The following is a 56185-nucleotide window of genomic DNA, read 5'->3' as shown; positions in this document are numbered from 1 at the left end:
TTCGGCACCGGCGCCTATGTCCAGGCGTTACTTCAATACAGGTTCGGGATCAGCCCCTGGATCAGCCTGTGGTTCGCGATCGCGGGCACAGCCGCCGTCGGCGCCGCCATCGGCTGGCTTTCGTTCCGTTACGGTCTGCGCGGTTCCTATTTCGCGCTGATCACGCTGGCCTTTGCCGAGGCCTTCCACGTCCTCGCCCGGTCCTTCCCCTCGATCACCGAGGGCGGGCGGGGGGTGCAGCTGGCGCTCAACCAGGATCCCGGCCGCGCCCTCGCCACGTTCCAGTTCAATTTCGCCGGCAGCTTCCTGGCCGAGAACGGATTCTACTACACGATCCTCGCCGTGTTTCTGGCCAGTGCCTTCGCCACCTGGCGGATGGAGCGCACGCGCTTCGGCGCACAGCTGATCGCCGTGCGCGAAAACGAGGATGCGGCGCAGGCGCTGGGCATCGACGCCTTCCGGGTCAAGCTGGGCGCGATCTCCATGAGCGCCGCGATCACCGCCGCCGCGGGCGTCTATTACGTCCAGAAATATCTCTTCATCGAACCGGGCATCGCCTTTGGCACCTCGAAATCGGTCGAGGCGCTGTTTGCCCCGATCATCGGCGGGCTGGGCACGGTGGTCGGGCCGCTTCTGGGGTCGTTCTTCATCCATGGCGTCGGCGAGGCGGCGAAGGCCACCATCGGACAGGCGCTGGGCGACCGGCCCGGCGTCGATCTGATCCTGTTCGGCACGATCCTCATTCTCGTGCTTGCCTTCCTTCCGCGCGGGCTGGCCGGGCTGTGGGCAGCGCTGTGGCGCAGGCTGACCGGGGGGAACGGGAATGCTTGAGGTGCGGGGCCTTTCGCGCAGTTTCGGCGGGCTGAAAGCCGTCGATGACGTCACGCTGAGCGTGCCGCGCGGGCAGATCGTTTCACTGATCGGCCCCAACGGAGCCGGCAAGACCACCCTTTTCGCCCTGATTTCGGGATTCCTGAAACCGGACTCGGGCCGCGTGTCCTTCGAGGGCCGCGACATCACCGGCCACAAGCCCCATGCCATCTGCCGGGCGGGCATCGTGCGCACCTTTCAGGTGGTGCAGCCCTTCGCGGGCCTCAGCGTGCACGAAAACATCGCCGTGGGCGCCCATACCCGTCTGCGCGATCGCGACCAGGCGCTGGAGCGGGCGCGGGAGGTGGCGCACCGGGTCGGCATGGACGCCATGCTCGACCGCCCTGCCAGCGCGCTGACCATCGCCGGCCGCAAGCGGCTGGAACTGGCCCGCGCGCTGGCCACTGTTCCGCGGCTTCTGCTGCTGGACGAGGTGATGGCCGGGCTCAATGCCACCGAGATCGGCGAGTTGGTCGAGGTGATCCGCGCCATCCGCGACGAAGGCGTGACGATCTTCCTGATCGAACATGTCATGCAGGCGGTGATGCGCCTGTCGGACTACACCTATGTCCTCAATCACGGTGCGATGATCGCAAGCGGCACCCCGCGCGAGGTCACCAGCGCGCCGCACGTGATCGAGGCCTATCTGGGTCATGGCGCCGCGGCGCGGCTGGCCGAGTTGGAGGCCGACCATGCTTGAGCTGCGCGACCTGCATGCGGGCTATGGCCAGATGAAGGTCCTGCACGGGGTGTCGCTGCACGTCGGCGAAGGCGAGGTCGTCGCCCTGCTGGGATCGAACGGAGCAGGCAAATCGACGCTCAACAACAACATCTCGGGCATTTTCCGCCCCACCGCCGGCGAAATCCTGTTCGATGGGGCCGACATCGCCGGACTGCCGCCACAGGCGGTGGTGGAGCTGGGCATCGTGCAGGTGCCCGAGGGGCGGCGGATCTTCCCGAACCTGAACGTGCGGGAGAACCTCGAACTGGGCAGTTACCGCCGGGCGAGATCCCGGCGGGGGGCCAATCTCGATCATGTGCTGACGGTGTTTCCGCGCCTTGGGGAACGGATCGGCCAGATCGCCGGCACGCTGTCGGGCGGCGAACAGCAGATGCTGGCAATCGGTCGGGCGATGATGGCCGAGCCGCGCCTGCTGATCCTGGACGAGCCGTCGCTGGGCCTGTCGCCGCTGATGGTCGAAGAGATGTTCGAACTGATCTGCAGGCTCAACCGCGAGGGGCTGGCAATCTTCCTGGTCGAGCAGAACGTGGTGCAATCGCTGGAAATCGCCGACCGGGCCTATGTGATGGAAAACGGGCTGGTGACGCTTGACGGTCCGGCATCGGCGCTGCTGGCCGATCCCGAACTGAAGAAATCCTATCTGGGGCTGTGACGGGCATGGGTGTGACGCTGGCGGAAAGGATCATTGCCAAGGCGGCGGGAAGGGACCGGGTCCGCCCCGGTGAATTCGTCACCTGCGCGGTGGATCTGGCGATGATCCACGACAGCGGTGGGCCGCGCCGCGTCGCGCCGATTCTCGACCGCCTTGGGGCAGGCGTGTGGGACCGCGACCGGGTGGTGCTGATCTCGGATCACTTCGTGCCGGCGGTCGATGCGCAAAGCGCGGAGATCCTGGCGCTCACCCGCGGTTGGGCCGCCGACAACGGGATCCGGCATTTTCACGACATGCAGGGCATCTGCCATGTCGTCCTGCCCGAGCGCGGCCACCTCCGCCCCGGCATGTTCGCCGTAGGCGGTGACAGCCATTCGCCCACAGGTGGCGCCTTCGGGTGTTTCATGTTCGGCGTCGGCGCCACCGACATGGCGGCCGTTCTCGTGACCGGGAAGACATGGGTGAGGGTGCCGGAAACGATCCGCATCCACATCGAGGGCGCGCTGCCCGGCGGCGTTTCGGCCAAGGATGTCAACCTGCATCTTTGCGCCCGCCTCGGGCTGGGCGGCGCGGGCTACAGGGCCGTGGAATACACCGGCTCGACGGTGCGCGCGCTGGACATGGACGAGCGCATGACCCTGACCAACATGTCGGCCGAGCTGGGCGCGATGGCCGGGCTGATCGAGGCGGACGAGACGACCGCCGCGTGGATCGAGGCCGCCGGGGGCGATCCGGGCGACTGGCGACGGTGGCGCTCGGACGCGGACGCGCAGTTCGCGCAGACCCATGCGGTCGATGCCGCGCGCCTGACGCCGCATGTGGCAGCGCCCCATTCCCCGGCAAATGCCGGACCGGTCGCGGACGCCGCCGGCGAAGCGGTGGACCAGGCCTATATCGGGGCCTGCACCGGCGCCAAGCTGGCCGATCTGCGCATGGCGGCGAGAATCCTGCAGGGGCGCAGGGTGGCCCCCGGCACACGGCTTCTGATCGCCCCGGCCTCGACCCGGATCACCGCCGCGGCCGCGGCCGACGGCACCCTGGCCGCACTGACGGCCGCAGGCGCGATCCTGCTGCCCTCGGGCTGCGGGGCCTGCGCGGGCTATGGCGCGGGGATCCTGGCCGAAGGCGAAACCTGCGTCGCCTCCACCTCGCGCAACTTCCAGGGACGGATGGGGGCGGCGTCGTCGCGGGTGTGGCTGGCGTCACCCCTTACCGTGGCAGCCAGCGCAGTCGCCGGCTGCATTGCCGATCCGCGCGATTTCCTGGCGGAGGGCGGGACATGACCGGGAAAGCCTGGGTCTTCGGGGACGACCTGAACACCGATGCAATGGCGCCGGGCCTCTGCATGAAGGCCCCGCTGGAAGAACTGGCACGGCACTGCCTGGAGTCGGTGGACCCCGATTTCGCCGCGAATGTCCGCGAAGGCGATGTGCTCGTGGCAGGTGACAACCTGGGCGTGGGCTCGTCGCGCGAACAGGCGGTGCAGGCGCTCAAGGCGCTGGGGATCCGGGCGCTGGTCGCGCGCTCTCTGGCCGGGATATTCCACCGCAACGCGCTGAACTTCGGGCTGGTCGCGGTCGCCTGCCCCCAGGCGGGCCGGATCCGCCCCGGCGACCGGGTCGAGGTCGATGCGCGCGCGGGGCGGGTCTTCAACCGCACCCGCGGCGAGGAATATGCCTGCGATGCGCTGCCGCCCTTCCTGCTGGAGATGATCGAGGATGGCGGCCTGGTTGCGCATCTGGAAAAAACGCTGCGGCGCGGCGCGAAACGGGAGTCGTCAACATGACCAACGCCGACGGGCTGAGACAGAGGCTGCACGGGGCACCGATCACTGTGGCGCCGGGTGTGGCGGATGCGCTGGGCGCACTGATCGTGGAGCAGGCAGGCTTCGACACCGCCTACCTCTCGGGCGCCTCCATCGCCTATGCCCGTTTCGGCCGCCCCGATATCGGGCTGGTCACGATGAGCGAGGCGCTGGACGCGCTCTCGGCCATCACCGAACGCACCGGCCTGAAGCTGATCGTCGATGCCGACACCGGCTTTGGCAATGCGCTGAACGTGCAGCGCACGGTGCGCCTGTTCGAGCGCGCCGGCGCCGCGGCGATCCAGATCGAGGACCAGACCCTGCCGAAACGCTGCGGGCATCTGGGCGGCAAGACGCTGGTAGAGGCGGCCGAGATGGTGGGCAAGATCCACGCCGCGCTGGACGCGCGCCGCAGCGACGACACGCTGATCGTGGCCCGCACCGACGCCATCGCGGTAGAGGGGCTGGACTCCGCGCTGGCGCGGGCCGAGCGCTACCGCGCAGCGGGCGCCGACATGCTGTTCATCGAGGCGCCGCAGACCGAGGTCGAACTCCGCCGCATCACCCGCCGTTTCGCGGGCAAGGTTCCGCTGATGGCCAACATGGTCGAAGGCGGCCGGACGCCGCAAAAAACCGCCGCCGAGCTGGAAGAGCTGGGGTTCTCGGTGGTCATCTTCCCCGGCGGCATGGTGCGCGCGGTGGCCCGGACCATGCAGGACTACGTGGCCAGCCTCGCCCGGCATGGAACCAACCAGCCGTTCCGCGACAGAATGCTGAGCTTTGACGAGATCAACAGGCTTGTGGGCACGCCGGACATGCTGGCACTGGGTGCGCGCTTCGACGCCGTGCAGTTCGGAGGCGACGATGATTGACCCGGTCACGCTGGCGGTGCTCAAGGGCCGCCTGGAGCAGATCGCCGACGAAATGGACGCGACGCTATTCCGCTCGGCCTTCAACCCGATCATCGCCGAGGCCCACGACGCCAGCCACGGCATCTATCACGCACGGACCGGCGACACGCTGGTGCAGGGCAAGTCGGGGCTGCCGATCTTCGTCGGGGCCATGTCCTTCGCCGTGCGCGCGGTGATCGAGAAGGCGAGCGACGACATGGCGGAGGGCGATGTGTGGATCTTCAACGATCCCTATGCCGGGGGCACCCATCTGTCGGATTTCCGGCTGGTCATGCCCTGTTTCCACCAGGGCCGCCTGTTCTGCTTCCTCGCCTCGGTCGGGCACTGGCACGACGTGGGCGGCAACGTGCCGGGCAACTACAACCCCGTGGCCACGGAATGCTTTCAGGAGGGGATGCTGATTCCGCCGGTCAGGCTGTTTCGCGCGGGCGAACTGCAACAGGACGTGGTGGACATCCTGCGCGCCAATTCCCGCCTGCCCGGCAGCCTCTACGGCGACCTGAACGGCCAGATCAACGCGCTCGGGCTGGGCCGGCAGCGGCTGGGCAGCCTGCTGGAGGAATACGGCGCCGACACGGTCAGCGAGGCTCTGGGCGAACTGCGCGCCCGCGCGGCGCGGATGATGGCCGCCAACATCGCCGAGCTGCCGGACGGGCGCTGGTCGGCCGAGGACTGGCTGGACAATGACGGCATCGAGGATGTGCCGCTGAAGATCGCGCTGGACCTGACCATCGAGGGCGACCGGATGGTGCTGGATTTCTCGCGCTCGGCCCCGGCCTGCGCGGGACCGGTCAACATCGCGCTCTCGACGACCGTGGCATCGGTCTACGTGGCGCTCAAGCACCTGTTTACCGAGGTGCCGGCCAATGGCGGGGTTCTCGATCCCATCGACATCGTCGTGCCCGAGGATTCCCTGCTGGCGGTCAGGGCGCCCAAACCCGTGGGCGGCTATACCGAGACGATCCTGCGCATCATCGACGTGGTGTTTCAGGCGATGGCCGGGGTTGCGCCCGAACGCGTCAACGGCTGCGCCTACGGCACCATCAACGCCCTGTCGCTGGCCGGGCACCGGCGCGACGGCAGCCGCTGGGTGATGTTCTCGTTCTTCGGCGGCGGCCATGGCGGCCACCCGGAAGGGGACGGGCTGAACCACGGCAACGCGCCCATATCCACCGCCACCATCCCGCCGGCCGAGATCCTCGAAGCGGCCTATCCGGTGATGTTCACGCAATGGGCGCTCAGGCCGGGCAGTGGCGGGCCGGGGCGCAACCGCGGGGGTCTTGGCGCCATCTACGAGATCGAACTGCTGGAGGAAAAGGCCGACGTGTTCCTGTTCGGCGAACGCGGCAGGTTCCCCCCACCCGGCGTTCTCGGCGGGAAACCGGCGGCGCTCGACCGTTTCACCTGGCAGGACGAGGACGGCGAACACAGCCCGCCGATGGCCTCGAAGATGGTGGGAATAAAGCTGGCGCGGGGGCGGCGGCTGCGGCTGGAAACACCGGGCGGCGGGGGCTTCGGCCCACCCTTCGAACGCGAGCCGGAAAGGGTGCTGCGGGATCTCGCACTCGGCTATATCGACGCCGAGGCCGCGCTGCGCGACTACGGGGTGGCGGTCACGGCCGACGGAAGCCTCGACCGGGAGAAAACACGACAGCTGCGCGAGGCGGGGCAGACATGAACGCAAGCAGGGCAAGATACGTCGTCGGCGTCGATGTGGGCGGCACCTTCACCGACGTGTTCCTTCTGGACGAGGCCTCCGGTCGGGTCGCGGTGACGAAGGTGCCCTCGACGCTCGACGACCAGTCGCGCGGGTTCATCGAAGGTATCCGTCGCCATGCCGCCCTTTCCGAGGTGGCCACCATCATCCACGGCACCACGACCGGCACGAACGCGCTGCTGGAACGCAAGGTTGCGCGCACCGGCATCATCACCACCAGCGGCTTTCGCGACGTGCTGGAGATGCGCCGCCGCGACCGTCCCACCACCTGGGGGCTGTGGGGGCGGTTCGAACCGGTGGTCCCGCGCGACCTGCGGCTGGAGGTGGACGAACGCACGCTGGCCGACGGGACGATCCGCCAGCCGGTCGATCCCGAACAGGTGAAGGCCGCGGCCGAGGCCCTGCTTGCCAAGGGGGCCGAGGCTGTGGCGATCTGTTTCATCAACGCTTATGCCAACCCGCACAACGAACGGGTCGCGCTGCACGCGCTGCGCGAGGTCTGGCCCAACGACTTCTCCGAGATCTCCTCGAACATCCTGCCCGAAATCCGCGAGTTCGAACGGACCTCCACCACCACGCTGAATGCCTGCCTGCAACCGCTGGTCGGGCGTTATCTGCACCGGCTGGAGGATTCCCTGGCCCGGCAGGGCTTCGACGGGCAGGTCCTGATCGTGCAGTCCAACGGCGGCGTGATGACGGTCGAGACCGCCCGCCGCCTGCCAGTACGCACGGCGCTTTCCGGTCCGGCGGCTGGGGTGATCGCCAGCGCCCACATCGCCCGCGAGGCCGGGTTTCCAGATGTCATCACCTGCGACATGGGCGGCACCAGCTTCGACGTGTCGCTGGTCACGGGCGGCGAAAGCACGCTGGCGGCACAGACCGAAATGGCATTCGGCATGACCGTACGCACCCCGATGATCGAGATGACGACCATCGGCGCCGGCGGCGGATCGATCGCGCAGATCGACCGGGGCGGGTTGCTGCAGGTGGGACCCGACAGCGCCGGCTCCGACCCCGGCCCGGTCTGTTACGGCCTGGGCAACACCCGGCCCACGGTGACCGATGCCAACGTGGTCCTGGGCCGGATCAACGCCGCGCGCCCCATCGGCGGCAAGCTCGACCGGCTGGACGTGGAAGCCGCACGGGCGGCGATTGCCGAGTATGTCGGCCGCCCGCTCGGCCTGTCGGACATGGAAGCGGCCGAAGCGATCATCCGCGTGGCGAATTCGCGCATGGCCGGTGCGATCCGGCTGGTGTCGATCGAGCGCGGGCACGACCCCAAGCGGTTCTCGGCCATGCCTTTCGGCGGCGGGGCCGCGCTTCATGCCGGCGCCCTGATCCGCGAGGTGGGGCTGCACGGGGCGGTGGTGCCACGCTATCCCGGAGTCAACTCGGCGCTGGGCTGCGTCATCGCCGACATGCGCCACGACTTCGTGCAGACCGTGAACCGGCTGCTCGACGACTTGGACCCGGCCGAGCTGCGCGACCGTTTCGCGGAGCTTGCGGCGAAGGGGCACGACCTTCTGGACCGTTCCGGCCTGCGGTTCGAGCGTGCCGACACGCTGCATGAACTGGACATGAGCTATCTCGGGCAGACCCATACCGTAAGCGTCCCGCTGCCGCTGGAACCGGGGCAGATGCCCACCCGCGACATGATCCGCGAAGCCTTCGAACGCCGCTACCGGGCCAGCTTCGGCCAGCCTCTGGAGGGCATCGCCATGCGCGTCCTCAACATGCGGGTGTCCGCCATCGGACGAAGGCCTCGCTTCGACCTGTCGCTGCTGGCGCCGGCCGGCGGCGTCGATCCGGAGGCGGCCCGGACCGGCACCCGGCAGGTGTGGTTCGACGGCGCCTTTCACGACACGCCGGTTTTCGACCGGCTGGCGCTGCGGGTGGGCGCGGTCCTTGCCGGCCCGGCAATCCTCGAACAGCCCGACACAACGATCTGGATCGAACCCGGCCAGAGCGGCAAGGTGGACCGCCTCGGCAACCTTGTCATCACCGAAGCGAAGGACTCCCCGGCATGACGACGATTACCCCCGAAACCACGGCACTGGTTCTCGTGGACCTTCAGAACGACTTCCTGCACCCCGAAGGCGCCTATGGCCGGGCGGGTCAGACATCGCCGGCCATTGCCGCCCTGCCCGGGCGGCTGCGCCCGGTGGCCGATGCGGTTCGCGCGGCCGGGGGCTGGATCGTCTCGACCCATTTCACCCTGGTGCCGGGCAAGGGGGGCGACCCATTCATCTCGCCCCACCTGAAGGCGCTGCGCCCGTTCCTGGGCAAGGGCGATTTCGCACCGGGAAGCTTCGGCCACGCGCTTGTCGATGAATTGCAGCCCGCCGAGCTGACGGTCGAGAAGATTGCGTTCTCGGCCTTCTATCAAAGCCGGCTCGACTGGGTTCTGCACCGGGCCGGGGTGAAGACGCTGGTTTTCGCCGGGATCGTCACCAATGGCGGCGTCGCCTCGACCCTGCGCGACGCGCATGTGCGCGACTATCACTGCCTTCTGCTGAGGGACGGCTGTGCAGCTTTCTCGGACGACACCCACGAGGTCGCGGTCGAAGCCCTGTCCGGCATCGCCGGGATCGAAACCTGCGACAGCTTCATGTCGATGATGTCCGGCGAGAGCGGTCAGGCAGGCAGGAGCAACGGCGCATGACCCGGCACGACGCCAACCGCATCAGCCGAAGCGTTCCGACAGTTCCCGGTTCACCCCTTCCAGGAACCGCGCTGCCGCGACCGGCAGGGTGCGCCCGCGCAGATAACCCGCCACCAGCATCCCGCCCGGCACCCCGCGCAGATCCAGCGGCACGGCGATCAGCCCGTCGCGCTCCATCTGCGGGCGCAGGTTGACCTCCAGCGCGAAACTCAGCGACAGGCTGTCCTGCGACATCAGGCGCAGCAGGTCCAGGCTGTTCGATTCCAGCGCCGGCGCCAATGTGAGCCCCACCTTTTCGGCCGCGCTGTCCAGAACCTCGCGGATGCCCTCGGGCCGCTTGGGCAGCAGCAGCGGATAATCGATGCAGTCATAGATCTTCAGCCGCTGCCTGCCGGCCAGCGGGTGATCGACCGACATGATGCAATATGCCCGCTGCCCGACGGAGCAGACCGTCTGCAGTTCATGCAGGCGCATCGGCTGGAACACGATCGCGATGTCGTTGGTCAGGTCCTGCAGCGACGCCTCGGCCTCGCCGCGTTCGTAAAGGTTCACCCCGAAGCTCACCGCCGGAAACTCGGCCAGGTGGCGCCGGATCAGCTCGGGCAGGAAATACTGCACCACCTCGCGCGTTGCAGCGATGTTGATATGGCCCGCGCGCATGCCCGACAGGTCGGCGATGCGGGACCTGACCCGCTCCATGTCGGCCAGCTGATCGCGGATGTGCTTGAGCAGGATCTCTCCGGCGATATTGGGCCGCAGCCCCGAGGGGTGGCGCTCGAAGATCTCGACGCCAAGCTCTTCCTCGATGGCCAGAACGCGCCGGTTCAGCGCCGAGGGCGTAATCCCCAACTCTTCCGCCGCCCGGCGCAGCGAGCCGGTGCGGGCGATCTTCTCGATATAGCGCAAGACCTGAAGATGACGCATGCGCGGCCCCCATCTCTGCCTGTTGCGTTTTTTGCAACTGGTTGCTGATTTCTTAGCAACAGACAGCAACACCTTCAACCGCTATGCAAGGTGCGAGGCGGACGAATCCGCGCTGAAGGAAGGAAAGATCCCGCATGAGCCGCAAACTCGTCATCATCGGCGCCGGCATGGCCTCGGGCCGGCTGCTGGAACACCTGGTGGAGGACGCCCCCGGCGCCTTCGACATCACCCTGTTCGGGGCCGAACCGCGCGGCAACTACAACCGCATCATGCTCAGCCCGGTGCTGGCCGGCGACCGGAGCTATGACGAAATCGTCACCCATGACGCGGACTGGTATCGCCGCCACGGCATCACCACCCGCTTCGGCGAGGCGGTGGTGAAGATCGACCGCGGCGCCAGGCGGGTCCTGAGCGCCGGCGGGGTGACGGAATACGACGATCTGGTGATCGCCACCGGCTCGGCCTCGTTCTTCATCCCCGTCCCCGGCAACGACCTGCCGGGCGTGGTGGGTTTTCGCGACATGGACGACGTGGAAACCATGCTGGCCGCGGCCCGGCGCGGGGGCGAGGCGGTGGTGATCGGCGGCGGGCTGCTGGGGCTCGAGGCGGCCGCCGCGCTCAAGGCGCAGGGCATGGATGTGACGGTGGTGCATCTGATGGGCCACCTGATGGAACGCCAGCTGGACGAGGCGGCGGGCTACCTCCTGCAGAAGGAGCTGGAATCGCGCGGCATCACGGTGCTGTGCAACGCCCATACCCGGGCGATCCTGGGCCACGACCGGGCCGAGGCGGTGGCGCTGGAAGACGGCCGGGTGATCGGCGCCGACCTGGTGGTGATGGCCGCCGGCATCCGCCCCGAAACCCGGCTGGCGGTGGATGCGGGTCTGCATGTGGAACGCGGCATCGTGGTGGATGACGCCATGCGCACCTCGGACCCGTCGATCTTCGCCCTTGGCGAATGCGTCGAGCACGACTCGGTGGTCTATGGGCTGGTGGCGCCGCTTTACGACATGGCGGCGGTGCTGGCGAAGACCCTGACCGGGCAGGAGGCGCGATTCCGGCCGCCGGCGATCTCGACCCGGCTGAAGGTGACCGGGGTGGACCTGTTCTCGGCCGGGGATTTCGCCGAAGCCCGGGGGCGCGAGGACATCGTCTTCCGCGACCCGGCGCGCGGCATCTACAAGCGGCTGGTGCTGCGCGACGACCGCATCATCGGCATCGTCATGTATGGGGACACCGCCGACGCCAGCTGGTTCTTCGACAAGCTCACGACCGGCGAGGACATCGCGCCGATCCGCGACACGCTGATTTTCGGCCCTGCCCTGCAGCCGGGCGACGCGCCGGCCTCGGCCACGGCAGCGCTGCCCGAGACGGCCGAGATCTGCGGCTGCAACGGGGTCTCGAAGGGCAGCATCGTCGAAGCCATCCGCGCCGGCGCCGACAGCCTGGCCGAGGTGAAGGCGCGCACCGGCGCCTCGGCCTCCTGCGGGGGCTGTGCGGGGCTGGTCGAGCAGATCCTGGCCGACACGCTGGGCGCGGATTTCGAGGCCCCGCAGGTCGCGCCGATCTGCCCCTGCACCGATCTGGGCCATGACGACATCCGCCGGCTGATCCGGGCGCAGGGGCTGAAATCCATCCCCGCGGTGATGCAGGAGGCCGGCTGGAAGACCTCCTGCGGCTGCCATGTCTGCCGCCCGGCGCTGAACTACTACCTGCTGTGCGAATGGCCGCTGGAATATCGCGACGACGCGCAAAGCCGGCTGGTCAACGAACGCAACCACGCCAACATCCAGCGCGACGGCACCTTTTCGGTGATGCCGCGCATGTGGGGCGGCATGACCACGCCGGCGCAGCTGCGCGCCATCGCCGACGCGGCCGAGAAATACGACGTGCCGGCGGTCAAGGTCACCGGCGGGCAGCGCATCGACCTGCTGGGGGTGAAGCGCGAGGACCTGCCGGCGATCTGGGCCGACCTGAACGCCGCCGGCATGGTCTCGGGACATGCCTATTCCAAGGGGCTGCGCACGGTGAAGACCTGCGTCGGCACCGATTTCTGCCGCTTCGGCACCCAGGACAGCACCGGGCTGGGGATCCGGCTGGAAAAGATCCTCTGGGGCTCGTGGACACCGCACAAGGTGAAGCTTGCGGTTTCGGGCTGCCCGCGCAACTGCGCCGAGGCCACCTGCAAGGACGTGGGCATCGTCTGCACCGAAGCGGGCTACGAGGTGGGCGTGGCCGGTGCCGCCGGCATGGACCTGAAGAAGACCGAACCGCTGGCCAAGGCCGCGACCGAGGACGAGGCGGTGGCGCTCACCGTCGCCTTCATCCAGCTCTACCGGGAAAATGCCCGCTATCTTGAACGCCCCTACAAATGGGTGGAACGCATCGGCATGGACTGGGTGCGTGCGCGCGTGGTCGATGATGCCGCCGAACGGGCGGCGCTGATCGAGCGGTTCGAAATCTCGCAATCCGTCTATCGCAAGGATCCCTGGGCCGAACTGGCCCGCCCCGAACACGGCCCGCGCAAATGGCAGCCGCTGGCCGATCTCACCCTGGAGGCCGCCGAATGAGCAACTGGATCGACATCGCCGCCCTGGACGACATCCCCCCCCGGGGGGCACGGGTGGTAAAGACCCGCCTGGGCTGCATCGCCATCTTCCGCACCCATGACGACCGGGTGTTCGCGCTTGACGACCGCTGCCCCCACAAGGGGGGCGCGCTGTCGGAGGGGCTGGTGCACGGGCACGCCGTCACCTGCCCCCTGCACGCCTGGGTGATCTCGCTGAAGGACGGGCGGGTGCAGGGCGGCGGCGAAGGCCGGGTGGACACCCACATGGTGCGGGTCGTGGCCGGGCGCATCGAGATCGACGCCTCGCTTGCCGCGCGGAGCGCCGCATGAGCGAAACCCGAACCACCTGCCCCTATTGCGGTGTCGGCTGCGGGCTGATCGTCGATGCCGCAGGCCGCGTCCGGGGCGACCCCGACCACCCGGCCAACGGGGGGCGGATCTGCTCGAAGGGGGCGGCGCTGGCCGAAACCATCGGCCCCGAGGGCCGCCTTCTGGCTCCGCGGGTGAACCGGCGCAGCACCGGTTGGGACCAGGCGCTGGATCTGGTGGCCACGCGGTTTTCCGAGGCCATCCGCGCCCACGGCCCGGACAGCGTGGCCTTCTATGTGTCGGGGCAGATGCTCACCGAGGACTATTATGTCGCCAACAAGCTGATGAAGGGCTTTGTCGGCAGCGCCAATATCGACAGCAATTCGCGCCTGTGCATGGCCTCGGCCGTGGCCGGGCATCGCCGCGCCTTCGGCTCGGACACGGTGCCCGGCACTTACGAGGATCTCGAACGTGCCGATCTGGTGGTGCTGGTGGGCTCGAACCTGGCCTGGTGCCACCCGGTGCTGTTCCAGCGCATCGAAGCCGCCCGCGCCGCCCGGCCGGGGATGAAGCTGGTGGTGATCGACCCCCGCCGCACCGCCAGCTGCGCGGGCGCCGATCTGCACCTTGCGGTGGCGCCTGAGGGCGAGCTGGCCCTGTTCAACGCCCTGCTGGCCGAAATCGACCGGCGCGACGCGGTGGATCACGCATATGTGGCGCGCCATGTTGACGGGCTCGACGCCGCGTTGCAGGCCGCCCGCGCCTCCGACCCGGAGGCCAGCGGGCTCGCCGCCGCGGAGCGGGCGCGCTTCTTAGACATGTGGATCGGCACCGAAAGGGTGGTCACGCTCTGGTCGCAGGGGGTGAACCAGTCGGCCTACGGCGTGGACAAGGTGAACGCGATCATCAACTGCCACCTTGCCACCGGGCGGATCGGGCGGCTCGGCTGCGGACCGTTTTCGGTCACCGGCCAGCCCAACGCCATGGGCGGGCGCGAGGTGGGCGCCATGGCCAACATGCTGGCCTGTCATCTGGACATCGAAAACCCCGCCCACCGCGACACCGTGCAGCGCCACTGGCACGCGCCGACGATCTGCACCCGGTCGGGGCTGAAGGCGGCCGAGCTGTTCGAGGCCTGCGACGCCGGCCGCATCAGGGCGCTGTGGATCATCGGCACCAACCCGGCGGTGTCGCTGCCCGACGCCGATTTCGTCTCCCGCGCCATTGCCAAAGTGCCCTTCACGGTGGTTTCCGACATCACCGATACCGACACCACGGCGCTGGCCCATGTGCTGCTGCCAGCCGCGGGCTGGGGCGAGAAGTCGGGCACCGTCACCAATTCCGAACGCCGCATCAGCCGCCAGCGCGCCTTCATGCCCGCCCCGGGGCAGGCCCGGCCGGACTGGAAGATCATCTGCGACGTGGCCGCCCGCATGGGCTGGGCGGACGCCTTCTCGTACGATTCTCCGGCGGCCATCTTCCGCGAGCACGCCGCCCTGTCCGGCAAGGCCGCAGCATTCGGGCGCGGTTTCGACATCTCCGGCCTGGCCGGGATCGGTGACGACGAATACGACGCGCTGGCGCCCGTGCAATGGCCGGTGCCCGCACAGGGCCCCGCCAGCGGGCGGTTCTTCGCCGCAGGCGGCTTCTTCCACGAAGGGGCGCGCGCCCGGATGCTGCCGGTCACCGCCCCGGCCCTCCCGGAGCAGGATGCGGAAGGCACGGAGGGGCTGCGGCTGAATACCGGGCGCATCCGCGACCAGTGGCATACCATGACCCGCACCGGCCGCACCCCGCGCCTGTCGCTGCACGAAAGCGAACCGCGGGCCGAAATCCACCCCTCCGACGCGGCCCGGCTGGGCATCGAAGACGGCGCGCTGGTGGAAATCGCCTCACCCGGCGGCCACGCGGTGCTACGGGCCCGGATCGAACCGGGCGCCGCGCGCGGGGCCGTCTTCGCCCCCATGCACTGGAGCGCAAGGCATGCCTCACAGGGGCGGATCAACGCTGCCCTGCAGGTGGCGCGCGACCCGATATCGGGGCAGCCGGCGCTCAAATCGGCCCGTATCACGCTGCACCCCTTCGCGGTGCGCTGGCACGCGCTGGCCTTTTCGTCCCGGCAGATGCGCCCCGATCACGACTACGCCGCGGTCATGCGCTGCCAGACCGGCTGGATGGGAAGCTTCGCCGGCCAGGACTACCCCTCGGACTGGGAATCCCTGGCCCGCCGGGTGCTGAACCTGCCCGGCGGCACCGCCAGCATCCTGCTGGACGAGGGGCGGTGCATCGTCCGGCTGGCCATCCATGACGGGCCGGTGCTGAGGGGGCTGTTCTTCGCCGCCCCGCAACCGCCGCGCCTGCCGCGCGCGCAGCTGGCCGGGCTGATCGGGGAGGAGGTGCCCGCATTGGCGGCGCTCGCCGGCCACCCCCCCGGCGCGCGCCCCGACCCCGGCCCGGTGATCTGCGCCTGCCGGGGCGTCGGCGCCGGAACCATCGCCGAGGCCATCGCCGCCGGCGCCCGCGACATCGCTACGCTGGGCCAGCGCACCGGCGCCGGTTCGGGCTGTGGCGCCTGCCGCCCCGAGCTTCTCTCCATGCTGGATGCCGCCGCCCCGCCCGCCGCCGCCGAATAGATCGACAAGACCGCACAGGACCGGACAGAACCATGACCGCAAACCGACCCGCCCCTGCCCCCGCCCCGGAGCAGTATCGCGCCCTTGCACTGAGCACCTTCGCCTTCACCGTCTGTTTCGCCGTCTGGACGCTGTTTTCCATCATCGGCGTGAGCATCAAGGAAGAGCTGGGGCTGAACGATACCCGGTTCGGCCTGCTGGTTGCCACCCCGATCCTGACCGGATCCGTCAGCCGCCTGTTCCTGGGGCTGTGGACCGAACGCTTTGGCGGGCGGGTGGTATTCCCCGCCCAGATGCTGCTGACGGCGGCGGCGGTGTGGCTGCTGACGCTGGTGCAAAGCTATGCGGTGTTCCTGCTGGCGGCGCTGGGGCTGGGGCTGGCAGGGGGGTCCTTCATCGTCGGCGTGACCTATGTGGCGCGCTGGTTCGAGAAGGAAAGACAGGGCACCGCACTGGGTATCTTCGGCGCCGGGAACATCGGCGCGGCACTCACCAGCTTCGTCGCGCCGGTACTGGTGCTGGCGCTGGGCTGGGAGGGAACCGCGCGGATCTATGCCGCCGTGCTGGCGCTGACCGGGATCGGGTTCCTGCTGCTGGCCCGCACCGACCCCGAACATGCCCGCCGCCGCGCCAACCCCGAGGCCAGACCATCCATTGCCCGGCAGCTGGCGCCGCTGAAGGATGCCCGCGTGTGGCGGTTCTCGTTCTACTATTTCTTCTTCTTCGGCGCCTTCGTGGCACTGGCCTCGTTCCTGCCGCGCTACTACATGGGCGCGCACGGGGTGGACCTGGCCACCGCCGGCACGCTGGCCGGCCTGTTCGCCCTGCCCGGATCAGCCTTCCGCATCCTCGGAGGCGTATTCTCGGATCGCTGGGGGGCGCGCAACGTGATCTACCTGTCGTTTTTCGTCTCGCTGGTGGCGCTGTTCGTGATGGGCCTTCCCGGAGGCCGGCTGGCACTGCAGGCGACCGGCGGCGTGATCGAATTCAACCTGCGCGTGCCGCTGGGCGTGTTCGTGGCACTCAGCGTGGTGCTGGGCTTCGTGATGAGCCTGGGCTCGGCCGCGGTGTTCAAGCACGTGTCGGTCTACTACCCCGGGCATGTGGGGGCTGTAGGCGGCCTTGTCGGCATGATCGGAGGCCTGGGCGGTTTCGTCCTGCCGGTGGCCTTCGGCCTGTTGCTGGACACGAGCGGGATCTGGAGCACGCCCTTCATCCTGCTGTTCTTCGTCGTGGCGGGCACCGCGATCTGGATGCACCTGGCGATCCGCAGATTCGACCGCTTCACCGCACAGCCCATCCCCGCCGCCCACCCCGGCCGCGGCGATGGCGGGTCCGGCCGGAGCGCTCCCTACGGGTCCTGAAAATCCAGGCCCAGGTCGATGCAGCGGGCGGAATGGGTCAATGCCCCGGACGAGATGTAGTCCACGCCCGTGGCGGCAATCTCCGCAATCCGGTCCAGCGTGACATTGCCGCTGGCCTCGGTTTTCAGGCGACCGCCAACCATTCCGACCGCCTCGCGCAGCGTGTCGTTGTCCATGTTGTCCAGAAGCACCGCACTGGCGCCACCGGTGGCGAGAACCTCTTCAAGCTGCTCCAGCCGGTCCACCTCGATCTCGACCGCCATCATGTGCGAGGCACGGGCGCGGGCGGCCTCCAGCGCCGCACGCACGCCGCCGGCGGCGGCGATGTGGTTGTCCTTGATCAGGATCGCATCCGACAGGGAGTGACGGTGGTTGGCCCCCCCGCCGTGCAGCACCGCCAGCTTCTCGACCACGCGCAGCCCCGGCGTGGTCTTGCGGGTGCAGGTGATGCGGGCCTGCGTGCCCCGGGTTCGGGCGACGAAAGCCGCGGTCAGGGTCGCGATCCCCGCGAGGCGGCCGGCAAAGTTCAGCGCCACACGCTCGGCCGACAGGATCGAGGCCGCCGGACCGGCGATTTCCATCAACGTATCGCCCTTGCGACAGGGCTGCCCGTCCCCGATCCGGGTGACGATGTCCAGCCCCGGATCGATCAGCCGGAAGGCCAGCGCCGCCACCTGCATTCCCGACACCACCGCGTCCTCGCGGGCGTTCAGGCGGGCCGCGCAAACGGTGCCGGGCGGAATGACCGCGCGGGTCGTCACGTCGCCATGGCTGCCCAGATCCTCCATCAGTGCATTGCGGACGATCGGTTCCAGAATGAAATCGGGAAGGGTGGCGTGAGTCATGAAACGTCCTCGCAAAGTTGCGCCCGTACGTCCCGCGCCTCGGTCAGGGTCATGCGAGATCGCCGACCCGGACCGAGCCGCGTTGCGGGAAAATCCGCGCGGGCATGGGCGCCGCGGCTTTCCTCGCGCAGCAGGGCCGAAGCCGCGATCAGCGTCGCCGTGGCGCACATGTTGCGTAACGACGGGCAGTCGGGATGGGCATTTTCCAGCGCGGTGATCCGGCGCAGCGCCTCGCGCAGCCCGTCAGCCGTGCGCACCACGCCGACAAGGCGGGTCATGGTCCGGCGCAATTCGGCCACCGCCCGCGGGTCGGGCGCGCGCCCTCCCGGTTCGAAACGGATCTCGACCGGGGGTGCCGTGGCGGCCGGCGAAACTGCATCCATGATGCCGCGGGCGCAGATGCGGGCAAAGACCAGCGCCTCCAGCAGCCCGTTCGAGGCCAGCCGGTTGGCGCCGTGCAGCCCGGTCGAGGCGGCCTCGCCGCAGACCCACAGGTTGTCGAGGCTGGCGCGCCCCTCGCTGTCGGTGGCGATTCCGCCCATGTGGTAATGGGCCGCCGCCGCCACCGGGATCGGCTCGCGCGCCGGGTCGATCCCGTTGCGGGCACAGGCCTCGGACAGGGCGGGGAAAAACGTGCCGATCCGCCCGCCCAGCGCCGCGCGCGTGTCCAGCATCGGGCGCCGGCCCGCCATCCACTGCGCATGCACGGCGCGGGCAACGATGTCGCGCGGGGCCAGCTCGGCATCGGGGTGAAGCGCCTGCATGAACCGTTCGCCCTCGGCATTGACCAGAACCGCCCCTTCGCCGCGCAGCGCCTCGGAGGCGAGCGGCGCCGGATCTTCGCCCACGTCGATGGCGGTCGGGTGAAACTGGACGAATTCGGCATCAGCGATCACCGCGCCGGCGCGCGCGGCCATGCCGATCACCTGCCCCCTGATCCGCGAAGGATTGGTGGTCAGCGCATAAAGCCCCGCCGAACCACCCCCCGCCAGCAGGAAGGCCGCGCCACGCAACATGACCGGGGCCGAGGGCGGGTTGCCGGTGCGCCGAATGGCGATGCCGCTGACATCGCCGGACGCGCAATCCAGGGCAACCGCTTCCACCCCTTCCAGCACCTGTATCGAGCGGCAGCGGCGTACCTCGTCGACCAGCGCCCGCATGATCGCCGCACCGGCCCGGTCGCCGCGGACCCGGACGACGCGGGCAAGACCGTGCGCGGCCTCGCGCGAGACGACATATCCGCCATCCGCCGTCCGGTCGAACGGCGCACCCCTTCGGGTCAGGTCGAGAATGCGCGCGCGGGCGTCGCGCGCCACCAGCGCGGCCACCTGCGCATCCACCGTTCCCGCACCGGCCCGCACCGTGTCGGCGGCATGTCTTTCGGGGCTGTCGCCGGGACTCACGGCGGCCGCGATACCGCCCTGCGCCATTGCCGAGCTGGCCCCCTCTCCGGGCCGGTCCGGCGAAATCAGCACCACCGGACGCGGCGCCAGCTGCAACGCGGCGTAAAGCGCGCCAAGCCCGGCCCCGACGATGACCACTCGATCGGTGCGGACCTCCTTCATCGGCGGGTCACAGGCCCAGCCTGCGCGAGAGATCGATCATGCGCTGCACCGACTGGCGCGCCCTGTCGGCAATGGCCGCGTCGATTTCCACGCGGTTCTCCATGCTGTGCAGCACGTAGAGGATCTTTTCCAGCGTGATCCGTTTCATGTGCGGGCACATGTTGCAGGGCCGCGCGAAATCCACCTCGGGCAGCTCGTCGGCAATGTTGGAGGCCATCGAACACTCGGTCACCAGCATCGCCCGGGCGGGTCTGTTCTCGTGCACCCACCTGATGATCCCGCCGGTCGAACCGGTAAAGTCGGCCTCGGCCACCACCTCGGGGGTGCATTCGGGGTGGGCGATGATCTTCACCTCGGGATCCTGTTCGCGATAGGCGCGCAGATCCTCGGCGGTATAGAGTTCATGGACGATGCACGAGCCGGGCCAGAACACGACGTTCTTCTTCGACCGGGCGGCCACGTTTTGCGCCAGATACTGGTCAGGCGTCATGATGACGGTATCGGCGTCCAGCGCATCCACGATCTGCACCGCGTTGGCCGAGGTGCAGCAGATGTCCGAGGCCGCCTTCACCTCGGCCGTGGTGTTGACATAGGACACCACCGGCGCACCGGGATAACGGGCGCGCATCTCTTCGATGCCGTCTGCGGTGATGCTTTCGGCAAGGCTGCATCCCGCCCCCATGTCCGGCATCAGCACGGTCTTTTCGGGGCTGAGGATCTTCGACGTTTCGGCCATGAAGTGCACGCCCGCCTGCACGATCACATCGGCCTCTACCTCGGTCGCCCGGATCGCCAGCTGCAGGCTGTCGCCAACGAAATCGGACACGCCATGAAAGATTTCGGGCGTCATGTAGTTGTGGCCCAGGATGACCGCGCCACGCTCTTTCTTCAGTTCGTTGATCGCCTTCACGTAGGGGGCGTAAACCGCCCAGTCCGGCGGAGGCACCACGCGTTCCATGCGCGCATAGATGTCCTGCATGGATGCCGCCAGTTCCGGCGAGGGCGCCAGATCGTAACATTCGGACAACTCGGAACGAACGTGAGCAAGGTCGAACACCGTTCACATCTCCTGTCTTCGAGATCGGCGCGTTCAATACCGGCATTCCGGGCACAAGCCCACCCGGAAAAGCAACCGGACGATGAGCCACAATGACGCGAGGTCAGCCGCCAATCACCGGGTTCCGTCCTCGAACGCCTCCATCGCCGTCAGCCCCAGGCGCCGGAACAGGGCCGCGTCCCTGTCCGCTTCGGGATTGGCGGCGGTCAGCAGCGTATCGCCCATGAACAGCGAACTGGCGCCGGCAAAGAAGCACATCGCCTGAAGCTCGTCACTCATTTCCGTGCGGGCCGCCGACAGGCGCATGCGCCGGACACAGGCCCGGGAAAAGCCTGGCACCGCGAAGAGCAATTTTCGAATCGCGCAACGGTGCCGGGCCGGATCGCCGCCGCACCGGAGCCCGCGAAAAATGCATGGCCGGACCCATGCCGCCGGGCGGATCCGGATTTGTTACAAATATTACCATTAAAAATCAAATCGGTAACTCCAAACTGCGCAAAAAGATTACTCTGAAATACTCTAACAGAATGGATTTTCACAAAAATCTGGCATTTCCGCGCATAAACCTGCATAATAGTACTGATATACCTGTTAAGTTCTCGACGCCGGGAGGAGGCAATCTGATGACAGGTCAACTCAAGGTCGGAGACAGCGAAACCAGAACCGTCACGGTGGATGCCGGGCGAACCATCGACTTCATGGGCGATGAATGCCGGGTCTATGCCACCCCGTCGCTGGTGCGCGACATCGAACACACCTGCCGCGACATGATCGTGGCCCGCCTGCCCGAGGGAAAGGATTCCGTGGGCACCCTGGTCAACATCGCCCACCTGGCGCCGACGCCGCTGGGCATGGAGGTGACGATCACTGTCACCGTCGTCGAGGCCGAAGGGCGCAGGATCGCGCTGGAGGTCACCGCCTCGGACGCGGTGGAGCGGATCTGCAAGGGGCGCCACGAACGTTTCATCGTGGATGTGGAACAGACCCGCCAGCGATTGCTGAAAAAGGCCGCCAGCCTCGCCGGCGCATAGAAGGGGGCCCGCACCATGAAGGACCATGCCGGCACCATCACGAAAAGCGTCTTCTCCTACTGCTATCAATGCGTGGCCGGCCCCGACCTGATGAAGGTGGACGTGATCGACGGGGTGCCGGTGCAGATCCGCCCCAACGGCGCGGCGGCCGAAATCCACCCCGCCCATGGCAAGGTCTGCGTCAAGGCCTTCGGCCTGATCCAGAAGACCAACACCCCCCACCGCATCACCCGACCGATGATCCGCACCAACCCGAAGAAGGGGCGCGACGAGGATCCGCGCTGGCGCGAGGCGACATGGGACGAGGCGCTGGAGCTCATCTGCGACAAGCTGCGCGAGATCCGCCACAAGGGCCTGACCGACGAAAGCGGCTATCCGCGGCTGGCCGCCAGCTTCGGGGGGGGCGGCACCTCGACGGTCTACATGGGCACCTTCCCCGCCTTCCTGAAGGCCTGGGGCGGCCCCGTGGACATGAGCTTCGGCAGTGGCCAGGGGGTCAAGTGCTACCACTCCGAGCACCTCTACGGCGAATTCTGGCACCGCGCCTTCACGGTCTCGCCCGATACCCCGCTGGTCGAGATGATCATCTCCTTCGGCGCCAATGTCGAGGCCTCGGGCGGGGTCTGCGGCGTGCGCCGCCATGCCGATGCCCGCGACCGTGGCGTGAAGCGCGTGCAGGTCGAGCCGCACCTGTCCGTCACCGGCGCCTGCTCGGCCGAATGGGTGCCGATCCGGCCCAAGACCGACCCGGCCTTCATGTTCGCCATGATCCATGTGCTTCTGCACGAGGCCGAACGCGAGCGCCTCGACCTGCCCTTCCTGAAAGAGCGCAGCTCCTCGCCCTATCTGGTGGCGCCGAACGGCTTCTACATGCGCGATGCGGACAGTCGCAAACCGCTGATCTGGGATCTGCGGCGCGGCGCGGCGGTACCCTTCGACACCCCCGACACCGACCCGGCACTGGAGGGCGAGTTTGCTGTCTCGGGGATCGAGATCGGCCCCGACGATGCCGAATGGCGCCATGACGCGGCCCCCTGCCGGACGGCCTTTTCCCATCTGGTCGAGCATGTCCGCCCCTACAGCCCCGAATGGGCCGCGCGCATCTGCGACGTGGATGCGCAGGTGATCCGCCGCACCGCGCGCGACTTTCTCGACCATGCCCATGTCGGCGAGACGATCGAGGTGAACGGGCGCACCCTGCCCTTCCGGCCGGTGGCGATTTCGCTGGGCAAGACGGTCTCGAACGGCTGGGGCGGCTATGAATGCGCCTGGGCGCGGACGGTGATGGCGGTTCTGGTGGGCGGGCTGGAGGTGCCCGGCGGCACGCTGGGCACCACGGTGCGGCTAAACCGCCCCGCCGACAACCGCTGGTCCTCGGTGGTGCCGGGGCCGGACGGCTTCATGAACTATCCCATGAACCGCACCGGCAAGGGCGAATGGGCCGACCACCCGGTGGCCCGCCACGCCCATCAGGCGCTGGTGCCGCTGGCGGCCAATTCGCCCTGGAGCCAGGCCCTGGGTCCGACCCATCTGGCCTGGATGGCCCAGCACGGGCAGAGCTTCGACCATCTGCCGCCCCCCACCCTGCCGGATGTGTGGTTCATCTACCGCACCAACCCGGCGATCTCGTTCTGGGACACGAACGCCGTGAGCGAGACGATGGCGAAATTCCCCTTCACCGTCTGCTTCGCCTGGACCCATGACGAAACCAACCACATGGCCGATGTGCTGCTGCCCGAATGCACCGACCTCGAAGGGCTGCAGCTGATCCGCATCGGCGGGTCGAAATATGTCGAGCAGTTCTGGGACCACCAGGGCTTTGCCCTGCGCGACCCGGCCGCCGCGCCGATGGGCGAGGCGCGCGATTTCACCTGGATCGCGACGCAGCTGGCCAAGGGGGCGGGGATCCTCGAAGCCTATAACGAGGCCATCAACCGCGGCGCCGCCGGCATCGCCCTGCGCGGCGAGGGCTGGGATTTCTCTCTGGACCCCGATACCGAACATGATGTCGAGGAGATCTGGGATCGCGCCTGCCGCGCCGCCAGCGCCGAGATCACCGACGGGCGCGAGGACCGGGGGCTGGAATGGTTCCGCGAGCACGGCTTCCTCACCCGCCCCTTCCCGCGCGAGAGGTGGTATCTCTACCCGGTGATGGTGGAAAAGGGCCTGCGCTTCGAGCTGCCCTATCAGGAGCGGCTTCTGCGCATCGGCCAGGAGTTGCGCGCCCGCCTGCACGAGGCGGGGATCCACTGGTGGGACGCGCAGCTGCGCGAATACGAGGCGCTGCCGCACTGGCAGGACCTGCCCGCGCTGTGGGAGGGCGCTCTTGAACGCCGGTTCGGGGTGAAGATCGAGGACTATCCCTTCTGGCTGATCACCGCCCGCTCGATGCAGTATTCCTGGGGCGGCAATGTCGGCATCCAGATGATTCACGAGGTCGCCGCCAATGTCGCCGGCCATGGCGGCGTGGTGATGAACCCGCAGGCCGCGCAGCGGCTGGGCATCACCGAGGGCGAGCGGGTCGAGATCGTCTCGCCCCTGGGCCGCACCACCGGTGCGGTGATCCTGCGCAACGGCATCCGCCCCGACGTGCTGCTGATGATCGGCCAGTTCGATCACTGGAAAACGCCCTTCGCCCGGGATCTGGCCACGCCTTCCATGAACGCGCTGACCCCGATGTCTCTGGAGCTGACCGACGCCACCGGCTCGGGCGCCGATCTGGTGCGGGTGGCGGTGCGCAGGATCGCGGCAGACGGGGAGGGCCGGCCATGACCCGCTGGGCGATCGTTGTCGATCTCAACCGCTGCGTGGGCTGCCAAACCTGCACCGCCGCCTGCAAGCACGCCAACGCCACCGCGCCGGGGGTGCAGTGGCGCAAGGTGCTGGATTTCGAGGTCGGCGCCTTCCCCGAAGTGCGCCGCGCCTTCCTGCCGGTGGGCTGCATGCATTGCAACGCACCCTCCTGCCGCGAGGTCTGCCCCTCGACCGCCACGCGCAAGCGCGACGACGGGATCGTGACCATCGACTACGACATCTGCATCGGCTGCGCCTATTGCGCGGTGGCCTGCCCCTACCAGGCCCGCTTCCGCGTGGACGAGCCCGCCTCGGCCTATGGCCCCGGCCGCCGGATGCGCCATGAAAAGCAGCGCGAGGATCCCCGCCGGCTGGGCGTGGCGCAGAAATGCACGCTGTGTGTCGAGCGCATCGACGCCGGGCTGGCCGCCGGGCTGACGCCGGGGGTGGACATGGAGGCCACGCCGGCCTGCGTGGCCTCGTGCATTTCCGGGGCCTTGCAGATGGGCGATCTCGACGACCCGGACAGCAATGTCTCGCAGCTGCTGCGCACGCACCGCCATTTCCGCATGCACGAAGAGCTCGGCAACGGGCCGGGCTTCTACTACCTCTATGACGGCGCAATCGCCGACGCGACCCCGATCGAACCCGCCCCCATGGAGCCCGACCCGGTGGGGCTGGCCGCCGTCTCGCCGCAGCTGCAACGCAACTGGGACTGGCGCGCGGCGGCCAACTTCACCCTGGGCGGCACGGGCACCGGGCTGTTCGCGGCAACCATGGTGGGGGGGCTGTTCGCGCCAGTGCTGTGGGCGGCGGCGCTGGTGGCCCTGGCGCTGGTGGCGGCAGGGCTGTTCTGCGTGTGGCTGGAAATCGGCCGGCCGTTGCGGTTCCTCAACGCCTTCCGCAACCCGGCCAGCAGCTGGATGTCACGCGAGGCCTGGGCCGGCATCGCCTTTTTCGCCCTAGGCGGGCTTTCATGGCTCACCGGCTCATGGCCGCTGGGGCTGGCGGCGGCAGCGGCGGGGCTGGGCTTTCTTTACTGCCAGGGGCGGATCCTGCGCGCGGCCAAGGGCATCCCCGCCTGGCGGCGGCCGGAAATCGTGCTGCTGATCTTCCTCACCGGCCTGACCGAGGGCGCGGGGCTGTGGAACGTCGCCGCCCTGGGCGCCGGCATCGGGCCGGTGACGGGAATGGTGCTGGCCCTGCTGGCGCTGGCGGCGCTGCGGCTTGCCGCCTGGCGGCGCTACCGGGGCGCGCTGGGACGGGCCGGCGCACCGACACGGGCCCTGCAGGCACTGGATGACGCGGCAACCGGGCTTGGCTCCCCGGCCGAGCCCCTGGTGCTGGCGCTGGCGGCGGTGGCGCTGATCCCCGCCCTGCCAGCCGCGCCGGCGACGTGGCTGGCGGCACTGGCGGGGATGATCGCGGCGGCCATCGGCTGGATGTTCAAGTACCGGCTGATCACCCGCGCCGCCTACAACCAGGGATACGCGATCGAACGCATGCCCGCACGCGGCGCCGGTCGCAGCGCAGCGGGTATCCGGCCCGGCTGGGCGCGGGCCTGACCCGCCCGGCGTCCACCCGGCAGCAGCCGGAACAAGGGAACAAAAGGTCAGGGAGGAAAATAACGATGCTGGACAAGGACCGCTCCGATTCAGGTTTCATGTTCGACCGGGACATCGAAACCATGCCCCGCGACAGGCTGGCCGAGATGCAGCTTGACCGGCTGCGCCAGTCGCTGAAACATGCCTACGACAAGGTGCCCCATTACCGCGCGGCCTTCGACAAGGCGGGCGTGGCGCCCGAAGATCTGAAGACGCTGGACGACCTGCGCCGCTTCCCCTTCACCGTCAAGGACGACCTGCGCGACAACTACCCCTTCGGCATGTTCGCCCTGCCCCTGGACAAGGTCCTGCGCGTGCACGCCTCCTCGGGCACCACCGGCAAGCCGACGGTCGTGGGCTACAGCGCCGGCGACCTCGACCGCTGGGCCGACCTGATGGCCCGCTCGATGGCCTGCGCCGGCATCCGCCCCGGGGATCTTGTGCACAACGCCTATGGCTACGGGCTGTTCACCGGGGGCCTGGGCGCCCATTACGGGGCCGAGCGCCTGGGCTGCACCGTGGTACCGGTCTCGGGCGGGGGCACCGAGCGGCAGGTGACGCTGCTGGCCGATTTCGGCGCCGCCGCGCTGTGCGCCACCCCTTCCTATGCGCTCAACATCGCCGAAGTGGCCCAGCGCATGGGCGTCGACATCGCGTCATTGCCCGTGCGCCGCGGCCTGTTCGGGGCCGAACCCTGGTCGGAATCCATGCGGGCCGAACTCGACCGCCGGCTGGGACTCCGCTCGGTGGACGTGTACGGGCTGTCCGAAATCATGGGCCCCGGCGTGGCCTGCGAATGCGACCGGGCCCGCGACGGGCTGCACGGGTGGGAAGACCACTTCCTGTTCGAGGTCATCGATCCCGAAACGCTGGAACCGCGCGCCCCGGGCGAAGAGGGCGAACTGGTCATCACCACGCTGACCAAACAGGCGATGCCGATCGTCCGCTACCGCACCCGTGACATCACCCGCCTGTCGCTTGATCCCTGCCCCTGCGGGCGGACGCATCTGCGCATCATGCGGGTGACCGGGCGCGACGACGACATGATGATCATCCGCGGCGTCAACGTCTATCCCAGCCAGATCGAGGCGGTCCTCGTCGGGCTGGAAGGGCTGGCCCCCCACTACCAGATCCGCCGCTACCGCGACGGCGCGATGGAGGCAATCGCGGTCGAGATCGAGGTTCTGCCCGACACTCCCGCCGCGCCCGAGGCACTTGCCGCCCGCGCGGCCGAGGCCCGCCACCATATCAAGTCGGTGATCGGCATCACCTGCGAAGTCCATGCCCGGCGGCCCGGTGAAATTCCCCGCTCGCAGGGGAAGGCCGTCCGGGTCATCGACGAACGCTGATCCGCGCAACCGGCGCGCAACACACGGCTGGCTGCGCCCCGGCATCGCGACCTGGTGACATGCCGCCCCCGGCCCCGGTTGATCCGGCCCTTCCGGATCGGTTCAAATGCGGCCGAGCGCGCGGCCACACATTCGCGGGAAAGGCATGTCAATGTACATATCGCCGAAACCATCGTCGCAATATCCGTGGTATGTCCGCCTGTTCTTCCGGAAGCAGAAGAAGACCTACGGGAAGGTCCTGGAACCGGGAATGCTGTGGGCGCGCTCGCCTCTGGTTTTCATCGGCGTGGCACTGCTCTACGGCGCGCTCAACCGGCGGCGCAGCCCGATCAACCCTGCCCTGCGGTCGCTGGTGACGGTACGCGTGAGCCAGATCAACCACTGCGCCTTCTGCATCGACATCAACGCCTCGGTCCTGCTCGGACGCGGCGTGCCCGAAGAAAAGGTCGCGCTCCTGTCCGACTGGCGGGCACAATCATGTTTCTCGGAGCTCGAGCGACTGGCGCTGGAGCTGGCCGAGGCAATGACTTTCACCGACCGCAGCGTGGACAGGGGACTGATCGAACGCCTTCTGCGTCACTTCGACGAAGACGCCCTGACCGAGCTGTGCGGCCTGATCGCGTTCCAGAACATGTCGAGCAAGTTCAACGCCGCGCTCGACGTCCCGGCGCAGGGATTCTGCTTGCGCCCGATCACCTCCGCATCCGGTGACACGGATGCCGGCGGCACGGGCTGACCACCGCCCGCACTTCCTCTTGCCGGAAGGGTCTATACAAGCTCAGCGCCTGAGCGGTTTCATTCTGCACGATCTGAGCAGGATCTTGTAGAGGTCGTTTTCACGGTTGTTGAAGCGGAATTCGGTCTCTTTCAGGACCACCGGGAAAGAGGTTTTCCGCAGCCCGTTGAACTTGGCGTGACGGCGCTTGGCGTAGCTCCAGAAGCTCTCGATGCCGTTGATGTGAACGCCGTTTTCGGAGAAGATGGCACGGTCGCGCTGCCAGTACTTGTTGATCCTGTGGTGGCGCCTGAAGCCTGCCTCGACCAGCCCGTCATAGCTGCGGAACCCGTCGGAACTGATCTCGGCCGAGAGGTGGACGCGGCCCTCGATGATCGCCTGAAGCGTTGTTTTCGAACAGTTTTTCACGATCTGGCAGTGCACCCTTCCGCCGCGTTCAAGGATGCCGAAGACCGGCACCTTGCCCGCGACCCCGCGCCCGCGGCCCAGCCCCGGCACGATCTGGCAGTGCACCCTTCCGCCGCGTTCAAGGATGCCGAAGACCGGCACCTTGCCCGCGACCCCGCGCCCGCGGCCCAGCCCCGGACGGCCGCGCTGGCGGGTCGGGCCGAAGTAGCTCTCGTCGATCTCGACCTGGCCCTGGAAGGGGCAGTCGGCCTCGGCCAGCTCGGCTATGCGTCGGCGCAGGAGGGTGTAAAGACGGGCCGTCGTGTTGTGGCTGAGCCCGGTGAGAAGGGCGGCGCGGTCGGCTGTGATGTCGAGGGCAAAAAGCCGAAGCAAATCGCGGAATTTGCGCTCCGAAATTCTCCCCCGAAACAGATAGCGGTTTTTCCGAGCCATATGAGCACCTTAGGCCGTGTTGACAAAAAGGATTCACACGGAGCTGTAGACGTGATTCAAGCTGGTATCTTCAATGGAGGTCAGCTTGGCACGAGACCTGATGTCGGACGAGGAATGGGCGTTCTTTGAACATTTTGACCTGCCCCCCAATGGTCCCTCATTCATAACGAGAGTCTGCGGGTTTGGTTTTCATAATCTGCGGTTTCGGTTTGGGCAAGCGCGCCGGGCGCGGAGCCTTTGGGTCGCTCAAGCGTCCGGCGCGCTTGGGCCGGCGTCTGGTTCCCCAGCGATGAGTGGGGCCTGACGTTGTTATAATCATAGCGCCACAGGGCCAGTTTTCGGCGGGCGTCATCGAGAGTATCGAACAGCTCCTCGTTCAGAAGCTCGTCACGCAGGCTGCCATTGAACGACTCGATGAAGGCATTTTGCTGAGGCTTGCCAGGATCGATGTAATGCCAGTCGACGTCATTGTCGTCCGCCCATTTGAGGATCGCCCGACTGGTGAACTCGGTCCCATTGTCAGAAACAATGCTTTCAGGCTTGCCATGGAGGCGGACAAGAGCATCAAGCTCGCGCGCCACACGCGCGCCCGAGATGCTGGTGTCGGCAACCAGGCAGAGGTTCTCGCGACAGCAATCGTCGATCACCGCCAGGATGCGGAACCGACGCGAAGCACCAAACGTGTCGGAGACAAAGTCCAGGCTCCATCGCTGGTTTGGCCTGATCGCCTCGGGCATTGGCGTCCTCGAGCCTCTGGCGCGCTTGCGCCCGCGCCGCCGTTTCACCGACAACCCTTCTTCGCGATACAGGCGATAGAGTTTCTTGTGGTTCATGATCATTCCCTTGCGTTCGAGCAACACGCCGATCCGTCGGTAACCGAAACGGCGGCGCTTGCCCGCAATCTGCTTCATCGCTTCGCGGATCTCCGGATGGTCCGGCGGGCGTTCGCGCCGGACCGTCTTGGGATCGACACCGACCAGCCTGCAGGCCCGGCGCTGCGAGATGCCATGATCCCGCATCGCCCGCAGCGCTGCATCACGCCGCGCGCTCGGCGTCGTCAGTTCTTTCCCAGGAGATCCTTCAGGACCGCGTTGTCCAGCATCGCATCGGCCAACAGGCGCTTGAGCTTGGCATTCTCGTCCTCAAGCATCTTCAGGCGCTTCACGTCCGAAAGCCCCATGCCGCCGTATTTCGACTTGTACTTGTAGAACGTCGCCGGGCTCAGCCCATGCCGGCGACAAACCTCCACCGTCGGCATTCCGGCCTCCTGTTCCTTGATCATCGCAATGATTTGCGCCTCCGTAAAACGGCTCTTTCGAATTCGTCTGCTCCTTTCTGATCGGGCAGACTCTACTTCAAAATGCGGGCGTTGGCGGGGGGCAGGTCAACAGCATTCGGGAAAAGATGAATGCGCGTGATGTTCTGACCCAAATTCCCATGCGCAAGTCCCGCAAGATGCGCGTCGGCGTCGATCACTCTCTGTATGCCCTGCGCAATCTTGTCGAGCGGTGTTTCAACAAGCTCAAAAATGCCCGGCGCGTCGCCACACGCTACGACAAGACCGCCGAAAGCTTCCTGGGTTTCATAGACATCACGTCAATCCGACTTTGGGTTCGCCTTTTGTCAACATGACCTAGCATGGGATCAGGAATACTCAGCTTGTATAGACCCTGCCGGAAATACTCCCGCCGGAGGCATGGCGCGCAGCGCCATTCCGCCAGCCGGCTCAGACCTCGAACGCCCGCTCCAGCGGCGCCACGTCATCCAGCCGCTCGGCGACCGAGGCAAAATAGGGCTTGCGCCGGCCACGATAAAGGATGCCGGTGTTGAAGCCGTCATCGGTCATGATCCGCCGCGCTGCACGGGCCGGATCGTCGGTGGCCTCGACGACCGCCTTGTGCACCTGGGTCTTCCATTCGCGCTCGTCGGGGCGGAAGGTCACGCAGGGGCTGAGAATCTCGACGAAGGAAAAGCCGGGATGGCGGATCGCCTCGACGATGGTGGCAGTGCAAGCCTTGATGTTGCCCGAGAACTCGCGCGCCACGAAATTGGCCCCCGAGGCCAGCGCGATCACCAGCGGGTGAAAGGGCGACAGCCCCGTGCCGCCGGGCGAAAGCGCCGAATCCCAGTCGGGTTCCGTGGTCGGCGAGGGCTGGCCCTTGGTCATGCCGTAGACGCGATTGTCCATGACGATATAGGTCATGTCCACGTTGCGCCGGCAGGCGTGCAGGAAATGGTTGCCGCCGATCGAGAACCCGTCGCCGTCGCCGCTCATGGCCAGCACGGTCAGGTCGGGGCGCGCCACCTTCAGCCCCGCCGCCACCGCCAGCGCCCGCCCGTGAACCCCGTGGAAGCCATAGCAGCTGGTATAGGCGGGGATGCGCGACGAACAGCCGATGCCGGAGACCACGGCCACGTCTTCGGGCGCACGGCCAAGCTGGGCCAGCGCCTTGGTCAGCGACAGCAGCACGTGATAGTCGCCGCAGCCAGGGCACCAGATCGGGTCGATGTCGGATTTGAAGTCGCTCGCCTTGCGGTTCGGGATGTTCATTTGCTGTTCCAATCGCGGATTTCACTGGCAATCTCGTCGGGTCCGATCAGGTCCGGCCCCTCGCGGTTCAGGCTGCGGATCTCGAAGGGCAGCGCCATGTGGGCGCGCACATGGTGCTGGAACTGGCCCGAATGGCTCTGTTCGACGAACAGGACCCGGCGCGCCACCGCCAGCGCCGCCTCAAGCCGCGCCTTCGGAAAGGGCAGGATCTGACGCAGTGAGACAAGACGCGCGTCGATCCCTTCCCCCGCCAGCACCTCCTGCGCCTCGCGCGCCGCCCCGGTCAGCGACCCCCAGGTCAGGATCACCATGTCGCCCTGCCCTTCGTCGATGCCCCAGTGATCGCCATAATCGAAGGACTCGATCTTGTGCAGGCGCTTGTCCATCTGCGCCTTCTGGTCGTGGCGGGAACTGGACGGAGCGCCGCGCTCGGTATGGGTCAGCCCGTCGGCGGTGTACTGCCCGCCGGGCTGACCGGGAATCGCCATCGGCGACACCCCGTCGGCGGTGACCGCATAGCGGCGGTAATCCGTCTGCACCGCCGGATCATAGGCCTTGCGCCGGGTCAGGAAGGCCACGTCTGCCGGCCGGTCGATCAGCACCCGCGACTGACCGATGGACTGATCCGACAGCACGATGACCGGCGTCTGCAGGCTCTCGGCCACATGCATCGCCCACTGACCCGTGAACAGGCAGTCGGCCACCCCCAGCGGCGCCAGCACCACATGCGGCGCATCGCCATGGAACCCGTAGACCGCGATGTTCAGGTCGGACTGCTCGGACTTGGTGGCAATGCCGGTCGAGGGGCCGGCGCGCATCACGTCGATGACCACGATCGGCGTCTCGGACGCCGCCGCAAGGCCAAGGCTTTCCATCATCAGCGACAGCCCCGGCCCCGAGGTCGCGGTCAACGAAGGCCGCCCGCCGAAGGAGGCGCCGATGATCATGTTGATCGAGGCCAGCTCGTCCTCGGCCTGGACCAGCGCGCCGCCGATCTTCGCCAGCGCCGGCGCCAGATATTCCAGCACGTCGGTGGCCGGCGTGATCGGATAGGCCGCCGCGAATTGCAGCCCGCCACGCAGCGCGCCCAGCCCGATCGCCTCGTTGCCGGTAATCAGCCAGCGCTTCGCCTCGGGCGGAGAGGCCCGCTCCAGCGGCAGGCGGCGTCCGATGCCCTGCGCCGCCGCACGCCCGGCGGCGATGCCCTCCAGGCTGGTCGCCACCGCCGCCTCGCCCTTGCGGCCCAGCTTGCGGGCGATGACCTCGGCCAGTTCGTCATCGGGCAGGCCGAGAAGCTCGGCTACGATGCCCGCGGCAATCATGTTCTCGCGCCCGCCTTCAACCGATTTCGCCAGCGCGCCGATCGGCACCTCGACGACGGTGCAATCGCCCTCCTGCACCTCGCGCGGCGGTGCGCCGGCGTCGGGGTCGCAGATCACCAGCCCGCCCGCGGCGACCGGCATCGCGTGGATGAACCGTTCGGCGTTCTTCCAGTCGATGGCGACGAGCACGTCGAAGCGCCGCGACATGCAGCTGACCGGCCGCGGCGACAGCCGCACCAGCGCGGCCGCTTCGCCGCCCCGGATCTGGGGCCCGACCGAACGGTTCATCACCCCGTACCAGCCGGCCTTGCCCGCCGCCTCGAGCAACAGCGAACCGGCAGTGACGGCGCCGGCGCCGCCGGTGCCGACGATGGCGAACGAGACGCTCCTTGCAACGGTGGGGGGAGAGGATGAGGCATTCATGTCCGTTCCGATCCTTCTGGGCGCTGCCTTGCCGGGAGGTCTGCCTGGGCTCCGGCCGGGGTCGCATTGGTGGTTGACGCAATTTCAGTAATCGAGTACTGATTTACGGTAATAAAGATCGAAAGCCCTGTCAACACGCGCCGAATCCTCTCTCTGCCGGCGCCTGCAGGGCCAGGACGGGAGATGGCGATGCCGAGACGATGGATGATGGTTTCCCCTGGCGAGCCCCTCAGGGAAGAGGAATTCGACCTTGCCCCCCCCGCCGCCGGCGAGGTGGTGGTCGAGGTCGCCGGCTGCGGCGTCTGCCATACCGACCTGGGATATTTCTATGACGGCGTGCGCACCAACCATCCGCTGCCGCTGACTTTGGGCCATGAAATCAGCGGCCGCGTGGTCGAGGCCGGCGAGGGCGCCGCCGAGTGGCTTGGCCGGATGGTCATCGTGCCGGCGGTGATCCCCTGCGGAGAATGCGATTCGTGCAAACGCGGCAAGGCCACGATCTGCCCGAATCAGAAAATGCCCGGCAACGACATCCAGGGCGGATTCGCCACCCATGTCACGGTGCCCTCTCACGGGCTGTGCCCGGTGGACATGGACCGGCTGCAGGCGGCGGGGCTGGAACTGGCCGACGTGTCGGTGGTGGCCGATGCGCTGACCACGCCGTACCAGGCGGCGGTGCAGGCGGGGGTGGGCCCCGGTGATCTGGTGGTGGTCAACGGCACCGGCGGAGTCGGCGGCTATGCCGTGCAGGTCGCCGCAGCGCTGGGGGCCACGGTGGTGGCCATCGACGTGGTCCCCGAAAAGCTGGCCGCGGTCGCCGAATCGGGGGCCGCGCTGACACTGAACGCGCGCGAACACGACACCCGCGCGCTGAAGAAGGCCATCGCCGCCTTCGCCCGCGAAAACGGCCTGCGCACGCGCGAATGGATCATCATGGAATGTTCCGGCACCAAGGCCGGCCAGACCACGGCCTTCGGGCTGCTCAACCATGGCGCCACGCTCTGCGTGGTGGGCTTTACCATGGACAAGGTGGAAATCCGCCTCTCGAACCTCATGGCCTTCCACGCCCGCGCCCTGGGCAACTGGGGCTGCCCGCCCGAGCTGTATCCCGGCGCGCTGGAGCTTGTGCTGAGCGGCAAGGTCAGGCTTGCCCCCTTCGTCGAGCGCCGGCCGCTCGACGACATCAATGCCGTCTTCGAAGCGGTCCATGCCGGGAAGCTCACCCGCCGGCAGATCCTCGTGCCCGACAGTTGAAGGAGAGTCAGATGAATGACGCCAAGTTCGATTTCGTATCCCACGACCTTGTTTCCGATGCCGCGCGCGAGGCAATCACCGACCAGGTGATCTTCGAGCGCCGCCCGGCAAGGCTGCCCGACGGAACCGTGGCCGAGGGGCTCTACAACGCCTGGATCATCCTCAACAACCCCAGACAGTACAACTCCTACACCACCGACATGGTGCGGGCGGTGATCCTGGCATTCCGGGCTGCCTCGAACATGCGCGACGTCAACGCGGTGGTGTTCACCGCCGTGGGCGACAAGGCGTTCTGCACCGGCGGCAACACGAAGGAATACGCCGAATACTATGCCGGCCGGCCCGAGGAATACCGCCAGTACATGCGGCTGTTCAACGACATGGTTTCGGCCATCCTGGCCTGCGACAAGCCGGTGATCTGCCGCGTCAACGGCATGCGCATCGGCGGCGGGCAGGAAATCGGCATGGCCTGCGACTTCTCCGTGGCCCAGGATCTGGCCCGCTTCGGCCAGGCCGGGCCGAAACATGGCAGCGCGCCGATCGGGGGCTCGACCGATTTCCTGCCGGTGATGATCGGCTGCGAGCAGGCCTTCGTCTCGGGCGTGCTGTGCGAGCCCTTCTCGGCCCACAAGGCGATGCGGCTGGGGATCCTGACCGACATCGTGCCGGCACTGAAGGTGGATGGAAAATGGGTGCCCAACCCGCTGGTCGAAACTGAAATGAAGACCGACGCCTGGGGCCGCATCCTGCATGGCGAGCCGAAGACCGGCAAGGCGCTGGAAGAGGGCAAGGCCCTGATGGCGCGCGGCGAGGTGGACCTTTCCCTGCTGGACGCGAAGGTGGAGGAGCTGTGCGGCAAGCTGCTGCTCACCTTCCCCGGCTGCACCACCAAGACGCTGGAAGAGCTGCGCAAGCCCAAGCTCGACGCCTGGAACGCGAACAAGGAAAACGCCCGCGCCTGGCTGGGGCTGAACATGCTGGCCGAGGCGAACCTGGGTTTCCGCGCCTTCAACGAAGGCAACCGCGAGGTCGGCCGCGAAGTCGATTTCGTGGCCCTGCGCCGCGAACTGGCCGAGGGCGCGCAATGGAGCCGGGACTTCATCGACAGCCACATCCCCGGAGCGCGGAAATGAGCGACTGCCTGGCCATCAGCCACGACCTCGACGGGGCGCTGCTGCGGCTGCGGTTGAACCGGCCCAAGGCGAACATCGTCGATGCCGAAATGATCGCGGCGCTGGACCGGACTCTGGCCGATCACGCCGACCGGATCGACCTGGCCGCCGTCCTGGTCGAGGCCGAGGGGCCGCATTTCAGCTTCGGCGCCTCGGTCGAGGAGCACCTGCCGCAGCAGTGCGAGGCGATGCTGAAATCGCTGCACGCGCTGATCCGGCGGATGCTGCAATACCCCGTCCCGGTGCTGGTGGCGGTGCGCGGCCAGTGCCTGGGCGGCGGGCTTGAGGTCGCCATGGCCGGGCATCTGATCTGGGCCGCACCCGATGCGCGGCTCGGCCAGCCCGAGATGACGCTGGGTGTCTTCGCCCCCGCCGCCAGCGTGCTCATGCCCGAACGCATGGGCCAGGCGCTGGCCCAGGATCTGCTGCTGTCGGGCCGCGCGATCGCCGGCGACGAGGCGCTGGAGGCGGGGCTGGTCGATCACCTCTCCGACACCCCCGAGGCCGCCGCCCGCGCCTGGGCGGAAAAATACCTTGCGCCGAAAAGCCGCTCGTCCCTGCGCCTGGGCGTACGGGCCGCCCGCGCCCCATATCTGGCGCGCGTCCTGCCGCAGCTGGATGCGGTCGAGACGCTCTATCTGAACGAACTGATGTCAACCCGCGACGCGGTTGAGGGGCTGGAAGCCTTCATCGCCAAGCGCCCGGCAAGATGGGAAAACAGATGACCGACAAGAGCACAGCCGACATCGTCGCCCGCTGCGAAGATCTGTATGACGACGTCAACTTCACCGCCGCGCGGGAATGGAAGGCGGCGGGCGAGAACCGCCATGTGATCGGCCACCTGCCGATCTATGTCCCGCGCGAGCTGATCCACGCCGCCGGCATGCTGCCACTCGGCATCATGGGCGGGGGCGACCAGCTGGAGGTGATCCACGGCGACGCCTACTACCAGTCCTATATCTGCCGCATCCCGCGCTCGACCATCGAGCTGGGGCTGTCGGGGCGGCTCGATTTCGTCTCGGGGATGATCTTTCCCTCGATCTGCGACGTGATCCGCAACCTCTCGGGGATGTGGATGACGCTGTTTCCGGGGGTTTACGTCAAGTATTTCGACACCCCCCAGACCTTCGAGGACGAAATCGGCGGCCAGTTCTACATCGGCGAGATGCGCGAGTTGCTGGAAGGGCTCGAAGGCATCTCGGGGCACAAGGTCACCGATGACGCGATCAACGCCTCGATTGCCCTCTACAACGAGAACCGCCGCGCCATCCGCGACCTCTACGAACATCGCGCCGCCCGGCCCTGGCAGTTCCCGGCCTGGGAATCCTACCTCCTGATGCGCGCGGGGCTGATCCTGCCGGTCGAGGAGCACACCCGGATGATCCGCGACTACATCGCCGCCGCCGAGGCCGAGAGCCGCCCCGTCAAGGACAATGCCCGGGTGGTGGTGACGGGGATGTTCTGCGAACAACCCCCCCTCAACCTCATCAAGTCGCTGGAACTGGCCGGCTGCTATGTGGTGGATGACGACTTCACCCTGGTCGCCCGGATGCTGACCGAGGAGGTGCCCGAAACCGGCGATCCGCTGGAGAACCTCTCGCGCGCCTTCCTGCATCACTCCATGTCCACCGCCCCCAAATACGAACCCGAAGAGGCGAAGAAGGGCCGCTTCCTGGTGGACGCCGTGCGCCGGACGGGGGCCGAAGGCGTCATCTTCGCCGCCACCAGCTTCTGCGACCCGGCGCTGCTGGACCGGCCGATGCTTCAGAACGTGCTGGCCGAGGCCGGCATCCCCTACATCGCGTTCAAATACGCCGAGAACTCCGGCCAGATGCAGCCGATCCGCGAGCAGGCCGGAACCTTTGCCGATTCCATCAAACTGTGGAGCGCCGCATGAAACCCTCAGCCGCCAGACCCGCATCCGCCCCGGCGCAGGACGTCCTCAAGGACGCCTCGATGCTCAAGCAGAAGGAAATGGTCAACGCCCATTACGAGCGCCTGTGCGCCGCGCCCGAGACGGGCGAGAAGGTGTGCTCGACCTTCGTTCCGGGCAACCTGAACGAACTGATCATGTGCTTCGACCTCGTGAACAACCTGCCCGAGGTCAACGCCATCCAGTCGGGCCTGCGCCGCAAATCGGGCGCCTACATCATGGAGGCCGAACGCGCCGGGCACTCGGAAGACGTCTGCACCTATGTGAAATCCGACATCGGCATGATGCTGAAGGGCAATATCGGCCCCACCGGCAAGCCGCTGCCCGAACCGGACGTGCTGCTTCTGTCCTATACGGGCTGCTTCACCTTCCTCAAATGGTTCGAGCTTCTGCGCGAGCAGTACAAATGCCCGACCATCTTCCTGCAGACGCCCTATATGGCCGACGGGAAGATCACCCCGAACATGATCCAGTACATGGTCAAGCAGCTGAAGGAGGACGTGATCCCGACGCTGGAGGAGGTCTCGGGCGTCAAGTTCGACATCGACCGGCTGCGCGAATATCTGAAGAAATCGGCGAAAGCCGAGGATGACCTGGTGGCCGTGCTGCAAAGCGCGAAGAACAAGCCCAGCCCGATCGACGCCTATTTCGGCGGCATCTACTATATCGGGCCGATCTTCGGCGCCTTCCGCGGCACCGATGACGCCATCGACTACTACCGTTTCCTGCGCGAAGAGGTCGAGGAGCGGATGGAAAAGGGCTTGGGCCCCGTCACCCCCGACGGCACCATGGAGGAAGAGAAATACCGCCTCGTGGTGGAAGGGCCGCCCAACTACACCAATTTCCGCCAGTTCTGGAAGATGTTCTACGACGAAGGCGCGACGGTGGTGGCGTCCAGCTATACCAAGGTTGGCGGCACCTACGACTTCGGCTTCCGCCACGATCCCAACCGGCCGCTGGAAAGCCTCGCCGAATACTGCCTGAACGTCTACACCAACCGCTCGCTGCCCATGCGCATCGACATGCTGGTGAACTACATCAACGAATACGAGGCCGACGGGCTGCTGATCAACTCGATCAAGTCCTGCAACTCGTTCTCGGCCGGGCAGCTGCTGATCATGCGCGAGGTGGAAAAGCGCACCGGCAAGCCGGCCGCCTTCATCGAAACCGACCTTGTGGATCCGCGCTATTTCTCGGCCGCCAACGTCAAGAACCGGCTGGAGAGCTATTTCCAGATGGTTGAACAGAAACGCAGCGGGAAAGGAGTGGCGGCATGAAGACCTTTGTCGGAATCGATCTGGGATCGACCACCACCAAGGCGGTGCTGCTGGACGAGGATCAGCGCGTTCTGGGCCGGGGCATCACCAATTCGCGGTCGAACTACGAAACCGCCTGCGCCGTGGCCACTGAAGAGGCCAAGGTGGATGCCCGTTTCACCCTGTTCCGGCGCGAGTTCGGCAGCGAGGGCAACATTGACGAAAAGGTTGAGGATTTCCTGGCCGCGCTGGAACGCTCGTTCCGGCTGGAGCAGTTCCTCGAACAGCTGGCGGACCTGGAGGAAACCTGTACCCGGCTGGTGCGCGGGGAACGCTTCGAGAAGAACGCCGACGGGGTCAGGGCGGCGCTGGCCGAGGTCTTCCGCCGCATCCGCGAGGAAGCCCCGGCCATGTATGCGCCGGGTGCCGCGCGCAAGTCGGATTTCTTCCGCGACATCGCCGGGTCGCGATTTCTGGCGCTGGCCGAGGAGGTCGGGCGCGAGTCCGGCATTCCCTATGACCTGCTGATCAACATCTACGACAAGTCGATCATCGCGGTCGAGAACCGCCCGCCCTCGGGGTCTCTGGACGAGAAGTTCACCCGCGCCATGCGCCGCGTGACCGAAGGCGACGCGGCCGGCACCGCCGCGGAACTGGCCGCCAAGGCGAAACGCGCGCTGGGGATCGAGCTGGAGGAAAGCTATCTGGTGGGTACCGGCTATGGCCGCGTCACCCTGCCCTTTTCCAAGGAGCATATCCGCAGCGAGATCCTCTGCCACGGGCTGGGCGCGCACATGATGTATCCGGGCACGCGCACGGTGCTGGATATCGGCGGGCAGGATACCAAGGGCATCCAGGTGGACGAAAACGGCATCGTGGTGAACTTCCAGATGAACGACCGCTGCGCGGCCGGCTGCGGGCGCTATCTGGGCTATATCGCCGACGAGATGAAGATGGGCCTGCACGAGCTGGGCCCGATGGCGATGAAGTCGGACAAGCCCGCGCGTATCAACTCGACCTGCACGGTATTCGCGGGCGCCGAGTTGCGCGATCGTCTGGCACTGGGAGAGAAGCGCGAGGACATTCTTGCCGGGCTGCACCGGGCGATCATCCTGCGGGCGATCTCGATCCTGTCGCGCTCGGGCGGGGTGACGGACGAGTTCACCTTTACCGGCGGCGTGGCCAAGAACGAGGCCGCCGTGCGCGAGCTGAAGAAGCTGGTGCACGAGAATTACGGAGAGGTGACGATCAACATCAATCCCGACTCGATCTACACCGGCTCGCTGGGGGCGGCGGAATTTGCCCGGCGCGCAGCCGAGGGGCGCATGGAAGGAGTGGAAGCATGACACTGGCAGCGGGAATTGACGTCGGCACCGGCGCGGTCAAGGCCGCGATCTTCCGGGTCGAGGACGGGCGCGAGGAGTGGCTCTCCAAATGCACACTGCGCATCCGCCAGCGCGATCCGATGCAACTGGCGCGCGAAGCCTTCGACCGGGTGCTGGAGGATGCAGGCCTGGAGGAGGCGCAGATCGACTACATCGCCACCACCGGCGAGGGCGAGGCGATCCCCTTTCACACCGGTCACTTCTACTCGATGACCAGCCACGCCCGCGGGGCGCGCTACCTCGACCCCGAGGCCAGGGCGGCGCTGGATTGCGGCGCGCTGCACGGACGTGCCATCATCACCGACGAGAAGGGCAAGGTGCTGAACTACAAGATGACCAGCCAGTGCGCCTCGGGTTCGGGTCAGTTTCTGGAGAACATCGCCCGCTATCTGGGGATTGCGCAGGACGAGATCGGCCAGCTGTCCATGCAGGCCGACGACCCCGAGGAAGTGTCGTCGATCTGCGCGGTGCTGGCGGAAACCGACGTGATCAACATGGTGTCGCGGGGGATCAGCGCGCCGAACATCCTGAAGGGCATCCACCTGTCGATGGCCAGCCGGCTGGCGCGGCTTCTGAAATCGATCAAGGTGCGCGACGAGGTGATCATGATGACCGGTGGGCTGGCCCGGGACGAGGGGCTGTGCCAGGCGCTGCGCGAGCAGCTGGCGAAGATGAAGGGGATGGAGGCGCGCGTCACCAACCATCCCGATTCGATCTATGCCGGTGCCATTGGCGCGGCGCTGTGGGGCGCCTTCCGGCATGACAAGCTCGCCGCTTCGGGGCAGTTGCTGAAAGCATCCTGATCGAGGGAAGGGAGAAAATCACATGGCACTGATGATCATCGAAGGCTGTACCGCCTGCGACGCCTGCGAACCGGTCTGCCCGAACGAGGCGATCAGCGCGGGCGATCCGCTCTACATCATCGACCCGATGAAATGCACCGAATGCGTCGGCGCCGAGGACGAGCCGCAATGCAAGCTGGTCTGCCCCGAGGACTGCATCGTTCCCAACCCGGACTGGGAAGAGACGGAAGAGGAGCTTCAGGCCAAGTACGACGCGCTGCAATAGCGGTCGGCGGGACCGGGCGGGGGGCTCTGCCCCCCGCGCCCCCCGGAGTATTTATGGCAAGAGGAAGGAGGGAGGGCCGGGCTATGTTCCCGGCTCTTCCGGGTGGTCACCTCCCGGCCAGGGCGGTCAGGCGGGCCCAGTTGGCATCGACCTCGGCCTGCAGCGCGGCGCGGGTGGCGGCGTCAAGGTGGCGATAGCGTTTCTGGCTGTCGAGACAGGAGCCGATGTCGGTTTCAGTCCGCTCTGCGTTCAGGGTCCAGGTCTCGCCGCTCTCGATCTCGATCAGCGGGAAGATCCCGGCGTTCACCGCCAGGCGGGCCGTGCGTGTGGCCGCGTCGTCGGCCAGCCCCCAGCCCGGCAGGCAGGGAATGAGGACGATCAGCACCTTCATGCCGCGGATCGCCTTGGCCTTTCGCACCTTGGCGGCCATGTCGCCCGGATGCGAGGGGCTGGCGGTGGCGATATAGGGGATGCGGTGGGCGGCGAGGATCTCGATCAGGTTCTTCTTGCGCGTGGTCTTGCCCAGCGGCGTGCTGCCGGTGGCGGCGCCGGCCGGAGTGGAGGAGCTCTTCTGCCCGCCGGTGTTCATGTAGCCTTCGTTGTCGAAACAGACATAGAGGATGTCCTCGTTGCGCTCGGCCGCCGAAGAGAGGGCCTGCAGCCCGATATCGTAGGTGCCGCCATCGCCGGCCAGGCACAGCACGGTGGTGTCGTCGCGCCCCTGTGCCGCCAGCGCACGGCGCACCCCCGTCGCCGAGGCGGCGGCCGATTCCAGCGTGCCGTGCAGGAAGGGGATGCGGGCCGAGCTCATCGGGTGGCCGCCCAGAATCACCGCGGTGCAGGAGGGCGCGACCACGCCGATGGCGTTTTCGCCCACGGTGTTGAGGATGATGCGCATGCTCAGCGCCTCGGCGCAGCCGGCGCAGGCCACATGCCCGGGGCAGAACAGGCCCTGATCGGTATAGGCGGTATCCTTCATGGGGTCACTCCAGCCATTGCGGGTTCGGGGCGGGCCGGGCCCCGGCCAGGTCACGGGCCAGCGCCGTCAGCCTTTCGACCGGCACGTTGACGCCGCCCACCCCGGCGAGGCAGCCATGCAGGCGCGGGGGTGCGGGGGCATCGAACAACGCGGCCCTGAGTTCCTGGTGCAGTACGCCGCCCGTGCCCGGCGCATGGTTGCGGTCGAGCACGATGGCGCAATCCACCCCCACAAGCGCCGCGCGCAGCGCCTCGGCCGGCAGGGGGCGGAACAGGCGCACCCGCAGCAGCCCCGCGGCCACGCCCTCCGCGCGCAGGCGATCCACGGCCTCGCGGGCAGTGCCGGCCATGCTGCCCATGGTCACGAAGACCACCCCGGCCCCTTCGGTGCGGTAGGGGTCAAGGGCGCCGCCCGCCCGCCCTGTGATAGTGCCCCACAGCCTGCCTGCCTCGTTCACCAGCGCCTCGACCCCGCCCATGGCCCGTTCGAGGTTGCGCCGGGTGCGGTTCCAGTCCGCCTGCCCGATCGGTGCCCCCAGCGACTGCCCGCGGGCAGGGTCCAGCGTGAAGGACCGCGCGGGGCGGGGCAGGAAACTGCGCACGGCCTCGGGCTGCGGCAGATGGACCGGTTCCACCGCGTGGCTGACATAGAAGGCGTCGTGGTTGACCATGACCGGAAGCTCTGCCGCCTCGGCCACGCGGAAGGCCTGGATCACCGTATCGAGCGAATCCTGCGGGCTTTCGCTGTAAAGCTGCACCCAGCCGGTATCGCGCTGGGACAGGCTATCGATCTGGTCGGGCCAGAAGCCCCAAGGCGCGGCCGGGGTGCGGTTGACGTTGAACATCACGATGGGCATGCGTGCGCCGGCGGCATAGTGCAGGAGTTCGTGCATCAGCATCAGCCCCTGAGAAGAGGTGGCCGTGAACACCCGCGCCCCGGTGGCTGCGGCGGCGATGCAGGCGGCCATGGCCGAGTGTTCCGATTCCGGCGTCACCAGTTCGGCCTGAAACGCGCCTTCGGCCTGAAACGCGATCAGCTTTTCCAGAATTGGGGTCTGCGGCGTGATCGGATAGACCGGGGCCACGTCGGGCGCCGCCAGACGTACCCCCCAGGCAACGGCGTGGTTGCCGCTGAGCAGTTGCATCTCGTGCAGCCGGGCCGCCTCGTGTCTCGCCGGGACGTTCATGGGGTCTTCTCCTCGCGCATGAGAACCGCGCCGGTGGGGCATTCGGCAACGCACAGCCCGCAGCCCTTGCAATAGTCGGTATTCACCGCATAGCCGCCCTCAAGCCGGGCAACCGCCATGTCGGGGCAGTAGAAATGGCAGTTGTCGCAGAAGATGCAGGTGCCACAGCTGAAGCAGCGGCGGGCCTCGTTGCGGGCTGCGTCCGCGTCCAGCGCCTGCTGCACGAGGGCGAAACCCGAGAGGCGTTCGGGAACAGGCAGTTCCGCGGCGCGCTGTCGGGCAAGGCGTTCGTGATGGGCGGTGTTGATACGGTCGAAACCGACCGGCTCGGACGCTGCGGTCCGGACTTCGGCGGGCGCAATCTCCAGTTCCGCGGCAATCGCCTGCGCGGCCCGCTTGCCCATGCCGATGGCGGCAGTGACGAAACGGTCGTGACTGGCAATGTCGCCGCCGGCGTGGATGCCATCGACGCGGGTGCGCCCGCCGGGGCCGGCGGCGATCACCCCGCCCCTGGCGCCCAGCATCGTGCCCCAGCGCTCAAGGTCGGCTTCCTGGCCGATGGCAGGGATGATCGTGTCGGCGCGCAGGCGGAAGGCGCTGCCCGGCACCGGCTCGGCGCGGAAGCTGCCGGGCCGGTCGCCGGGGCGGAAGGTGACGCGCTCGCATTCCAGCCCGAGCCCGCCCGGCCCGGGCGTGGCGTGCACAAGCCGGGCGCCGGTTTCGAAGCGCACGCCTTCCTCCCGCGCCTGGGCAAGCTCGACCGGCTGGGCCGGCAGCTGCCCTTCGGATTCCAGTGCCAGCACCGTCACCTCGCGCCCCAGCCTGCGCAGGGTGCGGGCCACATCCATCGCCGCACTGCCACCGCCCACGACCACCACATGGGCGCCGGCCCGTTCGGACTGAAGTTCGGGCGGGGCGGCCAGGAACGCGGCGCTGTCCACGACCCAGGGCGCATCATCGTCCAGCCCCGGCAGGCGCCGGGGCAGGCCTGCCCCCGCAGCCAGGAACAGCGCGTCGTGACGCCCGCGCAGATCGGCGAGCGCGGCCGCATCCGTCACCTCGGAGTCAAGCTTGACCTCGATCCCCAGAGCGAGGATTCGGGCGATCTCGGCCTCGAGCACCGCGCGTTCCAGCCGGTAGGGGGGAATGGCGTGGCGCATCAGCCCGCCCAGCGCGCGGCTGCGTTCGTAAAGCACCACCCGGATTCCCCGCCTGCGCAGTTGATAGGCCGCCGACAGGCCGGCCGGGCCGCCGCCCACCACCGCCACCGACAGGTCGCGTTCCTGCGCGGGTGGGGGAAAGGCCCAGCCTTCGGCCAGCGCCGCATCGCCCACGAAGCGCTCCAGCGCGCAGATGCCCACGGTTTCGTCCAGCTCGTTGCGGTTGCAGGCGCCTTCGCACGGGTGGTGGCAGATGCGCCCGGCCACCGCCGGAAAGGGGTTGTTGTCGCACAGGGTTTCCCAGGCGCCGCGCAGATCGCCCTCGCGCAGCTGGCCGATCCACTCGGCGATGCGACCCTCGACCGGGCAGGCCGCAAGACAGGGCGAGGGGGCGTTCTCCCACACCGGCAGCGCGCTGCGCCAGGTGCCGGTGCGCCGGCCGGCGCTGGTCAGGTGGGTCCAGAGCGGGGAAAGATGGTCATCCATGGATCAGGCCTCCTCGGTCGCGGGCAAAAGCAGCCGATACGCCTCGCGCGCGGCCGCGACGTTCTCATCCTTGCGGGCGGGGGCGAAGGCGCGGATCACCCCGGTCAGCCGGTCCATATCCGGCGCACCCAGCGCGGCGGCAAAGGCCCCCAGAAGCGCCGCGTTCACCACCTTGCCCATGCCGTTGCGCCGGGCAATCGCGCGGCCGTCCACGGGGATGATGCGCTGCGCCGCCCGGGGCCGGAAATCGCCGGCTGGCCGGGGCGAGTTCACCACGATCAGCGCCTCGTCGCCGCCCTGGGCCAGGAAGCCCTCGTCCAGAAGGCTGTCGTCGAAACACAGCATGGCATCGGCGGCGGTGATGTTGCAGCGCAGTCGCACCGGCCGGTCATCGACCCGCAGCGACGACATCACCGGCGTGCCCCGGCGCGCGCCCCCGTAGGTGGAAAAGCTCTGCACCCAGTGACCGCCCTCGAAGAAGGCGCGTGCCAGCAGGTTTCCCGCGGTCTGCGCCCCCTGCCCGCCGCGACCGAGAATGAGGATTTCAAGCATGTTCCGCCCCCTCCTTCAGGCTGTGGCCATCCCCTTCGGGCAAGGGCCGCGCGCGCAACTTGTAGCGCTGGATCTTGCCCGTGGGCGTCTTGGGCAGCTCGTCCACGATCTCGATCCAGCGGGGATATTTCCAGACGCCGGCCATGCGCTTGACCTGCGCCTTCAGCTCGGCGAACAGGCGCGCGGGGTCGCGCGGCCGTGCCAGCACGACGAAGGCCCGCGGCTTGACCAGCCCGGCCGCGTCCTCATGCGCTACCACCGCCGCCTCGAACACGTCCGGGTGGGAAACCAGCGCCTCCTCGACCTCGCAGGGCGAAACCCAGCGTCCGCCGACCTTGAACATGTCGTCGCTGCGCCCGCAGTAGTGGTAATAGCCATGCCCGTCGCGAAAATAGCGATCGCCGGTATGGAACCACCTGCCCGCGAACGCCGCCTGGGCGCGGTCGCGTCGCAGCCAGTAGCCATCGGCCATCGACCCGCCCGCCACCAGCATCTCTCCGATCTCGCCCTCGTCCACGTCGCGGCCGTTCTCGTCCACCAGCCGCAATTCATAGCCCGGAACGGCCCGCCCCGCGGTGCCGTGGCGAATGTCTCCGGGCCGGTTGGAGACATAGGGGTGCAGCATCTCGGTCGATCCGACCCCGTCGATCAGCGCCACCCCCATGCGCGTTTCCCACGCGCGCGCCACCGGCGTGGGCAGGGCCTCGCCCGCAGAGATGCACAGGCGCAGCCGGCCGCCGGTGTCTTCCGGCCCGAGATCGGGATCGGCCAGCATCGCGGCATAAAGCGTGGGCACCCCGAAGAACAGGGTCGGACGGTATGTCCGCAGGACCTCCCGCACGCTTTGCGCAGTGGGCCGGCCGGGCAGAAGCACCGTCGTCGCGCCCGCCGACATCGGCACGGCCATGCCCGCCCCGTGCCCGTAGGCGAAAAACAGCTTGGCCGCGGAAAAGCACAGGTCGTCCTCGCGGATGCCCAGAATGTGGCGACCGTAGTGGTCGGCCACCCAGCCGGGGCTGGCATGGACATGCCGGACCCCCTTGGGCGCGCCCGTCGAGCCCGAGGAGTAGAGCCAGAAGGCGACCTCGTCAGGATGAGTCGGCGCGGTCGGGAAATCGGGATCGGCCTCGGCCATCAGCGCCGCAAGTTCCGGCAGCCCCCCGCCCGGCCCGCCGGCGACGATCACATGGCGCAGGAAGCGCAACCCCTCCAGCACCGGGCGCAGCGTCCCAAGAAGTTCGGACGAGACCACCAGCGCCCTTGCCCGGCAATCCTCCAGCAGCCAGCGAATCTGATCCACTGGCAGCAGCGTGTTCAGGCAGACGGGAACGATCCCGGCCCTGATCGCCCCCCAGAAGACGCAGGGAAAATCCACCGTATCGAGCAGCAGCAGCGCCACCCGCTGCTCCTGTTCCAGCCCCAGCCGGGAAAGAAGGCTTGCCACCCGCCGGCTGTCGGTCGCCAGTTCGCCCCAGCTCAGAACCCGCTCCGGGTCGACAAAGGCCGGCTTGTCCCCCAGACCGCGCGCCAGATTGGCGTCGATCATCCTTTCGGCCGCGTTGTAGCTGTCGGCACTGGACATCCGGCAATTCCCTCGAGCAGGCGCCCGCCTCATCAGGCATACCTTATTAGGTATAACAGTACCTATATACCTGTTTTGGCGTGCAGGCAATGCCGTCGCGCCGCGGCCGGGGCGGTCAGGCGCTTTTCGGGGCCGGGCGGATCAGGATTCCGAGGCGCCCTCGGTTCGTGCCGGTGCCGACTTGCGCCGTCGCTCCACGTGCTTGAGCATCGTCGCCAGCGTGATCGAACCGTAGGTCGCCAGCGCAATGTCGTCGATTTCCTTGTTGACGTCGAACAGGGCCCATTCCTCGGGCGTAGCCGTCGTCGGGTCGGAAAGCTTGCACTCGGTCGAGGTGTCCTCGAACAGGGCGATGATGTCCAGAAGCGTCACCCGCCTTGCATTGCCGGTGAAGGTATAGCCGCCCCCCACCCCGCGCACGGATTGCACCAGCCCCGCCCGCCCCAGCGTCAGCAGCACCTTGGCCAGGTGATGGGCCGATACCCGGTACTTGGCGCCGATCTCGGCCGCCGAGATCGGCTTGTCGGGATTCGATGCCAGCTCGATCAGGGCGTAGATGGCAAGGCGGCTCGATGTCTGCACGGGCGTCCCCTCGTTCGCGGCGGTCCGGCGGGGCCGGCCCCGCCCTGTTCATCTTCCTATTCGTCTTCGTCGAGATCCAGTTCCAGCTGGATATAGGGCCCGGCGACCATGCCCTCGGCACGGAAGAAGGCCATGTTCAGCCGGTCCTGCCGGCGCACCATGGTGCGCACCTTGTCAATGCCGATCCTGCGGAATTCGTCGCAGATGGCACGGAAGAGGCGTTCGCCCACGTGGCGGCCGCGCATCTCGGGATCGACCGACACCATGAACACCCAGCCGCAGGGCTGCGAGCCGAACTCCCAGCCGCGCACTTCGCCCGCGATCATGCCCACGAGCGCCTCGTCAGGGGACTCGGCCACGAGAAAGAACCTCTCATGGGTGCGACGGGTGCCGTAGCGTTCGAAGATGTCGGCCCAGTAGTCCGGTTTCGCCAGCCCGGTGATGCGGGCATCGAGATCCACGATCTGGTCGAGGTGGCCCGAGGCCGCCCGGCGGATGATCACATCCGAATCCGCCCCCGCATCCGCCGTCTCTGACAGGTCGTTCGCCATCGCGTCCTCCGTTGCCCCGGCCGCGTCCCGGCACGGCCGTCCGAGCCGCAACCATAGACGATTGCGCAAAGCGCAGGCAACTGCCGCGCTCTCTACCCTGCGCCGGCCGTGGCTTAGCCGCTGCCGCGGTTTTTCGCCAGCAGAGAATTCTTCTATACCTTGCAACATTTTTAAGTATAATGGTACCGATTTATTGCTTTAGATCGGAATCACCCGAAAGGTCGGATGATGAAACGCATCGTCAGTCTCTCGCTCAACGGTCGAAACGTGGATGACGTGGTTCCCGACAACATGCTGCTGATCGACTGGCTGCGCGAGCGGCGCGGCCTCACCGGCACCAAGCAGGGCTGCGACGGCGGCGAATGCGGGGCCTGCACGGTGCTGGTGGACGGGCGGCCGCGACTGGCCTGCCTGACCCTGACCGCCGCCTGCGACGGCACCGAGGTGGAGACCATCGAGGGGCAGGCAAAGGGCGGGCGTCTGAGCGCGCTGCAGCGGGCCTTTCACGAGAATCTGGGCACCCAGTGCGGGTTCTGCACCCCCGGCATGATCATGGCGGCCGAGGCGCTCCTGCGCGACGACCCCGACCCGGACGAGGACGCGATCCGCACCGCCCTTGGCGGCAATCTCTGCCGCTGCACGGGCTATGTGAAGATCATCCGCTCGGTGCGGGCCGCAGCGCGGGAGATGCAGCCATGAAGGATCACGGGGGAAAGGGGCCTGTCGGCACGCCGATGCCGCTGGTGGACGGGATCGAGAAGGTCACCGGGCGCGCACTCTACACCGCCGACCTGGCCGGTCCGGGCACGCTGGTCGGGCGCATCCTGCGCGCCCCCGTCAGCCACGGCCGCATCCTGTCGGTGAACACCGACCGGGCCGCAGCGCTCGATGGCGTCGTGGCCGTGCTCACCGGCGCCGACTGCGACAGGACCTATGGCGTGCTGCCCATCGCCATGAACGAATATCCGCTGGCCCGCGACAAGGTCCGCTACCGGGGCGAACCGGTGGCGGCGGTGGCGGCGGTAGATGCCGAAACCGCCGAGCGGGCGCTGGAGCTGATCGAGCTGGAGATCGAGGAGCTGCCCGCCTGCCTCACCCCGCGGGAGGCCCGCGCCCCCGGCGCCGCGCTTCTGCACGAGGACAGGCCCGGCAATGTCGAGCGCGAGGTGCATCACACCTTCGGCGATGTCGGGGCCGGCTTCGCGGCTGCCGATCTGGTACGCGAAGAGGTCTTCAACTGCGCCGAGGTCACCCATGCGATGATGGAGCCCCACGCCGCCCTGGCCGAGTTCGACCCCGAGCGCGGCCGGCTGACGCTGCATTCGGTCACCCAGGTGCCCTATTACGTGCACCTCGCACTGGCGCGCTGCCTCGACATGGACCCCGCCCAGATCCGCGTCATCAAGCCCTTCGTCGGCGGCGGTTTCGGGGCGCGCACCGAAACGCTGAACTTCGAGATCATCACCGCTCTGCTGGCCCGCAAGGCGGGGGGGCGGGTGCTGATGCAGCTGACGCGCGAGGAAACCTTCCTCACCCATCGCGGGCGCCCGGCGACGCAGGTGAAGCTGAAGCTGGGCCTGACGAAACAGGGCCGCCTGACCGCCATCGAGGCCGAGGTGATCCAGGCCGGCGGGGCCTATGCCGGCTACGGCATCGTCACCATCCTCTATGCCGGGGCGCTGCTGCAGGGGCTCTATGCGGTGGAAAACGTCAAATATGACGGCTGGCGCGTCTATACCAACACGCCCCCCTGCGGGGCCATGCGCGGGCATGGCACGGTGGATGTGCGCCACGCCTTCGAGTGCCTTCTGGACCGCATGGCGCGCGAGTTGGACCTCGACCCCTTTGCCGTGCGCCGCGCCAATCTGCTGCAGCCGCCGCTGTTCACCGCCAACGGGCTGATGGTCAATTCCTGCGGGCTGGGCGAATGCCTCGACCGGGTCGAGGCGGCCAGCGGCTGGGCCGAACGCCGCGGCCGCCTGCCCCGCGGGCGGGGGCTGGGCATGGCCTGTTCGCATTATGTCAGCGGCGCGGCCAAGCCGGTCCACTGGACCGGAGAGCCCCACGCCGTGGTGTCGATCAAGCTCGACTTCGATGCCGGGGTGACCGTGCTGACCGGGGCCTCGGATATCGGGCAGGGCTCGTCCACCATCGTCGCCCAGGCCGCGGCCGAGGTGCTGAGCATCGACATGTCCCGCATCCGCGTCGTCGCCAATGACAGCGCCATCACCCCCAAGGACAACGGCTCCTACTCTTCGCGGGTGACCTTCATGGTCGGCAATGCCGCCATCGAGGCGGCAAAGGCCCTGCGCGAAAAGCTGGTGGCGGCGGCGGCCGAAAAGCTGGAGGTCGCCCCCGACGAGGTGGACTGCGCCGGCGAGACGTTCTTCGTGCCCGGCTCCTCGCAATCGGAACTGTCCTTCCGCGAGGTGGCCCTGGCCGCACTGGCCAAGGAAGGCACGATCACCGTCAAGGGCAGCTTCTCCACCCCGGTCGAGGCCCAGGGCGGGCGCCATCGCGGCGGTGCGGTGGGCTCCACCATGGGCTTTTCCTATGCCGCGCAGGTGGTCGAGGTGGTGGTGGACGAGGAGACCGGGCAGATCACCATCGAAAAGGTCTGGGCGGCACTTGATTGCGGATATGCCATCAATCCTCTGGCGGTCGAGGGCCAGATCGAGGGCTCGGTCTGGATGGGCATGGGGCAGGCGATGGCCGAGGAAACCCGCTATGTGGGAGGCCTGCCCGCCCATGCCGGGCTGATGGACTACCGGTTCCCCACCATCGCCGAATCACCCCCCATCGAGGTCCAGATCGTCGAAAGCATTGACCCCAATGGCCCCTTCGGCGCCAAGGAGGCCGGCGAAGGGGCGCTGGCGGGCTTTCCGCCGGCGCTGGTCAACGCCGTGGCCGATGCCGTGGGGCTGGACGTGAATTTCCTGCCGGTGACTCCGGACAGGCTGCTGGATGCGCTGGTGCGCTTTCGTCGCGCCAGCCGCAGCCGGGACAGGGCGGAGGCCGCGTCATGACTGCCCCCCTGCCCCCCTTCGAAATCCTCCGACCGGCAAGCCTGGACGAAGCCCTGCGCGCCCTTGCCGCCCATCCCGACGCGCGGCCGCTGGCGGGGGGCACCGATCTGCTGGTCAATCTGCGCCGGGGCATCGGCAGCCCCGTCATGCTGATCGATCTGGGCAATATCGAGGGATTCGACGACATCTCGGCCACCGGGGATGGCGGGCTGCGCATCGGCGCGGGCGTGCGGCTGGCCCGGCTCGAACGCGACGCGCGCCTCCGGGAAAGCTATCTTTCCGTGGCCCGCGCCGCCGGTTCCGTCGCCGCCCCCACCCACCGCGAGGTGGCCACGCTGGGGGGCAACCTGTGCCTCGACACGCGGTGCCTGTATTACAACCAAAGCGAATGGTGGCGCCGTTCCAATGGCTGGTGCCTGAAGCATCGCGGAGACATCTGCCACGTCGCCCCGCAGGGCAACCGCTGCCGTGCGGCCTTCAGCGGCGACCTGGCCCCGGCGCTGATGGTGCACGGGGCCCGGATCGAACTGGCCGGCCCGGAGGGCGCCCGCCGGCTGCCGCTGGCCGATTTCTACCGCGAGGACGGGGCGGCACATCTGCGGCTGCAGGAAGGCGAGCTCGTCGTCGCCGTTCATCTGCCGCCGCCCGCCGGCGCGTCGGACTACGAAAAGATCCGCGTTCGCGGCGCCATCGATTTCCCGCTGGCCGGGGTCGCGGTGGCATCGGCGCGCGAAGGCGGGGCTACGCGGCTGCAGGTGGCGGTCACGGGCACCAACTCATGCCCGGTCGCGGTCGAACTGCCCGCCCTGCTTCCCGACGCCGAGGTCGGGCCGTTCCTGAAGGATCTGGGCAAGCGGGTGCAAAAGGCGGTCTCGCCCCAGCGCAGCACCACCATTGCGCCGCATTACCGGCGGCTGGCGGCGGCGGCGGTGGCCACGCGGCTGGCCCGGCGGCTGCTTTCGCAACAGGGGCAGGACGAGGCGTGATCGGATCGGTCCCCGGCACCACGTGGAAGGCAGATGACGGGCTGCATGTGGACACCCGCGGGCTGGGGCCGCCGGATCCGATGGTGGCGATCCTGTGGCATGTGGAAAACCTGCCCCCGGGCAGCCCCATCATTGCCCATCTCGACCGCTATCCCGTCCATCTTTTCCCCGAACTCGCCGCGCGCGGCTGCCACTACGAAGTGCTGGAGACCCGCCCCGGCGACGTGCGCATCCTTCTGAGGCCCGCGCCATGAGCATGTCCACCGGCTTTCTGAGCGGCGCAAGGGATCGGCTCCTGCCGGCTTCGATCCCGTTCCGGTTCTTCCTGTCGGCGGCGCTGTTTCAGGTCCTCGCCTGGGTGGCGCTGCTGGCCGGGGCCGAGGAAGTCCCCGGTTTTGCCGGCGGCGCCGGACCGGTGCTGGCGGCGATCCACCTGATCACCCTGGGCGTGCTGGCGATGACGGCGATGGGGGCCAGCTATCAGCTGCTGCCCGTGGCCACCCGCCGGCCGCTGGCCCGGACATGGCCCGCGGCGCTGAGCTTCTGGCTGTATCTGCCGGGGGTGATCCTGCTGAGCTGGGGCATGGCGGACAACGACCCCCGCGCCATGCTGGCAGGGCTGGGCCCGGTGCTGGCGGGGCTTGCGCTTTTTGCGCTGCTGATGGCCGACAACCTGCGCCGCGCCGGATCGGTGGCGGTGGTGGCCGGGCATGGCTGGGGCGCGCTGGCCATGCTGGTTGCCGCGGCCACGCTGGGGGGGATCCTTCTGCTTTCCCTGGCGTCCGGCTATGACGCGGGGGCGGACCAGCGTACCCTTGCCACGCTGCACATGGTCGTGGCGGCCTATGGATTCATGGGGCTGCTGGTACTGGGGCTGAGCCTGATCCTGGTGCCGATGTTCGTTCTCTCGCGCAGCCTGCCGCCGGGCCCGGGCTGGGCGCAGCTGGGCATTGCGCTGGCCGCGCTGGCGGCGTTCGCGGCGGGGTTCGGGGCGGACCTTCCGCTGCTGGCCTGGGGGGGGCTGGCCCTGGCGGCGGCGGCGGCAGGGACGCATCTGTGGCTGATGCAAAGGGCGCTGTCCATGTCGATGCGGCGGCGGCTGGGGCTGCCCTTCGTGCAGATCCGCGCAGGCTGGGTCCTGCTGGCCCTCAGCCTTGCCCTAGGGGCGCTGCTGATGGCGGGCGCGCCGGTGCCGAACCTGCCCGCGCTTTTCGGTTTCACGCTGGTGGCGGGCTGGCTGCTGACCTTCCTCGGGGGCGTGCTGCAACGGATCATGCCGTTCCTCGCCTCGATGCACGCGGCGGGAAAGTCGGGACTGCCGCCGCTGCTTTCGGAGCTCACCGCCGAATGGGCGCTGAAACTCTACATGCCCGGCCATTTCGCGGCACTTGCCCTGACCACCGCCGGCATCCTCCTGGACTCCCCGGGCCTGATCCGCCTGGGCGCCGTGGCCGGCATGATCGGCGCCACCGCCTTCGCCGTCTTTGCCGGCAGGATCGCGTGGCACCTCTTCGCCCGGATCGGCCGGCCCTGACCCTTCCACGGCCGAGTACCGCACCCGAAAGGGACTTGCCTTTTCCAATTCAGGTATTAAAGTACTGAATTAAGGAAATACCGAATCCACCACACTACACGAAGGCCGCAGCCATGAGCTTTGCCCGCAGGACCGCGCAGATGCTGCACGAGGATCACCAGGCCACGATTGCCGTGGTCGAGGGGCTGGAAGACCTGATCGCCCGCGCCCGCAGCAAGACACCGGATACCTCGGACCCGAAGGTGCGCAAGGCGCTGGAGAACGCCTCGGGCACGATCGAAGAGGAAATCGGCAACCATTTCTCCTTCGAGGAACAGGAACTTTTCACCCGCCTGGAGGAAATGGGGGACATCGGTATCGGAGAGCACCTGCGCAGCGAACACGAGGTTCTGCTGCCGCTGGGGCGCCAGGTCGCCGACATGGCCCGCTCGGCACTGACCGAAGGGTTTTCGGATGACGGCTGGAGCGCCTTCCGGCAATCGGCCGGAGAGCTGATCGAGCGCATGTTCGCCCATATCCAGAAAGAGGAAATGGCCCTGCTGCCGATGCTCGAGGAAATCCTGGACGACGAAACGGACATGGAACTGGCCACATCCTATTCCGAAATCCACTGACCCGCCCCGACGCGGGGGGCCGTGGCCGCAGGAGTTTTGAGACCATGAACGGCACCACAGGCCAGATTGACACCCGCCCGCTTTCTCCGGACGACCTGGAGGCGGTCATCGCCATCGACGCGAAGACCTCGGGCACGCTCCGGCGCGGCTACTTCGAAAAGCGACTGGCGGCGGCGGTCGCACACCCCCGCGACTATGTTTTCGTCGGCACCCATCTCGGCGGCCGGCTGGCGGGTTTCGTCTTTGCCAAACTGGAAACCGGCGCCTTTGGCCAACACGACGCCACCGCCGCGCTGGATACGATCGCGGTCGATCCCGAACTGGAACTGCGCGGCGTCGGCCGGGCCCTTCTGACCGAGGTCGAAGCGGTCCTGCACCGCAAGGGCGTCGGGCTGCTGACCAGCGAAGTGGAATGGTCGAGTACAGGGCTTCTGGGGTTCATGGCTCATCACGGCTTTGCCATGGCGCCGCGCATCGTCCTGACCCGCCCGGTCAGTGACATCGCCATTGCCCTCGACGAACCGGGGGAAGACGACGACGCGAAGGAAATCGACTTCAGTTCGCCCGAAGGCGATGCCGCCAATGCCCTTTCGCGCGATCCGGTGCCGGTGCGCTCGATGGAGGAACGCGACCTCGGGCGGATCGTCGCCATGGACCGGGCCTCAACCGGCATGGACAGGGCCGACTACTATGCCCGCAGGATGCGCGAGGCCCTGGAGCAAAGCGGCATCCGGGTGTCGCTGGTTGCCGAAGCCGACGGCGACGCGGTGGGTTTCATCATGGCTCGGGTGGATTTCGGCGCTTTCGGCCTGACCCGGCCCGAGGCGGTGATGGACGCCATCGGCGTGGATCCCGGCTATCGCGGCCGCAATATCGGCACGACCCTCATGGCCCGGCTGATGGGGAACCTGGGGGCGCTGGAGATCGACACCGTCCGCACCGAAATCGCATGGGACGATACCGCGCTCATCAGCTTCCTCGGCGCGCTCGACTTTGCCCCCGCACAACGCATCGTGCTTGAGAAGCGGCTCTGACGGGGGGCCGAAACCGCCCGCCCGAGCCCACGCCTCAGCGCACCACCAGCACGAACTGCGTTGCGTGTCGCACCACGCGGGCGGCATTGGGACCGATGAGGTAGTCCTTCATCTCGGGCCGGTGCGCCGTCATCACGATCGCATCGCAACCGCTGGCATCGGCCGCGGCGAGGATCTCGCGATAGACATTGCCGCGGCGCACCTCCGTCCCGGCCAGCATGGCGGCCGGAACATATTCCGCAGCCAGCGCCTTCAGCTCTTCGGCGGCCGACTGCATGGCCTTTTCCGCCTGGTCGGCCGGGAAGAAACTGCCCACCACGGACATGCCGTAATCGGGGATCACTGTCATCAGGTGCAGCCGGCCGCCGTATTTTTCGGCCAGATCCACGGCGACCGGAAGGGCGCGGCGCCGGGGCGGGCGATGGGCGATATCGACCGGGACGAGAATGGACTTAAACATGTGCTTCCTCCGATGTTCAGGCAGCCTGCGCCGCAGACGCTGCAGCGGCCTTGTCCCGCCGGCGCCGTTGCAGGGCGACGACCAGTCCCAGCAGCAGCAGCGCGGGAATGTA

General features: G+C 67.9%; 50 protein-coding genes and 2 pseudogenes (2 of these 52 cut by a window edge). 34 read left to right on the top strand and 18 right to left on the bottom strand.

Annotation, left to right across the window (positions count from 1 at the left end; all coding sequences use genetic code 11):
- The 9 genes in view from ACZ5CM_RS03850 to ACZ5CM_RS03810 are tightly spaced (at most 5 nt apart) and all read left to right on the top strand, a layout consistent with a single transcriptional unit that may run on beyond the window.
- Window positions 1–831 carry the 3' portion of a branched-chain amino acid ABC transporter permease gene (locus ACZ5CM_RS03850; protein WP_464641405.1) on the top strand. The gene continues 189 nt to the left of window position 1, outside the view, so only the last 831 of its 1020 coding nucleotides appear in the window; its start codon lies off the left edge, out of view; the stop codon is at window positions 829–831.
- Complete coding sequence (locus ACZ5CM_RS03845; RefSeq protein WP_464641404.1) at window positions 824–1570, top strand: ABC transporter ATP-binding protein; 747 nt, start codon at window positions 824–826, stop codon at window positions 1568–1570. The genes ACZ5CM_RS03850 and ACZ5CM_RS03845 overlap by 8 nt, the downstream gene beginning before the upstream one ends.
- Window positions 1563–2264: an ABC transporter ATP-binding protein gene (locus ACZ5CM_RS03840; RefSeq protein WP_464641403.1), complete on the top strand. Its 702-nt coding sequence runs from the start codon at window positions 1563–1565 to the stop codon at window positions 2262–2264. Before ACZ5CM_RS03845 ends, ACZ5CM_RS03840 begins: the two co-directional genes overlap by 8 nt.
- Window positions 2265–2269: 5 nt before the next feature.
- Window positions 2270–3547 (top strand): 3-isopropylmalate dehydratase large subunit, encoded by a 1278-nt coding sequence (locus ACZ5CM_RS03835; RefSeq protein ID WP_464641402.1) that lies wholly within the window; start codon window positions 2270–2272, stop codon window positions 3545–3547.
- Window positions 3544–4050, top strand: coding sequence for a LeuD/DmdB family oxidoreductase small subunit (locus ACZ5CM_RS03830; protein WP_464641401.1), 507 nt, complete (start codon window positions 3544–3546; stop codon window positions 4048–4050). The genes ACZ5CM_RS03835 and ACZ5CM_RS03830 overlap by 4 nt, the downstream gene beginning before the upstream one ends.
- Window positions 4047–4940 carry an isocitrate lyase/PEP mutase family protein gene (locus ACZ5CM_RS03825; protein WP_464641400.1) on the top strand — a complete coding sequence of 298 codons (894 nt, stop codon included), beginning with the start codon at window positions 4047–4049 and terminating at the stop codon, window positions 4938–4940. Before ACZ5CM_RS03830 ends, ACZ5CM_RS03825 begins: the two co-directional genes overlap by 4 nt.
- Entirely contained in the window at window positions 4933–6657 is a 1725-nt protein-coding gene (locus ACZ5CM_RS03820) for a hydantoinase B/oxoprolinase family protein (RefSeq protein WP_464641399.1), read from the top strand. The genes ACZ5CM_RS03825 and ACZ5CM_RS03820 overlap by 8 nt, the downstream gene beginning before the upstream one ends.
- Window positions 6654–8723, top strand: coding sequence for a hydantoinase/oxoprolinase family protein (locus ACZ5CM_RS03815; protein WP_464641398.1), 2070 nt, complete (start codon window positions 6654–6656; stop codon window positions 8721–8723). Before ACZ5CM_RS03820 ends, ACZ5CM_RS03815 begins: the two co-directional genes overlap by 4 nt.
- Window positions 8720–9358: a cysteine hydrolase family protein gene (locus ACZ5CM_RS03810; protein WP_464641397.1), complete on the top strand. Its 639-nt coding sequence runs from the start codon at window positions 8720–8722 to the stop codon at window positions 9356–9358. Before ACZ5CM_RS03815 ends, ACZ5CM_RS03810 begins: the two co-directional genes overlap by 4 nt.
- A gap of 21 nt (window positions 9359–9379) precedes the next feature.
- Here ACZ5CM_RS03810 and ACZ5CM_RS03805 read toward each other — a convergent pair whose 3' ends face one another.
- On the bottom strand, window positions 9380–10282 hold the full coding sequence (locus tag ACZ5CM_RS03805) for a LysR family transcriptional regulator (protein ID WP_464641396.1): 903 nt from the start codon (window positions 10280–10282) through the stop codon (window positions 9380–9382).
- 134 nt (window positions 10283–10416) lie between these two features.
- Here ACZ5CM_RS03805 and nirB point away from each other — a divergent pair, with 134 nt between their 5' ends.
- The 4 genes from nirB to ACZ5CM_RS03785 are packed head-to-tail and all read left to right on the top strand — an operon-like array spanning window position 10417 to window position 17157.
- Window positions 10417–12852, top strand: a complete 2436-nt coding sequence (gene nirB, locus ACZ5CM_RS03800; protein ID WP_464641395.1) for a nitrite reductase large subunit NirB — start codon at window positions 10417–10419, stop codon at window positions 12850–12852.
- Window positions 12849–13181 carry a nitrite reductase small subunit NirD gene (gene nirD, locus ACZ5CM_RS03795; RefSeq protein WP_464641394.1) on the top strand — a complete coding sequence of 111 codons (333 nt, stop codon included), beginning with the start codon at window positions 12849–12851 and terminating at the stop codon, window positions 13179–13181. The genes nirB and nirD overlap by 4 nt, the downstream gene beginning before the upstream one ends.
- Window positions 13178–15793, top strand: a complete 2616-nt coding sequence (locus tag ACZ5CM_RS03790) for a molybdopterin-dependent oxidoreductase (RefSeq protein WP_464641393.1) — start codon at window positions 13178–13180, stop codon at window positions 15791–15793. The genes nirD and ACZ5CM_RS03790 overlap by 4 nt, the downstream gene beginning before the upstream one ends.
- 32 nt (window positions 15794–15825) lie before the next feature.
- Window positions 15826–17157, top strand: coding sequence for an MFS transporter (locus ACZ5CM_RS03785; RefSeq protein WP_464641392.1), 1332 nt, complete (start codon window positions 15826–15828; stop codon window positions 17155–17157).
- On the opposite strand, the gene nadC is transcribed toward ACZ5CM_RS03785, so the two are convergent.
- The 4 genes and pseudogenes from nadC to ACZ5CM_RS03765 form a co-directional block, all read right to left on the bottom strand.
- The gene (gene nadC, locus ACZ5CM_RS03780) at window positions 17145–18002 is read right to left on the bottom strand and encodes a carboxylating nicotinate-nucleotide diphosphorylase (RefSeq protein ID WP_464641390.1); all 858 of its coding nucleotides are present in this window, start codon (window positions 18000–18002) and stop codon (window positions 17145–17147) included. The genes ACZ5CM_RS03785 and nadC overlap by 13 nt on opposite strands.
- Window positions 17999–19567 (bottom strand): L-aspartate oxidase, encoded by a 1569-nt coding sequence (locus ACZ5CM_RS03775; protein ID WP_464641388.1) that lies wholly within the window; start codon window positions 19565–19567, stop codon window positions 17999–18001. Before ACZ5CM_RS03775 ends, nadC begins: the two co-directional genes overlap by 4 nt.
- 7 nt (window positions 19568–19574) lie before the next feature.
- Window positions 19575–20624, bottom strand: coding sequence for a quinolinate synthase NadA (nadA, locus tag ACZ5CM_RS03770; RefSeq protein ID WP_464641386.1), 1050 nt, complete (start codon window positions 20622–20624; stop codon window positions 19575–19577).
- 114 nt (window positions 20625–20738) lie between these two features.
- Window positions 20739–20930: pseudogene (locus tag ACZ5CM_RS03765) on the bottom strand (biotin synthase BioB); the annotation flags it as partial.
- A 317-nt stretch (window positions 20931–21247) separates the two neighbouring features.
- On the opposite strand from ACZ5CM_RS03765, the gene ACZ5CM_RS03760 reads away from it, so the two are divergent.
- The 5 genes from ACZ5CM_RS03760 to ACZ5CM_RS03740 all read left to right on the top strand — a co-directional run bounded on the left by ACZ5CM_RS03760 (window position 21248) and on the right by ACZ5CM_RS03740 (window position 28137).
- Complete coding sequence (locus ACZ5CM_RS03760; RefSeq protein WP_464641384.1) at window positions 21248–21655, top strand: thioesterase family protein; 408 nt, start codon at window positions 21248–21250, stop codon at window positions 21653–21655.
- A 15-nt stretch (window positions 21656–21670) separates the two neighbouring features.
- Entirely contained in the window at window positions 21671–24427 is a 2757-nt protein-coding gene (locus ACZ5CM_RS03755; protein ID WP_464641383.1) for a molybdopterin-dependent oxidoreductase, read from the top strand.
- Window positions 24424–26013, top strand: a complete 1590-nt coding sequence (locus tag ACZ5CM_RS03750) for a DmsC/YnfH family molybdoenzyme membrane anchor subunit (protein ID WP_464641381.1) — start codon at window positions 24424–24426, stop codon at window positions 26011–26013. The genes ACZ5CM_RS03755 and ACZ5CM_RS03750 overlap by 4 nt, the downstream gene beginning before the upstream one ends.
- 65 nt (window positions 26014–26078) lie before the next feature.
- Window positions 26079–27401, top strand: coding sequence for a phenylacetate--CoA ligase family protein (locus ACZ5CM_RS03745; RefSeq protein WP_464641379.1), 1323 nt, complete (start codon window positions 26079–26081; stop codon window positions 27399–27401).
- Window positions 27402–27552: 151 nt separating this feature from the next.
- The gene (locus tag ACZ5CM_RS03740) at window positions 27553–28137 is read left to right on the top strand and encodes a carboxymuconolactone decarboxylase family protein (RefSeq protein WP_464641377.1); all 585 of its coding nucleotides are present in this window, start codon (window positions 27553–27555) and stop codon (window positions 28135–28137) included.
- A 42-nt stretch (window positions 28138–28179) separates the two neighbouring features.
- Here the strand turns inward: ACZ5CM_RS03740 and ACZ5CM_RS03735 are convergent, their stop codons facing one another.
- Window positions 28180–28917, bottom strand: a complete 738-nt coding sequence (locus ACZ5CM_RS03735) for an IS1595 family transposase (protein ID WP_464641375.1) — start codon at window positions 28915–28917, stop codon at window positions 28180–28182.
- A gap of 221 nt (window positions 28918–29138) precedes the next feature.
- Window positions 29139–30298, bottom strand: a protein-coding gene (locus tag ACZ5CM_RS03730; protein WP_464637742.1) for an IS3 family transposase whose coding sequence is annotated in 2 segments (ribosomal slippage) — window positions 29139–30049 and window positions 30049–30298 — 1161 coding nt in all. Because the reading frame shifts where the segments join, the coding sequence is not laid out codon by codon here.
- 71 nt (window positions 30299–30369) lie between these two features.
- Here ACZ5CM_RS03730 and ACZ5CM_RS03725 point away from each other — a divergent pair.
- Window positions 30370–30609: pseudogene (locus ACZ5CM_RS03725) on the top strand (transposase); the annotation flags it as partial.
- A gap of 94 nt (window positions 30610–30703) precedes the next feature.
- Here ACZ5CM_RS03725 and ACZ5CM_RS03720 read toward each other — a convergent pair.
- Both ACZ5CM_RS03720 and ACZ5CM_RS03715 read right to left on the bottom strand, forming a co-directional pair.
- Window positions 30704–31528 (bottom strand): 2-oxoacid:ferredoxin oxidoreductase subunit beta, encoded by an 825-nt coding sequence (locus tag ACZ5CM_RS03720; RefSeq protein ID WP_464641373.1) that lies wholly within the window; start codon window positions 31526–31528, stop codon window positions 30704–30706.
- Window positions 31525–33273 (bottom strand): 2-oxoacid:acceptor oxidoreductase subunit alpha, encoded by a 1749-nt coding sequence (locus ACZ5CM_RS03715; protein WP_464641371.1) that lies wholly within the window; start codon window positions 33271–33273, stop codon window positions 31525–31527. Before ACZ5CM_RS03715 ends, ACZ5CM_RS03720 begins: the two co-directional genes overlap by 4 nt.
- Window positions 33274–33462: 189 nt before the next feature.
- Between ACZ5CM_RS03715 and had the strand changes: the two genes are divergently transcribed.
- From had to ACZ5CM_RS03675, 8 genes are read left to right on the top strand one after another with little or no spacing between them, the layout of a single operon-like run.
- A complete protein-coding gene (had, locus tag ACZ5CM_RS03710; RefSeq protein WP_464641370.1) occupies window positions 33463–34527 on the top strand; it encodes a 6-hydroxycyclohex-1-ene-1-carbonyl-CoA dehydrogenase in 1065 nt (354 codons plus the stop codon).
- An 11-nt stretch (window positions 34528–34538) separates the two neighbouring features.
- Window positions 34539–35660, top strand: a complete 1122-nt coding sequence (gene oah / locus ACZ5CM_RS03705) for a 6-oxocyclohex-1-ene-1-carbonyl-CoA hydratase (protein WP_464641368.1) — start codon at window positions 34539–34541, stop codon at window positions 35658–35660.
- Complete coding sequence (locus tag ACZ5CM_RS03700) at window positions 35657–36424, top strand: cyclohexa-1,5-dienecarbonyl-CoA hydratase (RefSeq protein WP_464641366.1); 768 nt, start codon at window positions 35657–35659, stop codon at window positions 36422–36424. The genes oah and ACZ5CM_RS03700 overlap by 4 nt, the downstream gene beginning before the upstream one ends.
- Entirely contained in the window at window positions 36421–37596 is a 1176-nt protein-coding gene (bcrC, locus tag ACZ5CM_RS03695; RefSeq protein ID WP_464641364.1) for a benzoyl-CoA reductase subunit C, read from the top strand. The genes ACZ5CM_RS03700 and bcrC overlap by 4 nt, the downstream gene beginning before the upstream one ends.
- A complete protein-coding gene (bcrB, locus tag ACZ5CM_RS03690; protein ID WP_464641362.1) occupies window positions 37593–38909 on the top strand; it encodes a benzoyl-CoA reductase subunit B in 1317 nt (438 codons plus the stop codon). Before bcrC ends, bcrB begins: the two co-directional genes overlap by 4 nt.
- Window positions 38906–40234, top strand: coding sequence for a benzoyl-CoA reductase subunit A (gene bcrA / locus ACZ5CM_RS03685; protein WP_464641361.1), 1329 nt, complete (start codon window positions 38906–38908; stop codon window positions 40232–40234). Before bcrB ends, bcrA begins: the two co-directional genes overlap by 4 nt.
- Window positions 40231–41076, top strand: a complete 846-nt coding sequence (gene bcrD / locus ACZ5CM_RS03680; RefSeq protein ID WP_464641359.1) for a benzoyl-CoA reductase subunit D — start codon at window positions 40231–40233, stop codon at window positions 41074–41076. The genes bcrA and bcrD overlap by 4 nt, the downstream gene beginning before the upstream one ends.
- 22 nt (window positions 41077–41098) lie before the next feature.
- Window positions 41099–41341 (top strand): YfhL family 4Fe-4S dicluster ferredoxin, encoded by a 243-nt coding sequence (locus tag ACZ5CM_RS03675; protein ID WP_464641357.1) that lies wholly within the window; start codon window positions 41099–41101, stop codon window positions 41339–41341.
- Window positions 41342–41447: 106 nt separating this feature from the next.
- Here ACZ5CM_RS03675 and ACZ5CM_RS03670 read toward each other — a convergent pair whose 3' ends face one another.
- The 7 genes from ACZ5CM_RS03670 to ACZ5CM_RS03640 form a co-directional block, all read right to left on the bottom strand.
- The gene (locus ACZ5CM_RS03670; protein ID WP_464641356.1) at window positions 41448–42320 is read right to left on the bottom strand and encodes a thiamine pyrophosphate-dependent enzyme; all 873 of its coding nucleotides are present in this window, start codon (window positions 42318–42320) and stop codon (window positions 41448–41450) included.
- 4 nt (window positions 42321–42324) lie between these two features.
- The gene (locus ACZ5CM_RS03665) at window positions 42325–43506 is read right to left on the bottom strand and encodes a transketolase C-terminal domain-containing protein (RefSeq protein ID WP_464641355.1); all 1182 of its coding nucleotides are present in this window, start codon (window positions 43504–43506) and stop codon (window positions 42325–42327) included.
- Window positions 43503–45152, bottom strand: a complete 1650-nt coding sequence (locus ACZ5CM_RS03660) for an FAD-dependent oxidoreductase (protein WP_464641353.1) — start codon at window positions 45150–45152, stop codon at window positions 43503–43505. The genes ACZ5CM_RS03665 and ACZ5CM_RS03660 overlap by 4 nt, the downstream gene beginning before the upstream one ends.
- Before the next feature lie 3 nt (window positions 45153–45155).
- Window positions 45156–45704, bottom strand: a complete 549-nt coding sequence (locus ACZ5CM_RS03655; RefSeq protein WP_464641351.1) for a 2-oxoacid:acceptor oxidoreductase family protein — start codon at window positions 45702–45704, stop codon at window positions 45156–45158.
- On the bottom strand, window positions 45697–47286 hold the full coding sequence (locus ACZ5CM_RS03650; RefSeq protein ID WP_464641349.1) for a benzoate-CoA ligase family protein: 1590 nt from the start codon (window positions 47284–47286) through the stop codon (window positions 45697–45699). The genes ACZ5CM_RS03655 and ACZ5CM_RS03650 overlap by 8 nt, the downstream gene beginning before the upstream one ends.
- A gap of 141 nt (window positions 47287–47427) precedes the next feature.
- Window positions 47428–47868, bottom strand: coding sequence for an Rrf2 family transcriptional regulator (locus ACZ5CM_RS03645; RefSeq protein ID WP_464641347.1), 441 nt, complete (start codon window positions 47866–47868; stop codon window positions 47428–47430).
- Window positions 47869–47924: 56 nt separating this feature from the next.
- On the bottom strand, window positions 47925–48419 hold the full coding sequence (locus ACZ5CM_RS03640) for a GNAT family N-acetyltransferase (protein WP_464641345.1): 495 nt from the start codon (window positions 48417–48419) through the stop codon (window positions 47925–47927).
- Window positions 48420–48644: 225 nt separating this feature from the next.
- Between ACZ5CM_RS03640 and ACZ5CM_RS03635 the strand changes: the two genes are divergently transcribed.
- The 7 genes from ACZ5CM_RS03635 to ACZ5CM_RS03605 all read left to right on the top strand — a co-directional run bounded on the left by ACZ5CM_RS03635 (window position 48645) and on the right by ACZ5CM_RS03605 (window position 55613).
- Complete coding sequence (locus ACZ5CM_RS03635; RefSeq protein ID WP_464641343.1) at window positions 48645–49118, top strand: (2Fe-2S)-binding protein; 474 nt, start codon at window positions 48645–48647, stop codon at window positions 49116–49118.
- Window positions 49115–51445, top strand: coding sequence for a 4-hydroxybenzoyl-CoA reductase subunit alpha (gene hcrA, locus ACZ5CM_RS03630; protein ID WP_464641342.1), 2331 nt, complete (start codon window positions 49115–49117; stop codon window positions 51443–51445). Before ACZ5CM_RS03635 ends, hcrA begins: the two co-directional genes overlap by 4 nt.
- On the top strand, window positions 51442–52431 hold the full coding sequence (gene hcrB / locus ACZ5CM_RS03625) for a 4-hydroxybenzoyl-CoA reductase subunit beta (RefSeq protein WP_464641340.1): 990 nt from the start codon (window positions 51442–51444) through the stop codon (window positions 52429–52431). Before hcrA ends, hcrB begins: the two co-directional genes overlap by 4 nt.
- Entirely contained in the window at window positions 52428–52685 is a 258-nt protein-coding gene (locus ACZ5CM_RS03620) for a DUF2249 domain-containing protein (RefSeq protein ID WP_464641339.1), read from the top strand. Before hcrB ends, ACZ5CM_RS03620 begins: the two co-directional genes overlap by 4 nt.
- Complete coding sequence (locus tag ACZ5CM_RS03615) at window positions 52682–53965, top strand: hypothetical protein (protein ID WP_464641338.1); 1284 nt, start codon at window positions 52682–52684, stop codon at window positions 53963–53965. Before ACZ5CM_RS03620 ends, ACZ5CM_RS03615 begins: the two co-directional genes overlap by 4 nt.
- Before the next feature lie 113 nt (window positions 53966–54078).
- Window positions 54079–54579 (top strand): hemerythrin domain-containing protein, encoded by a 501-nt coding sequence (locus ACZ5CM_RS03610; protein WP_464641337.1) that lies wholly within the window; start codon window positions 54079–54081, stop codon window positions 54577–54579.
- A gap of 44 nt (window positions 54580–54623) precedes the next feature.
- On the top strand, window positions 54624–55613 hold the full coding sequence (locus tag ACZ5CM_RS03605) for a GNAT family N-acetyltransferase (protein ID WP_464641335.1): 990 nt from the start codon (window positions 54624–54626) through the stop codon (window positions 55611–55613).
- A 34-nt stretch (window positions 55614–55647) separates the two neighbouring features.
- Here ACZ5CM_RS03605 and ACZ5CM_RS03600 read toward each other — a convergent pair whose 3' ends face one another.
- Both ACZ5CM_RS03600 and ACZ5CM_RS03595 read right to left on the bottom strand, forming a co-directional pair.
- Window positions 55648–56073 (bottom strand): universal stress protein, encoded by a 426-nt coding sequence (locus ACZ5CM_RS03600; protein ID WP_464641334.1) that lies wholly within the window; start codon window positions 56071–56073, stop codon window positions 55648–55650.
- Between the two features lie 16 nt (window positions 56074–56089).
- A protein-coding gene (locus ACZ5CM_RS03595) for a TRAP transporter permease (protein ID WP_464641332.1) crosses the window boundary here: on the bottom strand, window positions 56090–56185 show its 3' portion. 2562 nt of this gene lie beyond the right edge of the window; 96 of the gene's 2658 nt are visible here — the last part of the coding sequence; its start codon lies off the right edge, out of view — the gene reads right to left on this strand; it ends in the stop codon at window positions 56090–56092.

It is taken from the genome of Piezobacter thermophilus (assembly GCF_055386745.1).
The sequence above is the reverse complement of the archived record's forward strand: the minus strand, read 5'-3'. Positions and strand labels throughout refer to the sequence as shown.

What these genes read in the sequence shown, in the direction of transcription:
- ACZ5CM_RS03845 (WP_464641404.1), top strand. Translation starts at nt 824, where the DNA reads ATGCTTGAGGTGCGGGGCCTTTCGCGCAGTTTCGGCGGGCTGAAAGCC.
- ACZ5CM_RS03840 (WP_464641403.1), top strand. Translation starts at nt 1,563, where the DNA reads ATGCTTGAGCTGCGCGACCTGCATGCGGGCTATGGCCAGATGAAGGTC.
- ACZ5CM_RS03835 (WP_464641402.1), top strand. Translation starts at nt 2,270, where the DNA reads ATGGGTGTGACGCTGGCGGAAAGGATCATTGCCAAGGCGGCGGGAAGG.
- ACZ5CM_RS03830 (WP_464641401.1), top strand. Translation starts at nt 3,544, where the DNA reads ATGACCGGGAAAGCCTGGGTCTTCGGGGACGACCTGAACACCGATGCA.
- ACZ5CM_RS03825 (WP_464641400.1), top strand. Translation starts at nt 4,047, where the DNA reads ATGACCAACGCCGACGGGCTGAGACAGAGGCTGCACGGGGCACCGATC.
- ACZ5CM_RS03820 (WP_464641399.1), top strand. Translation starts at nt 4,933, where the DNA reads ATGATTGACCCGGTCACGCTGGCGGTGCTCAAGGGCCGCCTGGAGCAG.
- ACZ5CM_RS03815 (WP_464641398.1), top strand. Translation starts at nt 6,654, where the DNA reads ATGAACGCAAGCAGGGCAAGATACGTCGTCGGCGTCGATGTGGGCGGC.
- ACZ5CM_RS03810 (WP_464641397.1), top strand. Translation starts at nt 8,720, where the DNA reads ATGACGACGATTACCCCCGAAACCACGGCACTGGTTCTCGTGGACCTT.
- ACZ5CM_RS03805 (WP_464641396.1), bottom strand. Translation starts at nt 10,282, where the DNA reads ATGCGTCATCTTCAGGTCTTGCGCTATATCGAGAAGATCGCCCGCACC.
- nirB (WP_464641395.1), top strand. Translation starts at nt 10,417, where the DNA reads ATGAGCCGCAAACTCGTCATCATCGGCGCCGGCATGGCCTCGGGCCGG.
- nirD (WP_464641394.1), top strand. Translation starts at nt 12,849, where the DNA reads ATGAGCAACTGGATCGACATCGCCGCCCTGGACGACATCCCCCCCCGG.
- ACZ5CM_RS03790 (WP_464641393.1), top strand. Translation starts at nt 13,178, where the DNA reads ATGAGCGAAACCCGAACCACCTGCCCCTATTGCGGTGTCGGCTGCGGG.
- ACZ5CM_RS03785 (WP_464641392.1), top strand. Translation starts at nt 15,826, where the DNA reads ATGACCGCAAACCGACCCGCCCCTGCCCCCGCCCCGGAGCAGTATCGC.
- nadC (WP_464641390.1), bottom strand. Translation starts at nt 18,002, where the DNA reads ATGACTCACGCCACCCTTCCCGATTTCATTCTGGAACCGATCGTCCGC.
- ACZ5CM_RS03775 (WP_464641388.1), bottom strand. Translation starts at nt 19,567, where the DNA reads ATGAAGGAGGTCCGCACCGATCGAGTGGTCATCGTCGGGGCCGGGCTT.
- ACZ5CM_RS03760 (WP_464641384.1), top strand. Translation starts at nt 21,248, where the DNA reads ATGACAGGTCAACTCAAGGTCGGAGACAGCGAAACCAGAACCGTCACG.
- ACZ5CM_RS03755 (WP_464641383.1), top strand. Translation starts at nt 21,671, where the DNA reads ATGAAGGACCATGCCGGCACCATCACGAAAAGCGTCTTCTCCTACTGC.
- ACZ5CM_RS03750 (WP_464641381.1), top strand. Translation starts at nt 24,424, where the DNA reads ATGACCCGCTGGGCGATCGTTGTCGATCTCAACCGCTGCGTGGGCTGC.
- ACZ5CM_RS03745 (WP_464641379.1), top strand. Translation starts at nt 26,079, where the DNA reads ATGCTGGACAAGGACCGCTCCGATTCAGGTTTCATGTTCGACCGGGAC.
- ACZ5CM_RS03740 (WP_464641377.1), top strand. Translation starts at nt 27,553, where the DNA reads ATGTACATATCGCCGAAACCATCGTCGCAATATCCGTGGTATGTCCGC.
- ACZ5CM_RS03720 (WP_464641373.1), bottom strand. Translation starts at nt 31,528, where the DNA reads ATGAACATCCCGAACCGCAAGGCGAGCGACTTCAAATCCGACATCGAC.
- ACZ5CM_RS03715 (WP_464641371.1), bottom strand. Translation starts at nt 33,273, where the DNA reads ATGAATGCCTCATCCTCTCCCCCCACCGTTGCAAGGAGCGTCTCGTTC.
- had (WP_464641370.1), top strand. Translation starts at nt 33,463, where the DNA reads ATGCCGAGACGATGGATGATGGTTTCCCCTGGCGAGCCCCTCAGGGAA.
- oah (WP_464641368.1), top strand. Translation starts at nt 34,539, where the DNA reads ATGAATGACGCCAAGTTCGATTTCGTATCCCACGACCTTGTTTCCGAT.
- ACZ5CM_RS03700 (WP_464641366.1), top strand. Translation starts at nt 35,657, where the DNA reads ATGAGCGACTGCCTGGCCATCAGCCACGACCTCGACGGGGCGCTGCTG.
- bcrC (WP_464641364.1), top strand. Translation starts at nt 36,421, where the DNA reads ATGACCGACAAGAGCACAGCCGACATCGTCGCCCGCTGCGAAGATCTG.
- bcrB (WP_464641362.1), top strand. Translation starts at nt 37,593, where the DNA reads ATGAAACCCTCAGCCGCCAGACCCGCATCCGCCCCGGCGCAGGACGTC.
- bcrA (WP_464641361.1), top strand. Translation starts at nt 38,906, where the DNA reads ATGAAGACCTTTGTCGGAATCGATCTGGGATCGACCACCACCAAGGCG.
- bcrD (WP_464641359.1), top strand. Translation starts at nt 40,231, where the DNA reads ATGACACTGGCAGCGGGAATTGACGTCGGCACCGGCGCGGTCAAGGCC.
- ACZ5CM_RS03675 (WP_464641357.1), top strand. Translation starts at nt 41,099, where the DNA reads ATGGCACTGATGATCATCGAAGGCTGTACCGCCTGCGACGCCTGCGAA.
- ACZ5CM_RS03670 (WP_464641356.1), bottom strand. Translation starts at nt 42,320, where the DNA reads ATGAAGGATACCGCCTATACCGATCAGGGCCTGTTCTGCCCCGGGCAT.
- ACZ5CM_RS03665 (WP_464641355.1), bottom strand. Translation starts at nt 43,506, where the DNA reads ATGAACGTCCCGGCGAGACACGAGGCGGCCCGGCTGCACGAGATGCAA.
- ACZ5CM_RS03660 (WP_464641353.1), bottom strand. Translation starts at nt 45,152, where the DNA reads ATGGATGACCATCTTTCCCCGCTCTGGACCCACCTGACCAGCGCCGGC.
- ACZ5CM_RS03655 (WP_464641351.1), bottom strand. Translation starts at nt 45,704, where the DNA reads ATGCTTGAAATCCTCATTCTCGGTCGCGGCGGGCAGGGGGCGCAGACC.
- ACZ5CM_RS03650 (WP_464641349.1), bottom strand. Translation starts at nt 47,286, where the DNA reads ATGTCCAGTGCCGACAGCTACAACGCGGCCGAAAGGATGATCGACGCC.
- ACZ5CM_RS03640 (WP_464641345.1), bottom strand. Translation starts at nt 48,419, where the DNA reads ATGGCGAACGACCTGTCAGAGACGGCGGATGCGGGGGCGGATTCGGAT.
- ACZ5CM_RS03635 (WP_464641343.1), top strand. Translation starts at nt 48,645, where the DNA reads ATGATGAAACGCATCGTCAGTCTCTCGCTCAACGGTCGAAACGTGGAT.
- hcrA (WP_464641342.1), top strand. Translation starts at nt 49,115, where the DNA reads ATGAAGGATCACGGGGGAAAGGGGCCTGTCGGCACGCCGATGCCGCTG.
- hcrB (WP_464641340.1), top strand. Translation starts at nt 51,442, where the DNA reads ATGACTGCCCCCCTGCCCCCCTTCGAAATCCTCCGACCGGCAAGCCTG.
- ACZ5CM_RS03615 (WP_464641338.1), top strand. Translation starts at nt 52,682, where the DNA reads ATGAGCATGTCCACCGGCTTTCTGAGCGGCGCAAGGGATCGGCTCCTG.
- ACZ5CM_RS03610 (WP_464641337.1), top strand. Translation starts at nt 54,079, where the DNA reads ATGAGCTTTGCCCGCAGGACCGCGCAGATGCTGCACGAGGATCACCAG.
- ACZ5CM_RS03605 (WP_464641335.1), top strand. Translation starts at nt 54,624, where the DNA reads ATGAACGGCACCACAGGCCAGATTGACACCCGCCCGCTTTCTCCGGAC.
- ACZ5CM_RS03600 (WP_464641334.1), bottom strand. Translation starts at nt 56,073, where the DNA reads ATGTTTAAGTCCATTCTCGTCCCGGTCGATATCGCCCATCGCCCGCCC.